At 68.1% G+C, this 56,677-nt stretch carries 51 protein-coding genes and 6 pseudogenes (1 of these 57 cut by a window edge); 24 read left to right on the top strand and 33 right to left on the bottom strand.

Going from position 1 to position 56,677, the window contains the following annotated elements; all coding sequences use genetic code 11:
- The 7 genes and pseudogenes from AWC19_RS23460 to AWC19_RS23430 form a co-directional block, all read right to left on the bottom strand.
- Window positions 1–812: the 5' portion of an aromatic ring-hydroxylating oxygenase subunit alpha gene (locus AWC19_RS23460; protein WP_085080668.1), read on the bottom strand. Its footprint begins 457 nt before the window's first position; the window shows 812 of its 1,269 coding nt (coding positions 1–812); its start codon is at window positions 810–812; its stop codon lies off the left edge, out of view.
- Between the two features lie 45 nt (window positions 813–857).
- Complete coding sequence (locus tag AWC19_RS23455; RefSeq protein WP_085080489.1) at window positions 858–1,616, bottom strand: SDR family NAD(P)-dependent oxidoreductase; 759 nt, start codon at window positions 1,614–1,616, stop codon at window positions 858–860.
- Window positions 1,613–1,900, bottom strand: a pseudogene (locus tag AWC19_RS23450) (2Fe-2S iron-sulfur cluster-binding protein); the annotation flags it as partial. The pseudogene AWC19_RS23450 and the gene AWC19_RS23455, both read right to left, overlap by 4 nt.
- 103 nt (window positions 1,901–2,003) lie before the next feature.
- A complete protein-coding gene (locus tag AWC19_RS23445) occupies window positions 2,004–2,456 on the bottom strand; it encodes a MarR family winged helix-turn-helix transcriptional regulator (protein ID WP_085080487.1) in 453 nt (150 codons plus the stop codon).
- Window positions 2,443–3,708, bottom strand: coding sequence for a metal-dependent hydrolase family protein (locus AWC19_RS23440; RefSeq protein ID WP_211284984.1), 1,266 nt, complete (start codon window positions 3,706–3,708; stop codon window positions 2,443–2,445). The genes AWC19_RS23445 and AWC19_RS23440 overlap by 14 nt, the downstream gene beginning before the upstream one ends.
- Window positions 3,705–4,034, bottom strand: a complete 330-nt coding sequence (locus AWC19_RS23435) for a hypothetical protein (RefSeq protein ID WP_085080485.1) — start codon at window positions 4,032–4,034, stop codon at window positions 3,705–3,707. The genes AWC19_RS23440 and AWC19_RS23435 overlap by 4 nt, the downstream gene beginning before the upstream one ends.
- Window positions 4,035–4,036: 2 nt before the next feature.
- Complete coding sequence (locus tag AWC19_RS23430; protein ID WP_085080484.1) at window positions 4,037–5,302, bottom strand: aromatic ring-hydroxylating oxygenase subunit alpha; 1,266 nt, start codon at window positions 5,300–5,302, stop codon at window positions 4,037–4,039.
- An 80-nt stretch (window positions 5,303–5,382) separates the two neighbouring features.
- Between AWC19_RS23430 and AWC19_RS23425 the strand changes: the two genes are divergently transcribed.
- Window positions 5,383–6,834, top strand: a complete 1,452-nt coding sequence (locus AWC19_RS23425; protein ID WP_085080483.1) for an aldehyde dehydrogenase — start codon at window positions 5,383–5,385, stop codon at window positions 6,832–6,834.
- 561 nt (window positions 6,835–7,395) lie between these two features.
- Entirely contained in the window at window positions 7,396–7,911 is a 516-nt protein-coding gene (locus AWC19_RS23415) for a winged helix-turn-helix transcriptional regulator (RefSeq protein WP_085080482.1), read from the top strand.
- On the opposite strand, the gene AWC19_RS23410 is transcribed toward AWC19_RS23415, so the two are convergent.
- Complete coding sequence (locus AWC19_RS23410) at window positions 7,908–8,552, bottom strand: response regulator transcription factor (protein WP_085080481.1); 645 nt, start codon at window positions 8,550–8,552, stop codon at window positions 7,908–7,910. The genes AWC19_RS23415 and AWC19_RS23410 overlap by 4 nt on opposite strands.
- Window positions 8,553–8,577: 25 nt before the next feature.
- A pseudogene (locus tag AWC19_RS31450) lies at window positions 8,578–9,786 on the bottom strand (sensor histidine kinase); the annotation flags it as partial.
- Window positions 9,787–9,921: 135 nt separating this feature from the next.
- Here AWC19_RS31450 and AWC19_RS23400 point away from each other — a divergent pair.
- On the top strand, window positions 9,922–10,302 hold the full coding sequence (locus AWC19_RS23400) for a hypothetical protein (protein WP_085080480.1): 381 nt from the start codon (window positions 9,922–9,924) through the stop codon (window positions 10,300–10,302).
- Window positions 10,299–13,136 (top strand): MMPL/RND family transporter, encoded by a 2,838-nt coding sequence (locus AWC19_RS23395; protein WP_085080479.1) that lies wholly within the window; start codon window positions 10,299–10,301, stop codon window positions 13,134–13,136. The genes AWC19_RS23400 and AWC19_RS23395 overlap by 4 nt, the downstream gene beginning before the upstream one ends.
- Before the next feature lie 166 nt (window positions 13,137–13,302).
- Here AWC19_RS23395 and AWC19_RS23390 read toward each other — a convergent pair whose 3' ends face one another.
- Entirely contained in the window at window positions 13,303–14,631 is a 1,329-nt protein-coding gene (locus tag AWC19_RS23390) for a sensor histidine kinase (RefSeq protein WP_085080667.1), read from the bottom strand.
- Between the two features lie 267 nt (window positions 14,632–14,898).
- On the opposite strand from AWC19_RS23390, the gene AWC19_RS23385 reads away from it, so the two are divergent.
- From AWC19_RS23385 to AWC19_RS23370, 4 genes are read left to right on the top strand one after another with little or no spacing between them, the layout of a single operon-like run.
- Window positions 14,899–15,510, top strand: a complete 612-nt coding sequence (locus tag AWC19_RS23385; RefSeq protein WP_085080478.1) for a TetR/AcrR family transcriptional regulator — start codon at window positions 14,899–14,901, stop codon at window positions 15,508–15,510.
- A gap of 25 nt (window positions 15,511–15,535) precedes the next feature.
- On the top strand, window positions 15,536–16,747 hold the full coding sequence (locus AWC19_RS23380; RefSeq protein WP_085080477.1) for an acyl-CoA dehydrogenase family protein: 1,212 nt from the start codon (window positions 15,536–15,538) through the stop codon (window positions 16,745–16,747).
- A gap of 46 nt (window positions 16,748–16,793) precedes the next feature.
- The gene (locus AWC19_RS23375) at window positions 16,794–18,011 is read left to right on the top strand and encodes a GNAT family N-acetyltransferase (RefSeq protein WP_085080476.1); all 1,218 of its coding nucleotides are present in this window, start codon (window positions 16,794–16,796) and stop codon (window positions 18,009–18,011) included.
- 17 nt (window positions 18,012–18,028) lie between these two features.
- Window positions 18,029–18,985, top strand: coding sequence for an NAD(P)/FAD-dependent oxidoreductase (locus AWC19_RS23370; RefSeq protein WP_085080475.1), 957 nt, complete (start codon window positions 18,029–18,031; stop codon window positions 18,983–18,985).
- A 78-nt stretch (window positions 18,986–19,063) separates the two neighbouring features.
- Here the strand turns inward: AWC19_RS23370 and AWC19_RS23365 are convergent, their stop codons facing one another.
- Window positions 19,064–19,342, bottom strand: a complete 279-nt coding sequence (locus AWC19_RS23365) for a hypothetical protein (RefSeq protein WP_085080474.1) — start codon at window positions 19,340–19,342, stop codon at window positions 19,064–19,066.
- 229 nt (window positions 19,343–19,571) lie between these two features.
- Here AWC19_RS23365 and AWC19_RS23360 point away from each other — a divergent pair, with 229 nt between their 5' ends.
- Window positions 19,572–20,810 (top strand): MFS transporter, encoded by a 1,239-nt coding sequence (locus AWC19_RS23360; RefSeq protein ID WP_085080473.1) that lies wholly within the window; start codon window positions 19,572–19,574, stop codon window positions 20,808–20,810.
- Window positions 20,811–20,820: 10 nt separating this feature from the next.
- On the opposite strand, the gene AWC19_RS23355 is transcribed toward AWC19_RS23360, so the two are convergent.
- Window positions 20,821–21,858, bottom strand: coding sequence for an LLM class F420-dependent oxidoreductase (locus AWC19_RS23355; RefSeq protein ID WP_085080472.1), 1,038 nt, complete (start codon window positions 21,856–21,858; stop codon window positions 20,821–20,823).
- Between the two features lie 4 nt (window positions 21,859–21,862).
- Window positions 21,863–22,291 (bottom strand): annotated as a pseudogene (locus AWC19_RS23350) (nuclear transport factor 2 family protein).
- Window positions 22,292–22,413: 122 nt separating this feature from the next.
- On the opposite strand from AWC19_RS23350, the gene AWC19_RS23345 reads away from it, so the two are divergent.
- Window positions 22,414–22,983, top strand: coding sequence for a PadR family transcriptional regulator (locus AWC19_RS23345; RefSeq protein WP_085080666.1), 570 nt, complete (start codon window positions 22,414–22,416; stop codon window positions 22,981–22,983).
- Window positions 22,984–22,995: 12 nt separating this feature from the next.
- Here the strand turns inward: AWC19_RS23345 and AWC19_RS23340 are convergent, their stop codons facing one another.
- Entirely contained in the window at window positions 22,996–25,905 is a 2,910-nt protein-coding gene (locus AWC19_RS23340; protein ID WP_085080471.1) for an aminotransferase class I/II-fold pyridoxal phosphate-dependent enzyme, read from the bottom strand.
- A 229-nt stretch (window positions 25,906–26,134) separates the two neighbouring features.
- Here AWC19_RS23340 and AWC19_RS23335 point away from each other — a divergent pair, with 229 nt between their 5' ends.
- Together AWC19_RS23335 and AWC19_RS23330 are read left to right on the top strand one after the other, a co-directional pair.
- The gene (locus AWC19_RS23335; RefSeq protein ID WP_068176969.1) at window positions 26,135–26,350 is read left to right on the top strand and encodes an acyl carrier protein; all 216 of its coding nucleotides are present in this window, start codon (window positions 26,135–26,137) and stop codon (window positions 26,348–26,350) included.
- A 52-nt stretch (window positions 26,351–26,402) separates the two neighbouring features.
- A complete protein-coding gene (locus AWC19_RS23330) occupies window positions 26,403–26,654 on the top strand; it encodes a hypothetical protein (RefSeq protein ID WP_085080470.1) in 252 nt (83 codons plus the stop codon).
- Here the strand turns inward: AWC19_RS23330 and AWC19_RS23325 are convergent.
- Together AWC19_RS23325 and AWC19_RS23320 are read right to left on the bottom strand one after the other, a co-directional pair.
- Window positions 26,651–27,679, bottom strand: coding sequence for a ketopantoate reductase family protein (locus AWC19_RS23325; protein WP_085080469.1), 1,029 nt, complete (start codon window positions 27,677–27,679; stop codon window positions 26,651–26,653). The genes AWC19_RS23330 and AWC19_RS23325 overlap by 4 nt on opposite strands.
- A gap of 50 nt (window positions 27,680–27,729) precedes the next feature.
- A complete protein-coding gene (locus tag AWC19_RS23320) occupies window positions 27,730–28,116 on the bottom strand; it encodes a multidrug efflux MFS transporter (RefSeq protein WP_142281374.1) in 387 nt (128 codons plus the stop codon).
- Between AWC19_RS23320 and AWC19_RS31445 the strand changes: the two are divergent.
- The 3 genes and pseudogenes from AWC19_RS31445 to AWC19_RS23305 all read left to right on the top strand — a co-directional run bounded on the left by AWC19_RS31445 (window position 28,115) and on the right by AWC19_RS23305 (window position 30,460).
- A pseudogene (locus AWC19_RS31445) lies at window positions 28,115–28,908 on the top strand (PIG-L deacetylase family protein). The gene AWC19_RS23320 and the pseudogene AWC19_RS31445 sit on opposite strands and share 2 nt — an antisense overlap.
- Before the next feature lie 44 nt (window positions 28,909–28,952).
- Complete coding sequence (locus tag AWC19_RS23310; RefSeq protein ID WP_085080467.1) at window positions 28,953–29,540, top strand: hemerythrin domain-containing protein; 588 nt, start codon at window positions 28,953–28,955, stop codon at window positions 29,538–29,540.
- Between the two features lie 26 nt (window positions 29,541–29,566).
- Window positions 29,567–30,460 carry an SCO6745 family protein gene (locus AWC19_RS23305; protein WP_085080466.1) on the top strand — a complete coding sequence of 298 codons (894 nt, stop codon included), beginning with the start codon at window positions 29,567–29,569 and terminating at the stop codon, window positions 30,458–30,460.
- Between the two features lie 21 nt (window positions 30,461–30,481).
- On the opposite strand, the gene AWC19_RS23300 is transcribed toward AWC19_RS23305, so the two are convergent.
- Complete coding sequence (locus AWC19_RS23300) at window positions 30,482–30,925, bottom strand: hypothetical protein (RefSeq protein WP_372508684.1); 444 nt, start codon at window positions 30,923–30,925, stop codon at window positions 30,482–30,484.
- Between the two features lie 216 nt (window positions 30,926–31,141).
- Complete coding sequence (locus AWC19_RS23295) at window positions 31,142–32,026, bottom strand: cyclopropane mycolic acid synthase family methyltransferase (protein ID WP_085080464.1); 885 nt, start codon at window positions 32,024–32,026, stop codon at window positions 31,142–31,144.
- Between the two features lie 220 nt (window positions 32,027–32,246).
- Here AWC19_RS23295 and AWC19_RS23290 point away from each other — a divergent pair, with 220 nt between their 5' ends.
- Window positions 32,247–33,587, top strand: a complete 1,341-nt coding sequence (locus tag AWC19_RS23290; protein WP_085080463.1) for a WS/DGAT/MGAT family O-acyltransferase — start codon at window positions 32,247–32,249, stop codon at window positions 33,585–33,587.
- Window positions 33,588–33,591: 4 nt separating this feature from the next.
- Here the strand turns inward: AWC19_RS23290 and AWC19_RS23285 are convergent, their stop codons facing one another.
- Window positions 33,592–34,038 carry an ATP-binding protein gene (locus AWC19_RS23285; protein WP_085080665.1) on the bottom strand — a complete coding sequence of 149 codons (447 nt, stop codon included), beginning with the start codon at window positions 34,036–34,038 and terminating at the stop codon, window positions 33,592–33,594.
- A gap of 114 nt (window positions 34,039–34,152) precedes the next feature.
- Window positions 34,153–35,436, bottom strand: a complete 1,284-nt coding sequence (locus AWC19_RS23280; RefSeq protein WP_085080462.1) for an acyl-CoA dehydrogenase family protein — start codon at window positions 35,434–35,436, stop codon at window positions 34,153–34,155.
- Window positions 35,437–35,575: 139 nt separating this feature from the next.
- Here AWC19_RS23280 and AWC19_RS23275 point away from each other — a divergent pair, with 139 nt between their 5' ends.
- Entirely contained in the window at window positions 35,576–36,118 is a 543-nt protein-coding gene (locus tag AWC19_RS23275; RefSeq protein ID WP_142281373.1) for a GNAT family N-acetyltransferase, read from the top strand.
- 53 nt (window positions 36,119–36,171) lie between these two features.
- Here AWC19_RS23275 and AWC19_RS23270 read toward each other — a convergent pair whose 3' ends face one another.
- Entirely contained in the window at window positions 36,172–36,312 is a 141-nt protein-coding gene (locus tag AWC19_RS23270; RefSeq protein WP_158090931.1) for a hypothetical protein, read from the bottom strand.
- A 161-nt stretch (window positions 36,313–36,473) separates the two neighbouring features.
- Window positions 36,474–37,454 (bottom strand): 2-hydroxyacid dehydrogenase, encoded by a 981-nt coding sequence (locus AWC19_RS23265; protein ID WP_085080461.1) that lies wholly within the window; start codon window positions 37,452–37,454, stop codon window positions 36,474–36,476.
- Between the two features lie 105 nt (window positions 37,455–37,559).
- Between AWC19_RS23265 and AWC19_RS23260 the strand changes: the two genes are divergently transcribed.
- A complete protein-coding gene (locus AWC19_RS23260; RefSeq protein ID WP_085080460.1) occupies window positions 37,560–38,417 on the top strand; it encodes an LLM class F420-dependent oxidoreductase in 858 nt (285 codons plus the stop codon).
- Between the two features lie 18 nt (window positions 38,418–38,435).
- On the opposite strand, the gene trhA is transcribed toward AWC19_RS23260, so the two are convergent.
- Complete coding sequence (gene trhA, locus AWC19_RS23255; protein ID WP_085080459.1) at window positions 38,436–39,155, bottom strand: PAQR family membrane homeostasis protein TrhA; 720 nt, start codon at window positions 39,153–39,155, stop codon at window positions 38,436–38,438.
- Window positions 39,156–39,379: 224 nt separating this feature from the next.
- Here trhA and AWC19_RS29955 point away from each other — a divergent pair, with 224 nt between their 5' ends.
- On the top strand, window positions 39,380–39,547 hold the full coding sequence (locus AWC19_RS29955; RefSeq protein WP_169718145.1) for a hypothetical protein: 168 nt from the start codon (window positions 39,380–39,382) through the stop codon (window positions 39,545–39,547).
- On the opposite strand, the gene AWC19_RS23250 is transcribed toward AWC19_RS29955, so the two are convergent.
- The gene (locus tag AWC19_RS23250) at window positions 39,544–40,794 is read right to left on the bottom strand and encodes an MFS transporter (RefSeq protein ID WP_085080458.1); all 1,251 of its coding nucleotides are present in this window, start codon (window positions 40,792–40,794) and stop codon (window positions 39,544–39,546) included. The genes AWC19_RS29955 and AWC19_RS23250 overlap by 4 nt on opposite strands.
- 84 nt (window positions 40,795–40,878) lie before the next feature.
- Between AWC19_RS23250 and AWC19_RS23245 the strand changes: the two genes are divergently transcribed.
- Together AWC19_RS23245 and AWC19_RS23240 are read left to right on the top strand one after the other, a co-directional pair.
- Window positions 40,879–41,778, top strand: a complete 900-nt coding sequence (locus tag AWC19_RS23245; protein WP_085080457.1) for a LysR family transcriptional regulator — start codon at window positions 40,879–40,881, stop codon at window positions 41,776–41,778.
- Window positions 41,779–42,391: 613 nt separating this feature from the next.
- A complete protein-coding gene (locus tag AWC19_RS23240) occupies window positions 42,392–43,672 on the top strand; it encodes an MFS transporter (protein ID WP_085080456.1) in 1,281 nt (426 codons plus the stop codon).
- Window positions 43,673–43,690: 18 nt separating this feature from the next.
- Here AWC19_RS23240 and AWC19_RS23235 read toward each other — a convergent pair whose 3' ends face one another.
- Window positions 43,691–45,181 carry a hypothetical protein gene (locus AWC19_RS23235; protein WP_085080455.1) on the bottom strand — a complete coding sequence of 497 codons (1,491 nt, stop codon included), beginning with the start codon at window positions 45,179–45,181 and terminating at the stop codon, window positions 43,691–43,693.
- A gap of 169 nt (window positions 45,182–45,350) precedes the next feature.
- Between AWC19_RS23235 and AWC19_RS23230 the strand changes: the two genes are divergently transcribed.
- Window positions 45,351–46,184, top strand: a complete 834-nt coding sequence (locus AWC19_RS23230; protein ID WP_085080454.1) for an LLM class F420-dependent oxidoreductase — start codon at window positions 45,351–45,353, stop codon at window positions 46,182–46,184.
- Here AWC19_RS23230 and AWC19_RS23225 read toward each other — a convergent pair.
- The 5 genes from AWC19_RS23225 to AWC19_RS23205 form a co-directional block, all read right to left on the bottom strand.
- A complete protein-coding gene (locus AWC19_RS23225; RefSeq protein WP_085080453.1) occupies window positions 46,162–46,710 on the bottom strand; it encodes a TetR/AcrR family transcriptional regulator in 549 nt (182 codons plus the stop codon). The two genes, AWC19_RS23230 and AWC19_RS23225, sit on opposite strands and share 23 nt — an antisense overlap.
- Window positions 46,694–47,140 carry an SRPBCC family protein gene (locus AWC19_RS23220; RefSeq protein ID WP_085080452.1) on the bottom strand — a complete coding sequence of 149 codons (447 nt, stop codon included), beginning with the start codon at window positions 47,138–47,140 and terminating at the stop codon, window positions 46,694–46,696. The genes AWC19_RS23225 and AWC19_RS23220 overlap by 17 nt, the downstream gene beginning before the upstream one ends.
- A gap of 32 nt (window positions 47,141–47,172) precedes the next feature.
- A complete protein-coding gene (locus tag AWC19_RS23215; RefSeq protein WP_245849272.1) occupies window positions 47,173–48,780 on the bottom strand; it encodes an MFS transporter in 1,608 nt (535 codons plus the stop codon).
- 183 nt (window positions 48,781–48,963) lie between these two features.
- Window positions 48,964–50,457 carry a flavin-containing monooxygenase gene (locus tag AWC19_RS23210; protein ID WP_085080451.1) on the bottom strand — a complete coding sequence of 498 codons (1,494 nt, stop codon included), beginning with the start codon at window positions 50,455–50,457 and terminating at the stop codon, window positions 48,964–48,966.
- 51 nt (window positions 50,458–50,508) lie between these two features.
- Window positions 50,509–51,477, bottom strand: coding sequence for a DMT family transporter (locus AWC19_RS23205; RefSeq protein WP_211284983.1), 969 nt, complete (start codon window positions 51,475–51,477; stop codon window positions 50,509–50,511).
- A 144-nt stretch (window positions 51,478–51,621) separates the two neighbouring features.
- On the opposite strand from AWC19_RS23205, the gene AWC19_RS23200 reads away from it, so the two are divergent.
- A complete protein-coding gene (locus AWC19_RS23200; protein WP_142281372.1) occupies window positions 51,622–52,485 on the top strand; it encodes a LysR family transcriptional regulator in 864 nt (287 codons plus the stop codon).
- Window positions 52,486–52,817: 332 nt separating this feature from the next.
- Here AWC19_RS23200 and AWC19_RS23195 read toward each other — a convergent pair.
- The 3 genes and pseudogenes from AWC19_RS23195 to AWC19_RS23180 all read right to left on the bottom strand — a co-directional run.
- A pseudogene (locus AWC19_RS23195) lies at window positions 52,818–54,062 on the bottom strand (GMC family oxidoreductase); the annotation flags it as partial.
- Between the two features lie 133 nt (window positions 54,063–54,195).
- A pseudogene (locus tag AWC19_RS30890) lies at window positions 54,196–54,905 on the bottom strand (amidase family protein).
- A gap of 63 nt (window positions 54,906–54,968) precedes the next feature.
- Window positions 54,969–55,760, bottom strand: a complete 792-nt coding sequence (locus tag AWC19_RS23180; protein ID WP_211284988.1) for a TetR/AcrR family transcriptional regulator — start codon at window positions 55,758–55,760, stop codon at window positions 54,969–54,971.
- Window positions 55,761–55,896: 136 nt separating this feature from the next.
- Between AWC19_RS23180 and AWC19_RS23175 the strand changes: the two genes are divergently transcribed.
- Window positions 55,897–56,574 carry an HXXEE domain-containing protein gene (locus AWC19_RS23175; protein WP_158090929.1) on the top strand — a complete coding sequence of 226 codons (678 nt, stop codon included), beginning with the start codon at window positions 55,897–55,899 and terminating at the stop codon, window positions 56,572–56,574.
- The last annotated feature ends 103 nt before the right edge of the window (window positions 56,575–56,677 follow it).

Raw genomic sequence — 56,677 nt, 5'->3', positions numbered from 1 at the left:
TCGATCGGATACATGTATTCGGGGGCCAGCAGCCAGCGGCGGGTGCCGGCGGTCGACACGACTCGGTGCGGGCCGTCGATCTGGAAATGCGCGCACTCGAACCCGGCGTTGGGATCGCGCACCGCCGACGGGACCTGCTGGGGGTGCAGCGACGGCACGTGGTAGTACTCCTGGAAGGCGTCGGCGAAGATCTTCCAGTTGCTGTTGTTGTGCGCCAGGAAGTCGTAGCGCTCGGTGAGCTTGCCGAACGGGTAGTCGTCGAGGCCGGTGATCATGGGTCCCAAGAACTCGCGCAGGCTCTGGCGCGGCCGCTCGTCAAAGTTGATGAACACGAAGCCGTTCCACACGTCGCAGTGCACCGGGCGCAGCCCGTATTCGGCGGTGTCGAGATCGAAGAACTCCGAAGGTTGCTGCACGAAGGTCAGCGCGCCGTCGAGGTCATAGCGCCAGCCGTGATACTTGCACGTGAACTGCCGGCACGTCCCCTTGGTTTCCCGGCCGGGAAAGTCGTTCCATACCAACTTGTTTCCGCGGTGCCGGCAGATGTTGTGAAACGCCCGGATCGCCTCGTCTTTGCCTTTGACGAGGATCACCGACGCGGGCACGGCCTCGATCTCTTTGGTGAGGTAGCTGCCGACCCTGGGAAGTTCCTCGATGCGAGCGACGTTGAGCCAGGCCCGTTTGAATATCGCCTCGCGCTCGAGTTGGTAGAACTCCGGTGACGTGGAGTCGCTGAATGAGATTGGTCCGGTGCCCAGTCCCGGATAGTGCTCGGTCCAGCTGCCCTCCGCGGGTTTAGGCCATCGAGTCATCGCAACCTGCCTCTCCTTCATGGCGTTTCACGGGTGTCGTCGCGTTCACATCACGGCCCCGCCGTTGACACCGAGGACCTGCCCGGTGATGAACCCGGCCTCGTCCGAGCACAAAAAGCCCACCGCCGCGGCGATGTCGGCGCCGGTGCCGAGGTGGCCCATGGGGATGCGGCTGGCCAGCGCATCGTTGGACGGCAGGTGTCCCTGGTCCTGGGACTGGTGTTGCATCGGGGTTTCGATGCCCGACGGGGGGATGTTGTTGACTGTGATTCCCATCGACGCGAACTCGTTGGCCAACGATTTCGTCAGCGTGATGACCGCGCCCTTGGAGGCCGCGTAGTGCGCCATGCGCGGCGATCCACGTTGCGCGCTGGACGACGAAATCATCACGATGCGGCCCCATTTGGCCTCGATCATGTCGGTCAGCGCCACCTGGCAGCAGTGGAAGGTGCCGGTGAGGTTGACGTCGATGATGCGCGACCAGGATTCCGGGGTGATGTCGAGGAAGCGGCCGAAGCCGACCATCCCGGCGCTGGTCACCAGGATGCTCACCGGTCCCAGCTCGCTTCGCACCTTGGCGAAGGCCTCCTCCACCGCCGGGCGGTTGGTGACGTCGGCGGCCACGCCCAGGGCCTCGACCCCCTCGGCCCGGAGCTCCTCGCAAACTCGTTGCGCCGCTTCGCCGTTGATGTCGAGCACCGCGACCTTGTGCCCGCGCCGGCCCAGCTCGTGGCACGTGGCCTCTCCCATGCCCGACCCACCGCCGGTCACCACCGCCACCTTCACGACTGACCGTCCCGTCATTCGTAGACCACAGTGATCGATTCACTAGTCGGCAGCGACTGGCACGTCAAGACCCAACCCTCGGCGACCTCCTCTTCGGTGAGCGCGTCGTTGTTGATCATCCGCGCGCTGCCGTCGGTCAACCTGGCCATACAGGTTCCGCAGTTGCCTACTTCGCACGAAGACGGGGCCGCCAGGCCCGCCATGCGCGCGGTTTGCAGCAACGTGTCGCCGTCTCGGTAGGCGACGGTGATGGTCCGGCGGTCGAGCTGGATCGTCACCTTCTCGGTTGTCACCGGGTCGGCGTCGCCACCCGCACTCGCGTGTCCCATCCCGGCGAGAGTATCAAGTACTTGTTATCTTCATCAAGTACTTGACATGGCCGGGCGGCGCAAAGACCCGGGGCCCCTAGCCCTCGCCGCGGTCGGTGTACAGGGCATGGCCGGTGCCTTGCTCGACCACGCGGGCCAGCAGGTCGTGCAGCAACCGCTGCTCGTCGGCGGTGAGCACCCCGAACACGCTCTCGTGCGCGGTGATCGCATCGGCCAGCGCCGCCATGGTGATGGCCCGCCCCTCGTCGGTGAGGTAGGCCTGCATGATCCGCCCGTGCTGCGGATCCTGCTTGCGCTCCACCAGACCGCGGCGCTCCAGCGTGGTCAGGGCGAGCTGGGCGCCCTGCGGTGTGATCAACAACCGCCGGGCCAACTCGGCCCCCGACAGGCCGGGTTCGTTGGCGAGCTGGCGCATCAGGCCGATCTGGGCGGCCGTCACCCCGTGATCACTGATCGCCTCGTTCACCGTCGTCAGCGAGAAATGAAACGCCTGCTTGAGCAGCCACAAGATCTGGTCAGAGAGTTCCATGCTCTTCCCCGCGGTCGTTCCGGTAGACGCGCCCACCCTTCATGACGAACCTGACGTCGAGGGTGGCCGAGATGTCGCGTGACGGGTCCCCGTGCACCGCAATCACATCGGCGAGATAACCGGGCGCGAGCCGGCCCAGCTCGTGGTCGGCTTCGACGAGCTCGGCGCTGATCACCGTCGCCGCACGGATCGCCTGCATGGGCGTCATGCCCCGCTCCACCAGCGCGCACAGCTCCTTGGCGTTCTGGCCGTGCGGCACGGCGGGTGCATCGGTGCCGCACGCGATGCGCACGCCGGCGGCGATCGCCCTCGGCAGCATCGATTTTGCCCGCGGAAACACCTCGTCGGCCTTCTTGCGCAATTCGGGTGCGATCCGGTCGATGGCCATGGCGTCGGTCAGGTAGGTCGTCGACACCAGGAAGGTGCCGTGGTCGACCATCATCTGAATCGTCTCGTCGCTGGCCAAAAAACCGTGTTCGATGCAGTCGATTCCCGCCCGGATGCACGCGCGGATGGCGCTGTCGCCGATCGCGTGCGCCGCCACCCGGATCCCGGCTCGATGCGCCTCGTCGGCAATCGCGGCGAACTCCTCGTCGGAGTACTGCTGGGCCCCCGGCGCGGTACTGTGCGACATCACGCCGCCCGAGGCGGACACCTTGATCACCTTGGCGCCGTGGCGGATCTGGTAGCGCACGCACGCGCGCACGTCGGGCACGCCGTTGGCGATGCCTTCGGCCACGCTGAGCGGCATGATGCCCGGAGCCAGCCGCTGGAACACCGTCGGGTCCAGGTGTCCGCCGTACGGGGTGACGGCGTGGCCGGCGGGCACGATCCGCGGTCCGGTGTGCCAGCCCTGGTCGATGGAGCGCTGCAACGCCACGTCCAGCAGGTAGCCGCCGGTCTTGACCATCAGGCCCAGATTGCGCACCATGGTGAAGCCGGCGGCCAGGGTGGTCCGCGCGTTGACGGCGCCGCGCAGCGTGCGGAACGCGGGGTCGTCCTGCACGCCGTGCATCGGGCTCGGCAAGCCCTCCGGCCCGCCGGGGCCGCCGATCAGCAGGTTGAGCTCCATGTCCATCAGGCCGGGCAGCAGGGTGACGTCGCCCAGGTCGATCTCGGTCGCCGAATCAGGCGGCGGCGCAACGGGATTGACGGCGCTGATGCGGTCGCCGTCGATCACCACGACGGCCGGTGAGCGGACCTCACCGGCGTCGACGTCCGCCCAGCGATCGGCCCGCAGGATGGTGGTCACGGCATGGGTTCGGAGACGCAGTCCAGACTTGAGGCACCCGAGTCCGGCACTCGCGGCTGTTTCCAGCATTCCACCGGGAACGACACCGTGATCAGCGAATACAGCAGGTGCATCAGGTTGGTGACGTCTTCGGGCAGGTCCTCGAGCGGGAACTTGTCGCAGTAGGCGATGGCCTCTTCGGCGCGCGGCGTGATCGCGTCGTAGAAGGCCTGCATCTCGGCCATCGAACTGTTCAGCCTCTTGTGGTAGCGCTGCGGTTCGCTGTCGAGGCACCAGTCCGAAAACGGTTCCAGGTCGGCGAATTCCGTTGGCAGCTTGGCGGTCACGGCTACACCCCCACCGCGCTGCCCTGGTATTCGGCGATCCAGGCGGCGGTCTCCTTGTGCAGGTGGCGCAGCAGGATCTCTTGGTCGTTGAGCAAAAATTCGCGCACCGCACCCGTTTCGATCATCGACTGGGTGGCTTCCAAGGTGTTGGCATCCTGCAATCCGTACTCCTTGAACGTCGCGGCGGCGAGTTCCTGGGCGACGCGTTCGCGGGGCGTGCGCGGCCGCGGGAAGTACAGGGTGCCCTCGAACACGTGGGTGTTATGCGACGTCGGCCAGTAGTGGTACGTCAGGTACCAGCCCTGACTCCAGATCAAGATGACGAAGTTGGGGAACAGCTGGAACGAATCCAGCCCCCAGGGGTCGCACTTAGCCGGGTTGACACCGGCGGGCAGTTCGCCGAGATCGGGCTTGTCCCAAGGGCCGAACAATCCGCTCCGGCAGATGTCTTCGATGGGCTTGCGCATCTCGGCGTCCATCTCCCATGCCCGTACGCCGGAGGTGCTGACCAGGCGGTGCGGCCCGTCGATGCGGTAGTAGGGCGCCTCGAAGCCCGCCTCGGCCGCGGCCTTGGAGTACGTGGTCGGTGACTGGTTCGCGTGCAGGACCGGCGCGTGGTAGAACTCCTGGAACGCGTCCATGTAGAGCTTCCAGTTCGCGTTCACCTCCGAGCGGTAGCACCACCGAGAGGTCATCCGCCCGAACGGGTAGCCCTCCAAACCGGTGACCATCGGGCCGAGGAATTCCCGCAGCGGCTGCTCGGGTCGCGGGGCGAAGTTGACGAAGATGAATCCCTCCCACACGTCGCAGTGCACCGGCACCAGCCCATAGCGACTCTTGTCCAGGTCGAAGAACTCGCTTTCCTGTTGCACATGGGTGAGGTTGCCGTCCAGGTCGTAGCGCCACGCGTGGTACTTGCAGGTGAATTGCCGGCACACGCCGCTGGTCTCTTCCAGCGGCATGTCGTTCCAGACCAGCTTGTTGCCGCGGTGCCGGCAGATGTTGTGGAACGCCTTGACCTCGCCCGCGGAGTTGCGCACCACGATGATCGACGTGTTGGCGACCTTGAGTTCCTTAGTGAAATAGCTGCCCTTGCGCGGAAGGCTTTCCACCCGGCCGACATTCAGCCACGCACGCTTGAAGATCGCCGCGCGCTCGAGCTCGTACACCTGCGGGCTGAGGGAGTCCTCGTAGGACACCGGCCCGGTGCCGAGTTCGGGATAGTGCTGGGTCCAGCTGCCTTCGGGCGGCTTGGGAAAGCGAGGCATGCCTGCTGACCGTATATGCTCGGCAGGGCAATCGCAAGTAGTTGATATTGCCGGCGATCGACAAACGAGGAGGACCCGCGGTGCACCGACACGACGCCCTGTTCATTGGTGGGACGTGGTCCGCCCCCAGCACCGAGCAGACCATCGAGGTGATCTCGCCGCACACCGAATCGCCCGTCGCCCGCGTGGCCGCGGCGGGCCCCGCCGACGTCGACGCCGCCGTGACGGCCGCGCGCAAGGCGTTCGACGAGGGGCCGTGGCCGCGCCTGGGCCCTACCGACCGCGTCGAGGCCGTGCGCCGGCTCGCCAAACTCTATGGCGCACAACGCTCGCAGATGGCCGACGTGATCACCGCCGAGATCGGCGCACCCACCAGCTTCGCCCAGCGAGCGCAGGTCGGCCTGCCCGCGATGATGATGGCCGCGTTCTGCGACCTCGCGGAGAGTTTTCCGTGGCAGGAAAAGCGGCCCGGTTTCTACGGCGCCGACCTCGACATCCGGCGGGAACCCGTCGGCGTGGTGGCCGCGATCGTCCCGTGGAACATGCCGCAGTTCCTCATCGTCACCAAGCTGATCCCGGCCCTCTTGGCGGGATGCAGCGTCGTGGTCAAGCCGGCGCCCGAATCGCCCCTCGACGCGCTTCTCCTGGCGGCGATGCTCGAAGAGGCCGGCCTGCCACCGGGCGTGGTCAGTGTGCTGCCCGGCGACGCGTCCGTCGGTGAGCGGCTCGTCCGCCACCCCGGCGTGGACAAGGTGTCGTTCACCGGCTCGACCGCGGCCGGTAGGGCGGTCGCGGCGGCCTGCGCGGGCGACCTCAAGCGGGTCAGCCTGGAGCTCGGCGGAAAATCCGCGGCGATCGTGCTCGACGACGCCGACCCCGGCGCCGTGGCCGCCGCGATCCGGTCGGCCAGCTTGTCCAACAGCGGCCAGATCTGCAATGCACTCACCCGAATCCTGCTGCCGGGCAAGCGGAGTGATGAGTTCGTCGATGCCTTGGCGGCGGAGATGGGCTCGTTGCGCATCGGCGACCCGGCCGATCCGGCGACACAGCTCGGCCCGCTCGTCGCTCGGCGTCAACAGGAGCGGGTCCGCGACTACATCGCCGAAGGGAAGCGCGAAGGGGCGCGCCTCGTCCTGGGCGGCGCCGAGCTGCCCGACGGGATCGAGCGCGGGTGGTACGTGAAGCCGACGCTGTTCGCCGACGCCGACAACGCCATGCGCATCGCCCGCGAAGAGATCTTCGGTCCGGTGCTGACCGCGATCCGCTACCACGACGAGGACGAGGCGGTAGCGATCGCCAACGACTCCGACTACGGGCTGGCCGGATCGGTGTTCACGGCCGACCCCGCCCGAGGGGTGGACATCGCGACCCGGGTACGCACCGGAACGTTCGGCGTGAACCAGGGCTACACGATGGATCCGTTCGCCCCCTTCGGCGGGGTCAAGGCGAGCGGATACGGTCGCGAGCTCGGCGCCGAAGGGATCGAGGGGTACACCGTCATGAAATCGATCTCCACGGCCGCCCTGGGCTGACGCGGCGGCATCACCAGCAGGGCGCCGACGAGCAACGCTCCGGCCGCCACCAAGGGGATCGCCCAGCCTCGCCGCAGCGCCACGGCTGCGTGACACTGCTCGACGAAATCCGTTCCCGCCGAATCGGCCACGCCGGCCTGCGTCAGGTTGCCGGCAATCCCGTTGCCGCAATTGATTTGGAAGCCCCACTGGTCGAAGTCGTCTAGGAAGACGGGGAAACGCAGGGCGAGCACTCCGGCCGTGAGCAGCAACAGACCGGCGGCGAAAGCGAGGAAGCGCCGGTTCGACATGTTCATCAGGGCCGCGCTGATCGAAAACGAGGACCTCGGCCGCGCGCCCTGATGGAGCTCGCGCGCCATTTCGCGGTCCATCCGGGCCGATTCGAGGAAACCCAGGTGTTCAAGGTGCTGTCGGTGCGGGTTGATTGGTGAGGACCCGCTCGTCAGTGTCGCTGGCGATATGGACATCCGGGGTCTCCGTCCACGCGTACTAAGTTCAATCGTTGCACTCAGTACGGTAGCGGCTTGAGTTCAATAAAGCAACTGACTAGTATCGGTCGGTATGCGCCAGGTCAGCTTCGCCGACTTTCACTGCTCGCTGGCCCGCAGCCTGGAGGTGATCGGGGATTGGTGGACCCCGCTGATCATCCGGGACCTGTCGCTGGGCCTGGCGCGGTTCGATGACCTTGCGACCAACCTTGGCATCTCACGCAATCTGCTGACCGCCCGCCTGAAGGCCTTGGTGGAGGCGAACGTCGTTGAGCGGGTGCGCTATTGCGAGCGGCCACCGCGCGACCACTACCGGCTTACCGCGGCCGGTCGCGACCTGGTGCCCATCCTCGCCGCGCTCACCGCGTGGGGTGACCGATGGGTCACACCGCCCCAGGGGCCGCCGCTGCTGTTTCGCCACGACGGGCACCGCTGCACGCCGACGGTGTGCTGCGCGGAGTGCGGTCAGCCGGTGAACACCAAAAACCTCAGGGTCGAACCGGGCCCGGGCGCGGTACCCGGGCCGGGCGCCCAGCTGATCGATCGGCTTCATCCGGAAGGCGCCGCCCGGTCGCGCAATCGCACCTAGCGCGGCGCGACGATCCCGTTGTCGTAGGCGTAGACGATCGCGGCCGCGCGGTCGCGCAGGTCGAGTTTTCCGAAGATTCGGCCGATGTGGCTCTTGACCGTGACCCCCGAGATGCAGAGCTCGTCGGCAATTTCGCTGTTGGACATGCCTTTTCCGATCAACGTCAGGACGTCGAGCTCACGGGTCGTCAGTTGGGCGATCTGGTTGCCATGCTTTCCATGCGGGCCATTGGCCGCCTTGCGGTAGGTGCTGAGCACCCGGGACGTGACGGCGGGATCGAGGTAACTGTCGCCCCTGGCGACCGCCCGGACGGCGCGGATCAGCTCTTCTGCCGAGGAGTCCTTGAGCACGAATCCCGCCGCCCCCGCCCGGAGCGCGTCCGAGAGCAGTTCGTCCTCGTTGAAGGTGGTCAGCGCGAGCACCGGTGGGCCGCCGGCCAACAGGCGTGTCGCCTCGATGCCGTCGACGCGCCGCATCCGCAAATCCATCACGACGACGTCGGGCCGATGCTCGGCCACCGCGGCCGGCACCTCGTCGCCGTCGGCGCATTCGGCGACGATGACGAAACCGTCCTTGCGGCGCAGGATTCGGCGCAGGCCGGACCGAACCAGGTCCTGGTCGTCGACCAGCAGCACGGAGATGTCGGCCGCCTCGCCGACACAGCTTGCACCACCAGGGCCGCCAGCCGCTGTCGCCGTATTCGAGCGGGATCTCCGCGCACACTGACCATCCGTCGGGGGTGGGTCCGGCGTCGATGGCCCCGCCGAGCAGCTCGACGCGCTGGCGCATGCCGCGCAGTCCCCGTCCCTCGGCTGACGGGCGCGCGGCCACGGCGGCGGGTAGCTGGTTAGTGACGGAAAGCCGGGCGGATGATCCCGAAATAAATAGTCTCACAGTCGATTTCGACTCAGGGGCGTGCTTGGCGATGTTGGCCAGCGACTCCTGGGCGATGCGGTACAGCGCCAGCCCGACGGCGGGCGACACGCGACGGGTAGGCCCGTCGGCGCGCAGCGTGACGTCCAGCCCGGCCCGCGCGAATTCTCCGACGAGGACGCCGATTTCGTCGATGCCGGGTTCGGGCGTGGTTTGAGCGCCCCTGCGGGAGGCGTCGTCGAGCAGCCCGACGGTGCGCCGAATGTCGGCCATCGCCTGCCGGCCGAGATGCTCCGCCTGTTCCAGGGCCTCGACCGCGTCATCGACGTCGCGGTCCTGCTGCAGCACCCGGCGTGCCCCCGTGACGTGCAGCAAAGTGATGCCAAGCGAGTGGGCGATCACGTCGTGCACTTCGCGCGCGATGCGTCGCCGTTCGTCGGCGGCGGCGTGCTCGGCCAGCATCTTCTGCGCCTCGATCTGTTCGGCCAGCAACAGGCGCTGGGTGCGCATCAGGTAACCGAGCAGCCAACCCGCCGCAACGAAACCCAGGTACAGCGCCACCGCGTCGAGGCGGTGCAGCGCGGACGCGGCCAGCAGCAGCGCGGCCGCCGACACGGTGGCCAGGAAGCCGCCCGCCCCGAAGCTCAACGTGCCGACGGCTCCGACCATCAACACCAGCAATGCCGGTGCGAAATCGGCACGGATCGGCGTGGCCGTGCCGAACAACATCAGCGCGGTCGCCGCTGACCAGGCCACCCACAACAGCAACGGGTGGACCTTCATGTTGAAGACGACGAAGGTCAGTGCCGGGGCGAGGGCGACCGCGAATGCGGCCAGCGCCACTGGCAGGTCGGCGGCCGGTCGCTGCAGCGTCGCGATCAACCCGCCCAAGATCACGATGGCATCGGTGATCAGCAAAAACGACCATGTGATCCCGACTGGGATCAGCTCGCCGCGCTTTCGGACCAGTTCGCGCAGGTAGTCGGTTGCTGAACGCAACATCGTCCAATGGTAAAAGAGCGGCACGGCCGCCGGCATCATGCCGCGGTCGGCAGCGGCCTCCGCCCGTGGTAGGAGGCGAAGACCGAACTTTGGCACGACGCGCGGCGGGGACTGCCCTTCGTAGCGTTGGCAGGCATGACATGGACGCTGCTGCACGACCGCATGGCCCTTATGGCCCAACTGATTCACGTCGCCGAGTCGGATCCGGAAGCGGCGCTCGCGCTGGCCGACGACTCATCCGAAGTGTCCCGGCTTTTCGGTGACGTCGAGGGGCTCCTGCTGTCATTGCGACAACGCTGGATGACGGCGTTGGTCGCCAAGCTCGATCAGGCGGCCGACGACGGCGTCGCCGCCGCGCAGGTGCGAGCCGACCTGGCCGCGGCCGAGCCCGGCTTGCGTGCCCTGTTGGACGTCGCGCCGCGCCGGTCGCTGCGGTTGCGCTCCCTTTCTCACGACGAGAAGGTGGCGGTGGACCTGTTGGGCGGGCCGACGAGCGATCGGCAGACCGTTGCATGACTCGCCCAGCATCGCTTCGCGGCTTCGCGGGCAGGTACGCGGTCCCGATCGTCGGGCTGTGGCTGTTGGCCGCGACCGTCGCCAATGCGGCGGTGCCGCAGTTGGAGCGCGTCGTCGACTCTCACGCGCGCTCGTTCATGCCGGCCGACGCGCCGAGCTCCGTCGCCGCCTCCCGCGCCGCGGAGTTGTTCAACCAGAAGCCGAGCAACAACTTTGTTTACGTTGTCCTGGAACGCGATCGGCGCCTCACGCCGGCCGACCGCAGGTTTTATGACGCGCTGACGGCCGCACTGCGCAACGACGGCCGCCGCGTGAACGCCGTGACCGACCTGTGGTCGCAACCCGCCACGGCCGCCGGCGCTCAGAGCTCGGATGGGCGCGCCGTCAGCGTCATGGTCCGGCTCGCCGGAATGCTCGGCACCTCCCAAGCCCGAGATTCGGTGAACTTCGTGCGCAGCGTAGTGGCACGCCTGTCCCCGCCGGCCGGCCTGCGAGCCCACGTCACCGGGCCCGGCGCGACGATCGTCGACGAATTCGCCGCGATCGACCGGCAGATGTTCACGATCACCGCCGCCACCGTCGGCCTCATCCTGCTGTTGCTGCTGCTGGTGTACCGGTCGCCGGTCGCCGCCGCGATTCCGCTGCTGTCGGTGGGGCTCGCCCTGGCCGTGGCACGGCCCGTCGTGGCGGCATTCGGGCAAGCCAACATCGTTGAGGTGTCGTTGTTTTCGGTCGCGCTCATCGCGGCGATGGCCCTTGGCGCGGGAACCGACTACGGCATATTCCTCCTCGGCCGCTACCACGAGGCCCGCCGGCACGGCGTCGCCCCGGCACCGGCTCTCGCCGAGGCCTACCGCGGCGTCGCCCCGGTGGTGATCGGATCGGCACTGACCGTGTCGGTGGCGCTGGCCTGCCTCGGCTTCGCCAAGGTGGGCTCGTTCCGGAGCGCCGGGATACCCTGTGCCATAGCGGTTTTGATAACCATGGTGGCGGCGTTGACGCTGACTCCCGCGTTGATGGGCGTGGCGCTGCGCCGCGGTTACCTCGAACCGCGGGCGTCGACGACGGCGCGGCGCTGGCGGCGTGTCGGCGCGGCGGTGGCACGATGGCCCGGCCCGACGCTCGTCACCGCAGGCGCGCTGCTCCTGCTGACGGCGCTTCCCCTGGCCGGCATGCGGGTCGGGTGGAACGAACCCGCCGCCGCGCCGCCGACCACCGAATCGAACCGGGGCTACGCGGCAGGCGACCGGCACTTCGCAGCCAACACGCTGTTACCCGACGTGGTCACGATCCAGGCCGACCACGACCTGCGCACGCCGGCGGGGCTGATCGCCGTCGAGCGGATCACCCGCCAGATCATGGCAATACCGGGCGTGCGCACGGTGCAGTCCGTGAGCCGCCCCGACGGCAAGGTGCCCGACGAGGCCACGCTGAGCTATCAATCGGGCGTTCTCGGCCGCCAGTTGACCGACACGGCCGACGCCTTGACCCGGCGGCTGCAGCGGATCTCCGAGCTGGACAGCGCGCTCGCCCGAACGCAGGCGGCGGTGGACGGCCTCGGCAGCGGATTGCGCCGCGGCAGTTCGGGTCTGGCCGACATGTCCGCAGCCGCCGACGACATGCGGGCCGGGATGGACGGCGTGCAGCGCTCGGTCACCACCGTATCGGGTTACCTCGAACCGCTGCGGGACTTCGTCGCCCGCACTCCGGACTGCGGCGCCAATCCGGTCTGCGCGACCGTCGACCGCGTGCTCCAGCCGGTCGACACCCTGGTGCAGACCTCGACGCGGCTCGGCGACGGCGCGGCCAAGCTGACCAGCGGATCGACCACGGCCGCCGCGGCGATCGCGGGCCTACCCCAAAGCGTCGGCTCGATGAAAGCCGCGCTGGGGCAAGCGCGTTCGGCCACACACGAACTGCTGAGCCTAAGCCAGACGATTGGTCCCCAGATGCGCCAGCTGACCGACTACCTCAACGAAATCGCGACGCAATTTCGCGGCAGCGCCGCGGCGGGCTTCTATCTGCCGCAGCGCGCGTTCACCGACCCGCGGTACGTCGAGGTTTTGCGCCAGCTGACATCGGCCGACGGGCGGGCCACCTACCTGCTGGTCTACGGCGACGGCCAGGAGTGGGGAGTCGACGGGGCCAGGCGCACCGACCAGGTGCGCCTGGCGGTCCGGGAAGCCACCAAGGAGGGCACCCTATCGCCGACGGGGGTCGACCTGGCCGGCGTCGGCCCCGTCACCGCCGACCTGCAGCGGTTGGTCGCCCGCGACAACGCGTTGCTCGTGGGTGCGGCGCTGGCGCTCATCTTCCTGATCGTCACCGCGATGCTGCGCAGCCCGGTGGCGGGGCTCGCCGTGGTGGGGACCGTCGCGGCCTCCTACGCGTCCGCGCTGGGATCGAGCGTGCTGATATGGCAACACCTGTTCGGACACAACCTGCACTGGTCCGTCGCGCCCATCGCGTTCATCGCGCTGATCGCCGTCGGCGCGGACTACAACCTGCTGCTGGCGCTGCGGATCAAACAGGAGGCGACGGCCGGTCTCCGGACGGGCATCATCCGCGCGTTCGGCGGCACCGGGGGCGTGGTCACGACCGCCGGCATCGTCTTCGGGCTCACCATGCTGGCGTTGCTGGCCAGCAGCGTGCTCAGCATCGCCCAGATCGGAACCACCATCGCGGTGGGGCTGTTGATGGACACCCTGGTCGTCAGGGCGCTGGTCGTGCCGTCCATCATCGTCCTGCTGGGCCGGTGGTTCTGGTGGCCGCGCGGCACGGCGCGGCGCACCCGCCGGGCTGGGACGAAAACGCCGGAGCTTCAGCCCGTTTGACCCGCGACCCGCGTCATAGCAACCTGCCTGATATGCGCCGAGTCGGCTGACATAGGCGCTCAATCGCGGATCGCCTTTCCGCCGAGCAATACCGGCGATTATGTAGATCGCTCTAGTGAATCGCTAGGCCCCAGTGGCGGGTCGGCGACCGCGCCTATCACGCCGGTTACACCGGCCCCCGCCCGTCACCCGCCAGCCGCAGCAGCAGGCGCGTGCCACCGAGGGGACTCGCGTGCAGAGACGCTGTGCCGCCATGCAATTCGGCCTGCTGCGCGACGAGCGCGAGGCCTAGCCCGGAGCCCGAGCGTGACGCCGTCGACCCGCGCGAGAAGCGCGCGAAGACCGCGGTGCGTTCGGCCTCCGGAACACCGGTGCCGTTGTCGTCGACCGCGATTTCCACGCCCTGACTGGAACTGCCTACGGTAAGACAGATTTCGGTGGCGCTACCGTGCTTGACGGCATTGGCGATGGCGTTGTCGATCACCAGCCGCAGTCCGGTGGGCAAACCCACCATCAACACCGTGGGCGAGGGCACCAGCTTCACCTCGACCCCCGGGTAGATGCGCAGCGCGTCGTGTGCGGCGCGGTCCAAAAGCTCCGTGACGTCGAAGGGGACAAAATCGTCGACGGTGGTCAGTTCGCCCTGTGCCAGCCGCTCCAGCGCCGTCAGCGTCGCCTCGATCCGGCTCTGGGTGCGTATGACGTCGCCGATCACCTCCTGGCGCTGCTCGGGAGGTAACTCCAAGGTGGACAGCACCTCCAGGTTGGTGCGCATGGCCGTCAACGGGGTGCGCAGCTCGTGCGAGGCGACGGCGGCGAAATCACGCGCCGACTCGAGCGCCGCCTTGGTGCGCTGTTGCTCGTTGCCGATGCGGGCCAGCATGCCCTCGACCGCCTCGGCGATCTCCACCGCCTCTCGCACGCCGCGCACCTGGACCTCGTCGGGACTCGACTGGGCGTTGATGGCCCGGGCCTGCTGGGCCAGCAGCAGAAACGGGTTGACCATGATCAGTGAAATGAACCAGCCCACCAGCACCGTGCCGCCGATGACGCTGCCGCAGATCAGCAACACCCGCAGGTGCAGTTCGTTGATCCGGTGCTGGGCCTCGGCCAGTGGCGCGGCGAGCGCGATGGAGGCCGGCCCGGCCGTGAAGGTGCGGACCCGGTATTGCACGCCGTTGATGGTGGTGTTGGCGTAGCCGTTGGGCAGTTTGGGCAGGACGATGTTGCCGGGCACCGATACGGTCACATCACCGATGCGGGCGGTGCGGACCACGTTGCCGTCGGGCATGGGCCGATCGGGGTAGGTCAGCTGGGCGCCGTTGAGCAGCGAATTGATGTCACCGAGGCTGCTTACCGAGTCCAGCCGGCGGTCGAGCTGACTGTACTGGTCGTTGGTGACACCGATCCACACCCACAGGCCGAGCAGGACGACCAAGGCGATCACCGATAACGCGGCCACGATGACGATGGTGCGCAGCGACAGCACCCGCATCGGCAGTCGCAGCAGGGGAAACGCGCGAGCGTCGGGCCGCGATATCCGGCTGGCGCCGACAGCCGATTCCTCTGACATCTCGCCTTCCGTGCTCGCCCCCGGCGTGGCCATCGACTCAGGATATAGGCGAGATGTCTTCTCCCCTGGCAGCGCAGGGGACGGCCCACGCGGCGAGCGGCTCGCTTCGTCGCCGCAAGTTGTTCGGCTCCATTCGTGGCCCTCGACCCTCATTTGCGCCGGACGTCGGTGAGTGAGTACTCTCTCACCATGCAGCCCTCCGGACGTGACCGCCTGTTGTCGGCGGCGTTGGGGCTGTTCGCCGACAAGGGCTACGCCGCGACGTCGGTGGCCGACATCCAGCGCGCGTCGGGCCTGGCACCGGGGTCGGGCGCGCTCTACAAGCACTTCGGATCCAAGCGTGAGCTGCTCGAGGCCGCCGTCGCGCACCGCATCGACAGCATCGTCGCCGCGCACGAGCAGTACGACGCCGGCGAGCCGGGCAGCGTCGAACAGGCGGTTCGGACCGCGGGCAAGCTCATCTGGACCAACCTCAAACAGAGCGAGGACTTGCTCAAGGTCATGTTGCGCGAGCCCGACGAGCTCGGGGACCTCGACGAGAAGACGTGGCAGGTTATCACCGACAACGCCTACCAGCGTTTCGCCGACGAGCTGGCGGCGTCCAATCGTTCCGGCCGCACCCGCATCCCGGACCCCGAGGCAGCCGCCGCCGTGGCGATCGGGGCGCTGTCCTATGCCGCGACGCTGCAAGCGCTGACCGGCCGGTTGCCCGGCAACATCGATGAAGACCGTTACTTCGAGGCGTGGGTCAACCAGACACTCAGCGTCCTGGCCCAATACCGGAGCCCCAAAAAGAAATGATTTCAGGCGAATTCAGGAGAGAACCGTGACTTTTTCCCTGCAACTGAGCGACGACGTGATCGAGGTGCGCGATTGGGTGCATAAGTTCGCGGCCGACGTCATCCGCCCTGCCGCGTCCGAATGGGACGAGCGCGAAGAAACGCCGTGGCCGGTGATCCAAGAGGCCGCGAAGGTGGGCCTGTACTCCCCCGATTTCTTCGCGCAACAGGCCGCCGAGCCGACGGGCCTGGGTTTTCTCACGACGTTCGAGGAGATGTTTTGGGGTGACGCCGGGATCGCGCTGTCCATCCTGGGCACCGGCCTGGCCGCGGCGGCGTTGGCCGGCAACGGAACTCCCGAACAGCTCGGCCGGTGGCTCCCCGAGATGTTCGGCACACCGGACGAACCCAAGCTCGGCGCGTTCTGCTCGTCCGAGCCCGACGCGGGTTCCGACGTCGGCGCCATCCGGACCCGCGCGCGCTACGACGAGTCGACCCGCGAATGGGTCCTCAACGGCACCAAGACGTGGGCGACCAACGGCGGCATCGCCAACGTCCACATCGTGGTGGCCTCCGTCTACCCCGAGCTCGGCACCCGCGGGCAGGCGACGTTCGTCGTGCCGGCCGGGGTCAAGGGCTTGGCCCAGGGGCAGAAGTTCAAGAAGCACGGGATCCGCGCGTCGCACACCGCCGAGGTGGTTCTCGACAACGTGCGGTTGCCCGAGGACTTCCTGCTGGGTGGGCGGGACAACTTCGAGGCGCGCATCGCCCGGGCGAAGTCCGGCGCGTCGCTGGGTGGGCAGGCGGCGATGAAGACCTTCGAACGCACCCGGCCCACCGTCGGCGCCATGGCCGTCGGGGTGGCGCGCGCCGCCTACGAATACGCGCTCGACTACGCCTGCCAGCGCGAGCAATTCGGCCGCAAAATCGGCGAGTTCCAGGCGGTGGCGTTCAAGCTGGCCGACATGAAGAGCCGCATCGATGCGGCCCGCCTGCTGGTGTGGCGGGCCGGCTGGATGGCCCGCAACAACCAAAGCTTCGAGTCCGCGGAGGGCTCGATGGCCAAGCTGGTGGCCAGCGAGACCGCCGTGTACGTCACCGACGAGGCCATCCAGATTCTGGGCGGCAACGGGTACACCCGCGACTACCCCGTGGAACGGATGCACCGCGACGCGAAGATTTTCACGATCTTCGAGGGCACCAGTGAGATTCAGCGCCTGGTGATTTCGCGGGCGGTGACCGGCCTGCCGATCCGCTAGGCGACGCGCTGGTGCCGTCGCCGACGGAGCCAGACATGATGGCGGCATGACCACCGACATCCGGGTCCTCGACACCGAGGACGAGCTGATCGCCGCGGCCAATGTGTTCCGTGCCGCCATGGTCGCCTTTCCGCCGCTGTCGGATCTGCCCCCCGGCCACATCACCAAGCTGCTCGAGCCGGGTCGCACGATCGGCGCGTTCGTCGGAGACCGCATCGTCGGCACCGCCGACGCCGTGACGAGCGGGCTGACATTGCCCGGCGGGGCGGTCGTCGGACACGCCGCGGTGACGCACATCGGCGTGCTGCCGTCGTTCACCCGGCGGGGCATCGCCACGGACCTGATCCGCCATCAGCTGCGCGACATCGCCGCCCGCGGCGAGGTGGTGGCGACGCTGCGGGCCTCCGAAGCCACGATCTACGAACGGTTCGGCTACGGAGTGGCGAGCCTGTCGCAGTCGCTGGAGGTCCAGACGGCCCGAGCGGCGTTGCGGCCGAACATCGGCACGCGGGGCCCGGTGCGGCTGCTGGACATGGCCGAGGCGTGGGAGGTCCTGCCCCGCATCTACGCCGGGAACCGTCCGTCCCGCCCGGGAACCATCGACCGACCCGCAGTGTGGTGGCAGGCGTTGCGGTTGCGCACCGAATCGTCCCCCGGGCTTTCCTATGTCGCGGTGTACGGCGAACCGGGTTTGGAGTCGGGGTTCGCCCGCTACCGGCCCATCGACACGGAGGCCTGGTTCGTCAGCGACCAGCGCACCATTGCGGTCGAGGACTTCTTCGCACCGACCACCGACGCATACGTCGGCCTGCTGCGGTTCCTGCTGGGGCTCGATCTCATTGAGCGCGTGGTGTTTTGGATGATGCCCGTCGACGATCCGATGCCCTGGCTGCTGGTCGATCGACGGGGCGTGCGCGTGACCGGGGTGCGCGACGAAACGTGGCTTCGTGTCATCGACGCGGAAAGGGCGCTGGCGGCGCGCCGGTACACCGGCGACGGAGAAGTTACCGTCGCGGTGAATGACCCACTGCTGCCGGCCAATTCGGCCAGCTTCACCCTCGCGGCCGCCGGTGCCGAGCGCACCGGCCGGCCCGCCCAAATCCACGTCGGGGTCGAGGGGCTCGGCGCGGTGCTGCTCGGCGGCGCGACGTGGCGCGGCCTGGCCGCCGCGGGCCTGGCCCGGGCCGACGACCCGGAGGCGTTGGCCGTCGCCGATCGGCTGTTCGCGGTCGCGGCCGCGCCGCACGCCGGGTTCTTCTTCTGATCGCAGGGGGAAAGACCGTGATCGTGATCGTCGGGGCGGGGATCTGCGGGCTCGCGGCGGCCTACGAGCTGTCGCGGCGCGGCGAGGACGCGGTCGTCCTCGAGCGAGGCCAACCGTTCGCGGAGCAATCCGCGGGCCTGGCGCGGATCTTCCGCATCGCGCACCGCCGGCCCGAGCTGTGTGGGCTCGCGCTGCGGGCGCGCGACGGCTGGCTGCGTTGGGAGGCCGAGCTGGGCGCCGGGCGCCTGCTCGGCGACGAGGGATTCATCGCCGCCGCGGCGCCCGAGGTGATTGCCGCCGCGATGCGGGATGCCGGCGCCGCGTTCTGTTTCGTTGACCGCCCGCAGATCACGGCCCGGATCCCATTCCTGGTTCCGCCGTGGGAAATTGGGGTGTTCGATCCGCTCGGGGGCAGCCTGCGCATCCGGCGCGCGCTCGAGGCCCTGGCGCGGCGCGCCGTGATCAGGCGCGGCGAGGCGGTGTCGGTCGGCGACGACGGCACCGTGACGCTCGTCGGCGGCTCGGTGCTGCGCGGCGACCGGGTGCTGATCTGCGCGGGGGTCCACACGCCGGCGCTCTTCGGCCCGCTCGGCGCCGAGTTCGCACCGCACACCCGCTTCACCTACGAGGCGGCCTCAACGGACGCCGCCGTCGGCGCCGCCTGCCTGTCGGCGCCGGAGGGTTACGGGTTGCCGCTGGGCAGCACCGGGCGCTGGGCGTTCGGCCAAGAGCTGCCGGACCCGGCGACCGTGCGGGCGCTGTTTCCGTCGCTCTCGCCGGTGGGCCGGGTGGACTGCGTCACGGTTCGCGCGCCCTGGCTCGACGCCGGTGGTGACGGGTGGACGGTGGCGCGCCGCGGCCGCGTGGTGGCGTTCGTCGGCAGCAACTTGATGAAGTTCGGTCCGTTGCTCGGCGAGCTGCTGGCGCGGGCCGTCCTGGACGATGAGCCGCCCGCTGACCTGATCTTGGCCTAGCTCGGGCACATCCGACGCTCGAGCCCGGCTCGCACCGCGTCGCTGAGTTTGCCAACCCGGTGGCGCGCGCATGCGGCGTCAGCCGTGTGGCGCCTCGGAGATCTTGGTGTCGGGCTTGCCCAGTGTCTGGCAATACGTCATCGCCGACAACCGGGTCGCCGAGATCTCCACATTGGTCGGATCGGCGCCGTTCTTGTCCTTGAGCATCTTGCTGACTTCGTCGTTTTGCTTCTTCTCGTCCTGGGTGGTGAAGTCCTTGCACTTGGTGTCGCCGCCGGTGTTGATGACCTGTGAGGGCGAACACGCGCTGGACAGCAGCACGGCGATCGCGATCATGGCGGCTGAAGTTAGCTTCATCGTTACCTTCCCGGGTCGGAGTAGTCGTATACGTACACCAAATCGACCGTTTTGAAACCTTGACGGCGAATCGCGCCGTCGCGCTGCGTGTTTGCACGGGTATCCGCCGACCGGCCGCCGCACCTCACTGGGGCGGTGCGTGTCGCGCGCAACTGGGAATAAGTCCTTTGGCCGCATGGTCTGTTGAGCTTGGGCGGTCGGCCACCGTGGGCAATCCGAAAGGAAGTCAGTGATCTCGTCGAGTGGTGCAACCGGCCTGCTGCGTCAGGCGCCGTCGGAACCGGCCGCTCCGCGAGCCCTGTTCGTCAGCGTGTTGCTGCTCATGTTGTCAACGGGTTGGGTGGCCAACCACTTCGTCGCACTGATGCCGTTGATCAGCGATCGACAGCACCTCAGCGCCACCACGCTCGACGGCATCTTCGGAATCTATGCGCTGGGCCTGATTCCGGGGCTGCTCGTCGGTGGGCGCGTCTCGGATGCGCTCGGGCGCCCGTCGGTGGCCCTGGTGGGTTCGGCGACCTCCCTAGTGGGCACGTCGGCGATGCTGGCGTCCCAGCACGCCGATGCTCTGTTGGTGGGCCGCTTGATCGTGGGGGTCGGCGTGGGCCTCGCGATGACGTCCTGCACGGCATGGGCCTCGGATTTGAACGGTCCCGCCGGCGCGGCGACGGCGGGAGCCGTGCTGATCGCCGGCTTCGCCGTCGGCCCCTTCGCCGGCGGGTTGATCGCCCGGGCGGGGCAGGCCGGTGTGGCGGCGTCGTTCGGCGTCGCCGCCGCCCTTGTCGTGGGGGCGATCGGTGTCACGCTCGCGGCCCTGCGTCGTGCGGACGTTTCCGCGCCGGCGACTGGGCCGGTCCCGCAGCGGTCCACGCCGGCGCGGCAGGGGACCGCGTGGGCGCTGGGATGGGCCATGCCGCTGGCGCCCTGGGTGTTCGCCTCTGCGACATTGGGATTCGTCACGATCCCCACACGGCTGCACACGGGGCTCACCGCTCCGATGGCCGCTGGCACCGCGACGCTGATCGTCAACGGTGTCAGCGGGGTCATCCAAGTCATCGCCCGGGCGGCCAACTGGGGTCGGCACGCCGGCACCGCCGGCGCACTGCTCGCCGCGCTCGGATACGCCGTGACCGCGTTGGCGCCGCCCACCATGACGCCGGCGCTGGGCCTGCCGCTGTTTTTGGTTCTGGGTTGCGCGTCCGGCCTCTGCCTGCGCGCGGGGCTGATCGACTTGGAAACCGCGGCGCCGCAACGCCTCCGCGGCGCGCTCGTCGGCGTGTTCTACGTCGTCACCTACGTCGGCTTCGGCCTGCCGTTGATCTTGGCGACGGTCGGGGCGACGGCCTCGGCGGCGATTCTCGCCGTGATGTCGGTACTGGCGTTGTCGGCCGCGCTGAGCCGGGCGGTGCGGCTCAGCCGAGAAGGCCAGCGCCAGAAGCGATCCAGGCTAAAGACTCCGGCTTGGTGAACACCGGCGATCAGAGCAGTTCGCGCAGCGCCTCGATCAGCTTGACCCGTTCGGCGGGCGTACCCGCGATGGGCGCCACGTTCAGGGCGGTGACCCCGGACTCGCGGAACGCCGCCAGACGTTCCTTGACGAACTCGCGCGTACCGATGAGGTTGACGTCGCGCACGAGGTCGTCGGGCACGACCTTGGCGGCGCCGTCCTTGTCGCCGGCCAAATAAAGCTCCTGAATCCGGTCGGCCTGCGGGCCGTAGCCATACCGGGTGGCCAGCGTGTGGTAGAAGTTTTTGCCCTTGGCGCCCATGCCGCCGATGTAGAGCGCCAGGTGGGGTTTGACGAATTCGCGCAACGGCTCGACGTTTTCGCCGATGGCCAGGACCGGTCCGGCGTACACGTCGAGATCGCCCAACGCTGGGTCGCGCTTGGCCTGGCCTGCGGCCAGCGCCGGCCCCCACACCTCGCGCGCCTTCTCCGGCAGAAAGAAGATCGGTTGCCAGCCCTCGGCCATCTCGGCGGCCAGCTCCACGTTTTTGGGCCCCAGCGCGGCGATCAGTATCGGGATGCGTTCGCGGACAGGCTGATTGATGAGTTTGAGCGGTTTCCCCAGCCCGGTGCCCTGCCCCGCGGGCAGCGGTATCGTGTAGTGCTTGCCCCGGTATTGCACCGCCTCGCGGCGCCACACCTGGCGACAGATGTCGACGACCTCGCGGGTGCGCGCGATCGGGGCGTCGTACGGCATACCGTGGAAGCCCTCGATGACCTGCGGCCCCGACGCGCCCAGGCCGAGGATGAACCGGCCATCGGAGACGTAGTCCAGGCCGGCGGCCGTCATCGCCGTCAGCGTGGGCGTGCGGGTGTAGAGCTGCAGGATGCCCGACGCCAGCTGGACCCGCTCCGTGCTCGCCGCCAGGTAGCCCAGCGCGCTCACCGCATCGAACGAGTACGCCTCGGGGACGAAGACGATGTCCAACCCGGCGCGCTCCAGGTCCGCCACCTCGGCGGCGACCTCCTTGAACCCGCCGGCGTAGTTGATCCCCAGTCCGATCCGCATTCGCCTACCTCCGTGCAGCGGCGAACTGGTCGGCCAGTTCGACGGCCTCGTGCCGGATCCGGTCGAACTGCGCGCCCATCGCCTCCGACAGCGCCGTCGCACCCGAAAGCGGCCGCACCATCACCATGAAGTCGTCGATCAACCCGTCTTCGTCGAGGTGCAGGAAGTCGCAGCCGGTGATCGTCACGCCCGGCACCCCGGCTATCCCGGACTTGAAGACGAGCGCATGGTCGCGACCGTGGGCATCGGCGATCTCGCGGATCTAGTGAAAGCCGTCGAACACCCGCAACACCCCGCGCAGGATCGCCGCGGTGATCGGCTTGCCGACGTACGGCTTGAACGCCACCGGGCTGGTGAACACGACGTTGTCGGCCAGCAGCGCCTGGATGGCCGCCTCGTCGCGTTGCTCGACCGCCTTCCGGAAGGGGTGCATGAACGACCTCGCAGTAGTAGTCAACTTGTTGAGTAAGTGGGCTCGACTCTAGAACCATCGCTGTCATATGTCGATATGTGACTAATCACTTTGTTGGCTATGTGGTGACTATACTGTCGGCCGTGTCGCTGCGTGACGCGGTGCTCGCCGCTCTGCTGGAGGGTGAGGCCTCCGGATATGACCTCGCCAAGGGCTTCGATGCCTCGGTCGCCAACTTCTGGATGGCCACCCCCCAGCAGCTCTATCGCGAGCTCGACCGGCTCGCCGAGCAAGGCCTCATCCAGGCCAGGGTCGTTCACCAGGAGCGCCGGCCCAACAAGCGCATGTTCTCGCTGACCGAGGCGGGCCGCGGCGCGATCCGCCAGTTCACCGCCAGGCCGCCGAAGCCGCCGGTCCTGCGCGACGACCTGCTGGTCAAGGTCCAGGCCGCCGACGCGGGCGACGTGCGGGCCGTGCACGGGCACATCCTCGAACTGCTGCAGCGGGCGAACGCGAAAGCGCAGCGCTACAAGCGGTTACGCGACCGGCTCCTCGGCGGCCGCGACGAGGACGAATATCTGGCCCAGGTCGAGCGAGTGGGGCCCTACCTGACGCTGTTGCGCGGAATATCGTTCGAGGAAGAGAACATTCGCTGGGCCGAGCGCGCGCTGACGATCATCGAGCACCGGCTGGAAGGCGACCGCTCGGCCTGAGTCGCAGGGCGATCACGTTTCGCTACCCACCGCGTCGCCGGCATACTGCCGGCCGATCAGCTCGTCCTGGCCGACCTCGGGCAGGTTCCCCTCGCCATTCGGCACCGTGCGCTTGGCCGGCTTCTTCTTCGGCGCTTTGTCCGCGGCGGGCGCGGCGGAACGGTGACCGTTGGGTGGCACTCCGGCGGATTCGCTGGCCATCTCGATGGCCTTCCGGGTGTACACGCGATAGCCGAAACTCGGCACGTAGCCGTGGATTTCGGGCGTGTCAAGATCGCGCATGAACCGCAATATCCCGCGGCTGAACACCTGGCCTGGCACCAGGACCGGGAATCCCGGCGGATAGGGCGTGACGTAGGTCGCGGACACGACGTCGATTCCCGCGTCCAGCCGCTCGTCGATCTGCTCGCCGGTGAGGTACTCGCAATTGGCGTCGTCGTAGGAGAGGTAGAACCCGCGGCGGACATCCCCTTCGGGGGTGGCGTCGGTGCCGCGGTGGTCCAGGAAGGCGGGGTGAAACCCGCTGAAATCCGGTAGCGGCAGGGACATTTCGGTCAGCCGGTAGACGGCCTTCTGGAAGTGTTCGCGCTCGCCGAGGCTCATCTCGGAGATGTTCTGGTCCAGCTCGCGGGCGATGTTGACCAGGACCTCCACTAAAAAGGCGACCGAGCTGCGGGTGGTTCCGATGTTCGTCATGAACAGCACGCTGTTGCGCGATGTCTTGTTGATCTGGATCCCGTAGCGGTCCATCAGCTGCTGGCGTTTGAACGTGTCCCCGTCGTAGCCGGTCTGGCCGATGAACAACGTGATCCTCGAGGGGTCGAGCACGAACTCGTCCTGATCCCAGGCGGCCATCATGTTGCGCAGTCCGGAGCGCAGCGGCTGGGCGATGGCGGACGGGCGGAAGGTCTCCGGGATCAAGTCCGAAGTCCTCAGGCACCGCATGTATTTGCTGAGCAGCGGATGGTTGTCGATCGCGTCACGCAGCTGCATCGCGTTCTCGATTTGCCGCTGGACCAATTCGACGCCCTCCAGCGCCACCTGCCGCCGACCCAGGTCCAAAGACGCCAGGATCTGGTAGTTGGGCGACGTCGACGTGTGCGCCATGTATGCCTCGTGGAACGGCTCGGCGACCTTCTGGTCGAAGTCCTGGTCGAAGACGTGGATCATCGACCCTTGGCGCAGGGCAGTCAGCGTCTTGTGCGTCGACTGGGTGGCGTAGACGCGCACCCGCGCCCGCGCCGGGTCGGGGATGAGGCGGCGCTCCAAAAGCTGCTCGTCGCTGGGTATTTGGGCACCGGTGTCGGCCAAGTGCGCCTCGTAGCGGCGCTTGTACTCGGGATCCCGCAGCCGGTCGCGCAGCGCACGCGCCGATGCCATCGCCGTGCGCGTCCGGTAGACCGGATGGAAACGGGCGAACGCGAACCACGCCTCGTCCCACAGGAACACGAGGTCGGGCCTGATGGCCAGGCACTCCTCCATGACCCGCTCGACGTCGTAGACGATCCCGTCGAAGGTGCAGTTGGTCAGCGACATCATTTTGACGCGGTCGAGCTTGCCCGCACCCTTGAGCGCCAACAGCTTCGACTTGATCTCGCGCAGCGGAACCGCCCCGTACATCGAGTAGTCGTTGAGCGGATACGCCTCCAAATACACGACATTCGCGCCGGCGAGCATCATCCCGTAGTGATGTGACTGGTGGCAGTTGCGATCGAGCAGCACGATGTCTCCGGGCGCCACGAGTGCCTGGGTGACGATCTTGTTGGCCGTCGACGTTCCGTTGGTGACGAAGTAGGTGTGCCGCGACCCATAGGCCTGCGCGGCGAGTTGCTGGGCCTCGCGCAGCGGTCCCGTCGGCTCGAGCAGCGAGTCGAGGCCCCCGCACGTCGCCGAGGTCTCGGCCATGAACACGTCCAGGCCGTAGAAGCCGACCATGTCCTTGATCCAGTGCGAGTTGACGATCGACTTGCCCTGCGAAATCGGCAGGGCGTGAAACACTCCCGTGGGCCGATGGCTGTACTGCTTGAGCGCGCTGAAGAACGGCGTGCGGTAGCGGGCCGCGACGCCCTGCAGGATCGACAGGTGCAACTCGAGCATGCCTTCGCGGGCGTGAAAGACGCGACGGAAGTACTGGCCGAGCCGCCCGGCGATTTCCTCCACCGCGATCTCGGTCATCAGGTACAGGTCGAGTTCCGGCCGCAGCTTGGCCAAAGAAACCGCGAGGATCTGCGCGCGTTCCTCCGGCGATTGGTGGTCGGCCAGCTCATGTGAGACCTCGGTGTCGACGAACTCCGCCAGCGTCGACAGGTCCCGGGTCGATTGGTGCGAGAAGCGTCGCCGGATGACCACCGCCTGCAGGTTGACGTTGAGCCGCGCCGCGATGAGGGCCTCGTCCCCGCTGGAGACCACCACGAGCTCGTAGACGAATTCGTCGTCGGGGCGCCGCCATTTACGCACCTCGTTGCGCAACGCCCGTTCCTGGTCTTCGCTCATCTTCTCGACGACCAGCACTTCGAAGTAGGGGCGGTCGCGCTGCGACGCCGGTTGGTGCTCGAGGAGCTGGCGCGGATCGGAGGGGAACATGTCCAGCTCGTCGGCGCCCGCGTTGTCGACGTCTCCCGAACGGTATGACTCCGTGGTCAGCGCGCGGTTGATCTGGGCGACCGCCTGCGAGAACTTGTCGTAGCTGCCCGCGGTGAATGCACGCTGCACCCGGGCGAATTGGGGTGATCCGGGGTAGGCCCAGTAGGGCTCCAGTGTGCTCAGGCGACCCAGCAATTCCCGACAGGTGTTTGCGTACTTTTCCTTCAGCGCCCCCGTCGTCGTGGGCCGCGTCAGCCGATCGGCGGCCTCCTCCAAATGGCACCACGAGTCGCTGCGGACCTGCCACAGGCTGTTGTAGGCGCGTAGGTGTTCGGTCATCGGCCGGCCCTTCCCGAGTCGAGGCGACTCCGTGGCCCGGAGCGTCGGTCAAAGGTTCGCAGACCCAATGCGCCCGCCGGTTACGAGGAGACGAACACCGCACGTCCGTCGCGTGACAGGCCCAGGAGGCGCGGTGACGCGGTGGTGGCGGTCCAGGCGGCGACAGCCGTTTAAGGGAGCCCCGCCCGGGTAGGCGTCTATGACGACGAAGGACGACAAGGAGGACATTATGGCAACGGGGGAAACCGGCTTCGACGACGTGACCTACGACCTGGTTTCGGTGCAGTACCACTCGTTGAAGGCCGGGCACGACTACGGGCAGTATGTCCGCGACGCCAAGAACGCGGGGCTCGACGACGTCGCGTCGTTCTTCGAAGACGTGATGGCCGAAGATTCCAAGCGCGCGCAACGGTGCCACGAATTTTTGGTGCAGCTGACCAAGTAAGACCGAATCGGCGCCCACGGTCGCCGCGGCCCTTCGGCTACCGGTCGACGGCATGCCTGAACCTTCCGGTCACGACCGAATCGACGACGTTAGCCCCGGTGACATCGTCGCCGTCGACCGCGGCTCCGGTGAGCAGCCATACAAAGTGGTGTTCAAGGACTTCACCGACGGCCGCTTCCTCGTCACGCTCGAGGGCCACGGGGAGACGTTCCAACTCGAGCTCGCGCCGGGAGCCGCGGTCAGCAGGACACTGGGGTCCAAGTGGGAATCCACGCAGAGTCCCACACCGAACTCGGAAGGTTAAGAGCCCACGTTCGTTTCGAGCCCGACCAGTGCGGCCAGCTGCTTCGCCGAATAGGGGTTTGGCCCAAGGCCGTTGCGGACGGCTGCGCGCGCCGCACGTGCCAATGCCGCGTTGAGCGGCGCCGCGATGCCGTGCCGGTGCGCGATGCGGACGATCTCCCCGTTGAGAAAGTCGGTCTCCACGTCGCCGGTGTTGCGGCTCAACGACTGCCAGGTCGAGTTGCTCGGTCCGTCATGCCACCCGGGCACCGGGCGGATGGTCGGTCCGTCGGCCCGCGCCGCGGTCGACGTTTCGAACGGCACGAATTCGATTCCGGCGCAGCGCAACACCTTTTCCCCTTCGCTGCGCACCGCCGCGACCACCTCAGCGGCTTCACTCGGCTCCGCGGACAGGGCGCCCACGGCGTTGCCCAGATTGCTCAGCAGCTTGTTGTACTTCCACGGGGCGACGTCGTCCGGGGTGCGCACCCGGATGCCGGCGGCGCCCCACGTCTCGGCGAGTCCGGCCAGCAGGTGGGCGTCGGCCGGGGTGCGGGTCGACGCCGGCCACCGACCGATGTGCAGTTGGCCGACCACCGGCCACGACCGCACGATCACCTCCCCGGGTTCGAGGTGCACCGCGGGCAGCCAAACGCAGACGCCGAACACCCGCCGGAAGTAGCGCAGCGCTTTCTCCTCGGCGGCGACGCCGTTCAGCGCGGTCATTGCCGGGAGTAGCTCGCCCGCGGTCGCGACGACGCCATGGGGCCCGTGGACCGGCCGATCCGCCCATTCCTGCAGGGCGGCATCGAGTTGCTGGGTCTTGGTGGCGAAGACCAGCACGTCGCGATCGCCCAGCCGCACGTCGTTTGGGTGCGATGCCGCGCTGACCGCCACGCGGATCGCGCCGTCGGGTGTTCGAAGGGTCATGCCTTCGGATGCCAGGGCCTCGCCGTGCCGACCACGCGCCACCAACAGCGCGGCGGTGCCGGTCCGCGTGAGCACCGCGCCCACGGTGCCGCCGATAGCGCCGGCGCCGATGATCACGTATCTGTGGTTGTCTCGCGGGGACAATTCGTACGCCTCTCCGTCGCGCGTCAGCCTGCCGTCTCCGCGAGGCTACGGGCCTCGCGATCGACGCGGCTGCGCGCACCGCGTGTCGCCTTCGGCCACCGGACGGCCAGCGCGGCGGCCACCAACGCGGCGGCCGCGGCGGAGCCGGCCAAAAACACCCAGGCCCGCCGGGCCGAGTCCATGGTGACGCCGTGGCGGTAAATCAATGCCAGCGCCGTCGTGCCCACCACCATGCCGACCTGGCGAGCCGCGTTGATCAACGCCGACCCAGCCCCCCATCGACGCGCCGGTAGCGACAGGCCCGCCACGGCCGAAAGGCTCGGCATCACCAGCCCCACCCCCGCTCCGGTGAACAGCTGGCCCGGAAGGAAGGCGCTGGTCCCGTCGCCGGGCGCGATACTGCATCCCATGGCCACCGTCGTCGCGTTCCACGCCCACCCCGACGACGAGGTGATCCTCACCGGCGGCACGCTCGCCTCGGCGGCCGCGCAGGGGCACCGGGTGGTCGTCGTCACCGCGACCGACGGGCGAATGGACAACGAGCCGGACGACACCCGGGTCAATGAACTGCGCTCGAGCACAAGCATTCTCGGAGCGCACCGGGTCGAGTGCCTAGGCTACGCCGACAGTGGTTACGGACCGATCTTCTACCCCGATCCCGTCGGCCGCACCCGGTTCGGCCGGGCCGACGTCGACGAGGCGGCAGGCCGGCTCGCCGCGGTGCTTCGCACCGAAAACGCCCAGGTGCTGCTGAGTTACCAGAGCAACGGCGGCTACGGCCACCGCGATCACATTCAGGTGCATCACGTCGGCAAGCGGGCCGCCGAGTTGGCCGGGACGCCGAGGGTGCTCGAGGCGACGATGCCGCGCGAAGTGCTGGTCCGCGTCGCCAGGTCTGTCGCGCGCTGAGGTTGCCGGCGCCCTACGAGCCCGACGTGGCGCGCACCGCCTACGCGCCGCGCGCGGCCATCACCCACCGGATCGACGTGCGCCGGTTCGCGCGGCAAAAGCGCGACGCGTTCGCCGCCCACCGTTCGCAGATCGGCACCGGGCTCAACGCGCGGCTGCTCGGCACGCTGCTGCGGCTGCCGCCGCAGGTGTTCGGCCGGATCTTCAGCTATGAGTGGTTCGTCGACCCGGCGGCACCGCCGGGAACGTCGGCCCACAGCATCTTCGCCGAACCTGCCCGACGAGCCACCTAAGATGAAGCCACCGGTTGCGCGGTCAGGAAAGGCGGGAAGTCGGTATGGCTGACATCACCGAGCTGATCCTCGCCGACCACAATTGGTTTCGCGAGCAGTTCGCCCGGCTGGACTACCTGCAGGCTCAGACGCCGATCAACCTCTCCGCCGTCGAGCGGGTGTGGCGCCCGCTGGCCGACAAGCTCGACGTCCACGCCTACATCGAAGAGCAGATCTTCTACCCCCAGCTGTTGAAGCGCGGCGCCGACGACCCCGAGGGCGAGACCCTCGATGCCATCGGTGACCACAACGACATTCGCGACGGGGTGCGCGACGCCAATGCGGCCCGGACCGGCAGCGACGAATGGTGGGCGGCGGTCGGCCGCACCCGGGTGGCCAACGATGACCACATGGGCGAAGAGGAACGCGAGGGGCTTTCCGACTTCCGCCGCAACGCCCCCATCGGGCTTCGGGAGGCGCTCGGGCGTCAGTACGGCGAATTCATGGCCCGCCACCCCACCGCCAAGGGGTTGCCCATCGTCGACCGAGACCCCGAGCGCTACGTCGAGAACGTCGAGGACGTGGAAAGCCCCGCCCCGCCGCCGAAACGCACCGACTTCTCGCTCCGCATAGGCAGCCTGAAAGGCCAGTGAGCCGCGGCGGGTGGTTAACTGCCAGCGTGCGACGAGAACCGGGTTTGGCGCGACGCTTCTTCGATCGATTCGAGCCGGTGCACGCGGTGACATATTTCGCGCCGGAGGCGCGGGCCGCGTTGGACGGCCTCGGCTATCGGGGCTTTTGGATGGGCTACTTCGCCGCCCGATCGGCGCCGCTGGGCATGGTGCCGCGCGAGGTGGTGGCCGCGATCTTCTACAACTTCGCGCCCGAGCGCGTCGCCAAGGCGCTGCCGGCCGCGTGGGAGATCGCCGGCCCCGAGGCGGCGTTGCGCGCCCGCCAGGAATCCGCGGTGGCGGCGCTGCGCCGCTACGGCATCGAGGCGGACGAGAACGTCGCCGTGGCAGGCGAACTGGCGGGCAGGGCGGCGCGCGGGGCGCCGCTGGACGGGCGACCGTTGTTCGCCGCGAACCTGGCGCTGCCCTGGCCGGACGAACCGCTGGCGGCGTTGTGGCACGCGGCGACGCTGTTGCGCGAGCAGCGCGGTGACGCGCACGTGGCCGTCCTGGCCGCGGCCGGCATCTCGGGTCGAGAGTCCAATGTGCTGCACGCGGCGGCCGGCCGGATCCCGCGTGACTACATCGCCCGCACCCGCGACTACGACGACGCGGCGTGGCGCCACCACGAGCGCCGGCTGGCCGAACGGGGGCTGCTCGACGGCGACGGCACGCTCACCGCGGCCGGGCGGGAATTGAAGGCCCGCATCGAATCGGACACCGACGCGCTGGCGCTGTCGGGGCTTGACACGCTCAGCGACGACGAGGTGGAAACGCTGTTCCAGGCGCTGACCCCGATCACCAGGGCAGTCGTCGCCGGCGGCGACGTCCCCGCCGTCACACCGATGGACCTGCGTCGCGACGACCTACACGACGGCAGCGCGCATTTGGGCGGTCGCTAGCCAGGCCCCCTGCCGCAGCGCTCAGGCGCGACCGGGCGCCGCGCTGACCGGTTGCGCCGCAACGTAATCCATCGGTGGGCCGTCGCCGTTGGACGAGCCGCGGTCGGCGACCGCCGTGGCCAGCGCCGTGCCGTCCTGGATCGTCCCCACGATGTCCACCTGTTCGTTGACCGTGAAACGCGAAGCGGCGGAAGCGGGTTGGCTGCCGTCGCGGGAGATGACGGCGGTGTTCGGGGTCACCAGGTAGGTCTGGGTGTAGCCGTTGGCGCTGCGCGCGGTGACCGAATCGGCCGAGACGGCGACCACGGTGCCCTGTTGACGCAGCGGCTGCGAGATCGGCGGAGACCCCACAGTCGCCTCAACGGTTGGCTTTTCGGGCTCGACGTACGCGAACAGCCCCGCCAAGCTGGCCACGCCCAGCAGCGAGGCCGAAACGATTTCGCACGCCAACGACACGCCGGACATGCTGCGCCGCGCGGTCCGACTCGTCGGGGGCCGGCTTTGCTCACCGGCTTCGCACAAGCGGTGCTTTGCGCCCACGGTAGGTCCTCCCTGCGGTTTTGCTACGACGGCTGTCGCCGCGTACCGAATCAGGTCGTTGCTCGTGGTTACCCGCAGGGATGCGCCGGTAAACCGCGCCCGCAGCGCGGCGCGTTCCGGCCGCCGGTCAGGGCCGGGTCGTCAGCCCTTGGCCAGGGTGAATTGCGCGACGTCGGTGTAGCCCTCGCGGAACAGGTCGGCGCAACCGGTCAGATACTTCATGTACCGGTCGTAGACCTCCTGGGACTGAATCGCGATGGCCTCGTCGCGCCGTGACTCGAGCGCGGCGGCCCAGGTGTCCAGGGTGCGGGCGTAATGCGGTCGCAGCTGCTGGACGCGCTCGACGGTGAAGCCCGCCCGCGCGGCGTGCTCCTGCACGGACCTGGCGTTGGGCAGGTCCCCGCCCGGGAAGATCTCGTCCATGATGAATTTCATGAACCGGATCTTGGTCATGGTTATGGGCAGCCCGCGCTCGGCGAATTCCTCGCCGCTGGGCTTGATGATGGTGTGCAGCAACATGATTCCGTCGGCCGGCAGCGCCTGGTAAGCCATCTTGAAGAAGTCGTCGTAGCGGTCGCGCCCGAAGTGCTCGAAGGCGCCGATCGACACGATGCGGTCGACTTTCTCGCCGAACTGCTCCCAGCCCCGCAACAGCACGCGCTTGCTTCGCGGCGACGGGTGCTGCTCGAGACGTTGCCGGACGTGCGCCTGCTGGTTGCGGCTCAGCGTCAGCCCGACGACGTTGACGTCGTAGCGCTCGAGCGCGCGCACGATCGTGGTGCCCCACCCGCAGCCGATGTCCAGCAGCGTCATGCCGGGTTGTAGCCCGAGCTTGCCCAGCGACAGGTCGATCTTGGCGATCTGCGCCTCTTCCAGCGTCATGTCGTCGCGGTCAAAGTAGGCGCAGCTATAGGTGCGGGTCGGGTCCAGGAAAAGCTTGAAGAACTCGTCGGAGAGGTCGTAGTGCGCCTGAACGTCGTCGAAATGCGGCTCCAAGCTGACGGTTTCGCTGCGGTTTTCGGGCACGGCACTACCTCTGACGTTGGCTTTCACGGGCTCAGCGGCGTGTGATCAAAACCGCTCGATACTTGATGGCCCACCAGTGTATCGGCCGGTCAGCGGCCCCAGCCGGCCGCTGCCGAATTCGGGGCGTTCTTTCGCGTGTAGCGGGCCCCCGCTGTGGCTAAAGGGAGATAGGAGCCGTGTCGGCCAAACGACACGGCCGCGACGAACAAGGGGCGATGCCATGGAACCGATATCGCCGACGGATGCGCTGTTCCTCGTCGGGGAGTCACGCGAACACCCGATGCACGTGGGATCGCTGCAACTGTTCGAGCCTCCCGAGGACGCGGGGCCACATTTCGTCCGCGACTCCTACCAGGCGATGCTCGAGTGCACCGACGTGCAACCGTCGTTTCGCAAGCACCCCGCCTTCTTCGGCGGCGTCACCAACGTCGCGTGGTCGTTCGACAAGGACGTCGAACTCGACTACCACCTGCGCCGCTCGGCGCTGCCCGAGCCCGGGCGCGTGCGGGACCTGCTCGAACTGGCTTCCCGCTTACACGGCAGCCTGCTGGACCGGCACCGCCCGCTGTGGGAAGCCCACCTCGTGGAGGGCCTGCAGGACGGGCGGTATGCGGTCTACACGAAATACCATCACTCCCTCATGGACGGGGTCTCGGCGCTGCGGCTGATGCAACGCGCCTTCACGTCCGACCCCGATGACGACGAGGTGCGGGTTCCGTGGAGCCTCGGCCCGCGCAAGGGCCCGTCGCTGTTCGGCCGGGTCGGCCGCACGGCGGGATCGGCGCTCGCGATGGCACCGTCCACGCTGAAGCTGGCGCGGGCCGCGCTGCTCGAACAACAGCTGACCCTGCCGTTTCGGGCGCCGCGCACTATGTTCAACGTCCGGATCGGCGGGGCCCGGCGGGTGGCCGCCCAGTCGTGGTCGCTGGACCGCGTCAAGGCGGTCAAGTCGGCGGCCGGGATGACGGTCAACGACGTGGTGCTCGCCATGTCGTCCGGAGCGCTGCGGGCCTACCTGATCGAGCAGAACGCCCTGCCGGAAGCCCCGCTGACCGCGATGGTGCCGGTCAACCTCCGCAAGAGCGACGACGACGGCGGCGGCAACCTGGTCGGCACCTTCCTGTGCAACCTGGCGACCGACCTCGACGACCCGGCGAAGCGGCTCGAGATCATCAGCACCTCGATCCGCGACACCAAGGAGATCTTCCAGCAGCTGCCGCCGGTTCAACAGCTGGCCTCGTCGGCGTTCAACATCGGCGGGCTTTTCTTGGGGCTGATCCCCGGCTACCTGTCGACCGCGGCGCCGCCGTTCAACATCGTCATCTCGAACGTCTCCGCCGGCCGGTCCGAGCCGCTGTACTGGCGCGGCGCGCGCCTGGACGGCAACTACCCGCTGTCCATCGCGCTGGAGGGCCAGGCGGTCAACATCACCGTGACCGGCAACGCCAACAACCTCGACTTCGGGATCGTCGGTTGCCGTCGCAGCGTCCCGCACCTGCAGCGGATGCTGGGCCACCTGGAGACGTCGCTGAAGGACCTCGAGCGCGCAGTCGGCGTGTGAGGTGTCACCCCGGCCGATCGGGGCGAGCGGCGTAGTCCAGACACACCGTGGTGCCGTCCGGGCGCGCGTTGATGGTGCAGTGGTCGGCGAGCGCGTGCATCAGCATGATGCCGCGCGAGGCCATCGGGTCGGAGGGCCTACCGGGCGACGGCCGATGCCAGGTTCCGCGGTCGCTGACGCACACGCTGATCGACTGGGCGGCCGGGTCGTGGCTGGCCTGAAGCCTCATCGTGCCGACCGTGCGGTGGGTGCGGTAGGCGTGCTCCACGCAATTGGCCAGCGCTTCGTTGGCGCACAGGGCGATGTCCTCGCGAATGTCGGCGGGCGCTTCGGTCACCTCTTCGAGCCACCGCTGCAGGACGCGACGCAGCTCCGACGCGGTCGCGGCGTCGGCGACGCCGGCGCAGGTCAGCTGGGCGGCTCCGGCGGCCATCGGTGCTTCGGCAGGCATGAAGGCGGCATACCCGGTCGCGGTGGGGTCGCTAACGTGTTCGGCCGTCTCGCTTTGGACACGGACGTGCGCGCCCACAATCGCACTGCGTCAATGATCGTGGCGGGACGCGGGTCACCGACGGTTGGCGAAGTACTTCTTGTAGTTCTCCGCCGCTGCGCGCAGGTTCGGGTCCGCCGAAAATTTCGGTTCAAACTTCGCCCAGGCCGCCTCGCGCTTGGCGGGGATGTACTCCGTCGGCCAGTACGGGTGCTCCTGAGGGCGGTAGTCACGAAGCACGCGGCGCGCCACGGTGGCCTTGTGCACCTCGTCGGCGCCGTCGGCGAGCCCCATCGTCGGCGCACCCGCGTACATCGCCTGCAACGGGGTCAGATCCGTCGTGCCGAGCGACCCCAGGATGTGCAGGGCGTTGAACGATACCTCCCGCAGCACCTTGGCCATTGTGAACTTGACCGTCGCGATGTCGGTGCGGGCGTCCTTGGTGCTGGAATTGTCGATTTTCCAAGCGGTTTCGAGCACCAGCAGCCGCAGCATGCGGATCGCGGCGTACGAATCGGCGATCTTCTCCTGCACCATCTGATGTTCGGCGATGACTTTGCCGTGCGACTCGCGCGACAGCGCCCGCTCGCACATCATGTCGAAGGCCAGCTTGCATTGGGCGATGGTGCGCATCGCGTGGTGGATGCGTCCGCCGCCCAGGCGGCGCTGGGCCAGCGTTTTCGCCCCGTCCTCCGGACCGAGCAAGTGGTCGAGCGGAACCCGCACGTCGCGGTAGATGATGTGATTGTGGTTGCGCGGCTCCGGTTGGATTTCCACGCCGGGCGTTTTCCGTGGGACGACGAACATGCCGTTGGTGCACATCACGAAGAGGATGTCTGCCACCCGGCCGGCCGAGGTGAACCATTTCTCGCCGTTGATGACCCACTCATCGCCGTCCCGCACTGCGCGGGTCCGGAAGAGGTTGGGGTCGGACCCGCCCTGCGGTTCGGTCATCGAGTACGCCGAGAAGATGTCCTGGTTCAGTAGCGGCCGCAGCCAACGCTCCTTCTGCTCCTCGGTGCCGTAGGCCGCGAGCATCTCGATGTTGCCGGTATCGGGGGCGGCCGCGCCGAACACCTGCGGCGCCGACGGGTAGCGGCCGATCACCTCGTTCAGCAGCGCCAGCTTGAGCTGCCCGAACCCGGGGCCGCCCAGTTCCTTGTCGAGGAAGATCGCCCAGAGGCCCTGGTCCTTGATTTGTTGCTGCAGGCCGCGGACGTAGGCCTTGACGGTCGGGTCGGGCGAGCGGACCGCGTAGGGAAAGACGTACTCGAGGGGCTCGATCTCCTCCCGGCAGAACGCCTCAACCCAGTCGAGCTTCTCCTGGAAATCCGGTTCGGTCGAGAAGTCCCACGCCACTTTGAGTCTCCGTTCCTCGGCCCGGACTGTGCCTACAGGACTACATCATCCGACACCGTCCGATTCCGTCGGCCGTTGGATCAAAGCGAGGCGGCGCGTTTAGGTCGCGCTGATTTGAACCACGGACAAGACTGCTGTCATGCGAGCGGACATCGACGTGGTGCGGCCGGCGGCGGCAGACGACGCTGCGGCATGCGTGGCGATTTACCGGCCCTACGTCGAGGACACGGCGATCAGTTGGGAGGTCGACGTGCCGAGCGCAGACGAGATGGCCGCGCGCATCGGCGCCGCCCGTGAAGCCCACGAATGGCTCGTCGTGGAGCGAGGCGGGCGGGTCATCGGGTTCGCCTACGCGCACGCGCTGATTCGCCTGCCGTCTTTCCGATGGTCGGCCGAGACCGGGATTTACGTGCACGTCGACCATCACCGCGCCGGCTGCGGGCGCGCCCTGTACTCGCGGCTACTGCGCCGGCTCGCCGAGCGGGGCTACCGCCGAGCGTTCGCCGGCATCACCCAGCCCAACGAGGCGAGCAATGAATTTCATCGATCCTTCGGTTTCGTCGATGCCGGCCTGTACCGCCGGGTCGAATGGAAGCACGACAGCTGGCACGACGTCGCCTGGATGCAGCTCGACCTGCTCGGCGCCGAAGGTCCCGACGGACCGCCCGGCCGGATCATCTGACCCGGCCAGGCATATCCAATCAGCGTTCCAACGTCGTTGCGCGGCAGCGACGTTCAGAGCGACCTTAGGGTCGGGTCAGCGACCGCCGCCGGCGCCGCCACCAACCGCGCGGCCGCCGCCGGCACCGCCGCCCACCGCTTTGCCGCCGCCCGCGCCACCGCCGAACAACCGACCACCGCCAGCACCGCCACCATTCATCGACATGGTTCTCCTCAGGAAAAGGTCACGTGCCGCCTCCCAACGAGGCGACACTGGATGACGGGGCGAGCCTACTGCCGCCGTGGGGCTCCCCCATAGCGATGTATCTCGTTGGTCAACAAGAGTTCGACAATGAGTTACGCAATGGTGTACGCGGCTACCCGAACGGGTGTGACCGGCGCGGCCGGACAACGGGTGTCACCAGCTCGCCGCTGTCGAGGTAGCTGTCCAGGTTGCGGATCGCCAGCAGCGCCATCGCCCGGCGGGTCCTAGCGGTTGCGCTGCCGATGTGCGGGAACAGCACCACGTTGTCCAACGCGAGCAGTTCTGCCGGCACATGCGGCTCGTCGACGAACACGTCGAGTCCCGCTCCGGCCAGCGCGCCGCCCGCCAGCAGCTCCACCAGCGCCTCCTGGTCCACGACGCTGCCCCGCGCGATGTTGATCAGGTAACCGTCGGGGCCCAGTGCCTCGAGGACGGCGCGGTCGACCAGCTTGTGATTCCGGTGGTCGCCCGTCGTGGCGACCACCAGCACATCGACCGATTCGGCCAACTCCGCAGGGGACTGCGCGTAGCGGTACGGCGATCCGTCGATCCGATGACGGTTGTGATACGCGATGGCACAGTCGAAGCCGAGCAGCCTGGTGGCGATCGCCGAACCGATGCGGCCCAGCCCGAGGATGCCGACCTGGAGGCCGCTGACGTCCCTGGCGTAAGGGAACTGGCCGTCGCGGGCCCAGCGACCCTCCCGCACGTAGCGGTCGGCGGCGCCGAAGCGGCGCAGGGTCATCAGGATCAGGCCGAGGGCCGTGTCGGCCACGGTGTCCGACAGCACGTCGGGGGTGTTGCTCACGCCGATACCGCGGCGCTTCGCCGCTTCCACGTCGATGGCGTCCACCCCGGCCCCGCTGTTGACGATCGCCTCCAGGTTCGGCAACGCGGCGATGGTCGTGGCGTCGACGCCCGGGTGGCCCGAGGTCACCACCACGCGAACGTCGGCAGCGTGCTCGGCGAGGAAGGCGGCGCGCTGGGGACCGTCGGGAAGCGCGGGGATGTCGTACCGCGCGGCCAGCTCTGCGGCGAAAGTGGGTTCCAGGTTGCCGATCCGCAGCACGGCGTCGGTCTTCGCTCCCGTCACGCGTCCATCATCTCCTGCCCACCGCGACGGTGTCGCGATGGCCTTTCAGTCAAAAGCCGGGCGGTACAAGGGAAGCAATGGCCGGGCCGCGCGGTTGAATGCGGGGTGCGCATTGGTGTCGTGTTTCCGCAGACCGAGCTTGGCGGCGATCCAGGAGCCGTACGCGCGTATGGCCGGCGTGTCGAAGAACTCGGGTTCACCCACATCCTCGCCTACGACCATGTAGTGGGCGCCGACCCGGCGGTGCACCGGGGCTGGCAAGGCTTCTACGACATCGGCTCGACGTTTCATGAGCCGTTCGTCATGTTCGGTTACCTGGCCGCGGTGACCTCACTCGAACTGGTCACCGGCGTCATCATTTTGCCGCAGCGGCAGGCGGTGCTGGTGGCCAAGCAGGCCGCGGAGGTGGATCTGCTCACCGGCGGGCGGTTTCGGCTCGGCGTCGGGCTGGGTTGGAACGCCGTCGAGTACGAGGCCCTCGGCGAGACGTTCACCAACCGCGGCAGGCGCTCGGAGGAGCAGGTCGAGGTCATGCGCAAGCTGTGGACCGAACCGTCGGTCACCTTCAACGGCAAGTACCACACCGTGACCGGTGCGGGCCTGGCCCCGATGCCCGTCCAGCGGCCCATCCCGGTGTGGTTCGGTGCGGCTTCGGACCGCGCCTACGAACGCGCCGGGCGGCTCGGCGACGGCTGGTTCCCCATGGTGGAGCCCGGACCGGGCCTCGACCATGCGCGCACGCAGGTGCAGCGCGCGGCGGAGGCTGCGGGCCGGGACGCCGGTACCTTGGGGATGGAAGGGCGCATCAGCTGGACCGGTGATCCGGACAAGGCGGCCGCCGACATCGCCGCCTGGAAGGCCGCCGGGGCCACCCATCTGTCGGTCAACACCATGAAGGCGGGCCTGGCGACCGTCGATGATCACCTGGCCGCGTTGGAGCGCGTCGCCGCCGACCTGAAATAGTCAGCCCGCCAACCGGTTTCAGAAGACCGCGAACCAGATCGCGACGTATTGGCAGATCGCCGCGATCGCGGTGCACGCGTGAAAGATCTCGTGATAACCGAACGTCGTCGGCCACGGGTCGGGCCGGCGCAGCCCGTAGAACACCGCGCCGAGGCTGTACAGCGCGCCGCCCACCGCCAGCAGCACCGTCGCGGTCAAACCGGCGTTGTGCACGATCATCCGGGTGTACCAGACCGCCACCCAGCCCAGCAGCAGGTAGAGCGTCACGTTCAGCCAGCGCGGGGCGGTCGGCCAAAACAGTGTCAGCGCGATCCCGGCCAGCGCGCCGCCCCAGACGAGGGCGAGCACCACGTGCCCCGTTCCGCGGGGCATGTTCAACCTGACGAAGGGCGTGTAGGTGCCGGCGATGAGGACGAAGATCATCGAGTGGTCGAGACGCCGCATCCAGTTCCTGAAGACGTCCGATTCCCAGTGCACGCGGTGATAGGTGGCGCTCACGGCGAACATCGCCACGATGGCCAGGGCATAGGTCAGCGTCGAGTGGCCCGCCCGCTTGGATGCCTCCGCCCACGACACCGCGACCAGGGGCGCGCCAGCCAGCAGGGCCGCGACGGCGCAATACTGGTGGATCCAACCGCGCAGCCGCGGCTTGGCGGAAACGGCGACGGCGCCGCCGACGAACTGTCCACCGTCGTCGGGCGTCGCGACCGGCCCGAAAGGCTTGCCCCGCACGGCCATCTCGGCTCGATAGCTCAACGTTCCCCCCAAGCATGTGGATCGCCGTTAAGTGCTTTGGCTCCAAGAGATTTCGGTCCTGACTTAAGGATCGCGCCACTGGATGGGCGGTCGCTATGCCAAGCCTATGAATCAACTGTACGCCAGCCGGCTCGACTGGGGGGTTTCGAAGCCCGCGATACGGGAGATCCTAAGACGAAAGCCACTAGACGCTCGGAGGAATTCGCGTGGACCAGCAAGTCAACATCGACCCACCGGCGGCGCCCGTGGACGCGCGGAAAGCGACCGAGGAGCAGCGCGTCCTGCAGGAGGAGCTGGAACACCAGGACGACGAGCGGGATGCACCGGGTTTGCACCAGTCCCGCCACGACGTCGCCGACGAATCTACGCGTTAGACCGCTGGCGCCTGTCGGACATTCAAAGGCCGCACAGGCAGTTTCGGCGGCGGACGCCGGCGCATCAGGGATGCGGCCACCACGAGCGCGGTCAGCAGCAGCGCGGCCACGAACGTCACCGTCGCCGGCCACCCCCCGACGCCGTACACCAGCCCGCCGAGCGCGCCCGCAGCCGAGCTACCGAGGTAGTAGCTGAACAGGTACAACGCCGATGCCCCGCCGCGGTTGCGGCCGGCCGCGGCGCCCACCCAGCTGCTGGCCACGGTGTGCGCGGCGAAAAAGCCGGCGGTGAACACCGCGACACCGATCACGACCGTTACCACCGCCTGCGGCACGGTCATCAGCAGGCCTACCATCGTGATCGGCAACGCGCCGCCCAGCACGAACGCCCGGCCCCTGCGGTCGGCCAACCGCCCGGCCACGGTGGAGGACACGGTTCCCGCCAGATAGAGCAGGAACAACATTCCGGCGACCGACGACGCCAGTCCGAAGGGGCGCGCGATCAGCCGATATCCCATGTAGTTGTACACCGTCACAAACCCGCCCATCAGCGTGAACCCTAGGGTGAAAAGCCTGCATAGCAACGGGTTTCGCAGGTGGGCGACGAGCCCGCGCCAGGTGGTCCGCAGGCCCGCCTTCTTCGGGGCGAAGCCCCGGGACCTGGGTACGAACGCGGCGAACGCCACCGTGGCGGCCAGGGTCGTCGCCGAGCAGGCGAGCAGCGCGACTTGCCAGCTGCTGACATCGACCACCAGGGAGGGGACGATCCGCCCCACCAGGCCGCCCACGGTCGTCCCGGCGATGTACCGTCCCATCGCGGAACCAAGCGACTCGGCGTGCACCTCCTCGGCCAGATACGCCATCGCGACGGCCGGAACGCCCGCCAGCGCCATGCCCTGCAATGCCCGCCCCACCAGCAGAACCTCGAGCGTCGGGCTGAGGGGCAGGAGCAACCCGATCGCGCTGGAAACCACCGCCGACGTGCACATCACCGTGACCCGCCCGAAGCGCTCGGAAAGCACGCTGGCCGGAACGATTGACAGCGCCAGCATCGCCGTGGTCACCGAGACCGTGAGCGCCGCGGCCGCCGGCGAGATGCGGTAATGCGCCGACAATTCGGGCAGCAACGCCTGGGTGCAGTACATCGCCGCGAAGCTCGCCAACCCCGCGCTGCACACCGCGGCGGTCACCCTCCGATACCCACTGCTGCCGGAGCGGTGCGCGGCCGCGGTCCGTTCGGAATCCATAGCGGCGATGCTTCGCGGCCCGCCCAAGGAACTGAAATGAATTATGAGCCTGATTCTCATGCATTTGCCGCATAAGCTGTGGTAGTGGGTTCGCACAGCGGTGACTACGAGTGGTTCATCACACTCGCCGAGCTACAACACGTCACCGCCGCTGCCGAACAGCTGCACGTCGCGCAGCCCACGCTCACGCGGATGTTGGCCCGCCTGGAGCGGCAGCTGGGGGCCTCCTTGTTCGAACGCCGCGGCAAGCGGCTGTCGCTCAACGCCTATGGCCGCATCTTCTACCGGCACGCGCGGCGCGCTCAGCTCGAACTCGATTCGGCCCGCCGCGCCATCGACGACCTGGCCAACCCCGCGGTGGGCGAGATGCGACTGGGTTTTTTGCGCTCGTTCGGCGCCAAGGTGGTCCCCCGGCTGATCGCCGACTTCACCAAGACATCCCCCCGCGTGGCGTTCGCGTTGAAGGAGGGCGCCGCGGAATGGATCGGCGATCTGGTGTCGTCCGGATCCCTCGACGTGGGCCTGGTGTCACCGCGGCCGATCAGGCCGACGTTGGCCTGGCGCAGCCTTTTCCGCCAGCGGCTCGGCATCGCCGTTCCTCCCGGCCACCGCCTGGCGGGCGCGGCGGCGGTTTCCATGAGGCAGCTTTCCGACGAGCCCTTCGTCGCCATGCACGCGGGCTTCGGCATGCGGCAGCTTCTCGACCAACTTTGCGCCGCAGCGCAATTCGAGCCGCGGATCGTCTTGGAATCGGCGAACCTGGCCACCACCGTCGGCCTGGTGGGCGCGGGACTGGGAATCAGTTTGATACCGATCGACGGCGGCCGAGACGCGTCGGGGATCGTCACGCTGCCGCTGGCCGATGCCGACGCCTACCGCGACGTCGGGATGATCTGGAACTCCACTCGGCCGCTGTCGCGCCCGGCCCGCGACTTCATCGCCTCCGCCGCGGCCGTCCAGCAATCCGATGACGGGAACGCGTGAGCGAGGCTATGGCGGACACCTAGGCGGCCGCCGTCCGCATGGTCGATACGGCCGTCACCTCGGAGTGCAGGTTGCCACAGGCATCGCATCGCACCTGGTACTCGAGCCTGTCATCGCCGCGCTCCAAAATTTGGTACTCGGCCCACGCCATGCAGCGCGGGCATCGCGCGTGACCACGCTCAACCGCCATGTCCATCTCCCCCTGCTCGACTGAGACTGCTAGGGGTACCCGTTCTGGGGCCGGTCGAATCATTCGATTGCGCGGCGGCCGTATTGCGTCGCGCGACCGATGCGTCAGCGCTTCGGGGGTGCCCACTTGTGACCTAAGAATTTCGTGTATTGCGGCTGTGGAATAGCGCTTTGCGTGACCGCGGCGGCCCGGCGCGACGGTTCGCGAGACACCTGGTGGCCCAGCGTATCTCGCAACACCGCGGTAGCTGGCTACGCGCACGACCTGACTACGGGTTAGGAATCGCCTTAGATTTCAATAAGTTACGCGGGCCGTGCCAAGCTCCCGGGGCCATTCGACGGTCATGTCCTATGCCAATATGGCTGGATTCTAAAGGAGTCGGACGTTCCCTACCGACTGGGGGTCGGCGCGCGGTGGTCGATCATGGTCATCTCGCTGGGCGTCACGGCGACGTCGTTTCTCTTCATCAACGGGGTTGCGTTCCTGATTCCCTCGCTGCAGGCTCGTCGGGGCATCCCGTTGACCGAAGCCACGCTGTTGTCGACCATGCCGAGTTGGGGCATGGTCGTCACGCTCGTTCTCTGGGGCTACGTGCTGGACCGGGTGGGCGAACGGGCGGTGCTCGCGCTGGGCTCGGCCCTCACGGCGGCCGCGGCCTACGCCGCGGCGTCGGCCCACTCGATGGCAATGATCGGCACCTATCTCTTCCTCGGTGGGATGGCCGCGGCCAGCTGTAACGCCGCCGGGGGCCGCCTGGTGTCCGCATGGTTTGCGCCCCGCCAACGCGGCTTGGCGATGGGAATCCGCCAGACCGCGCAACCGTTGGGCATCGCATTGGGTGCCCTGGTGATACCGGAACTCGCCGAACACGGACCACGCCGGGGGCTGATGTTTCTCGCCCTGATGTGCACCGTGGCCGCCGTCGCCAGCGCGATCGGCATCGTCGATCCGCCCCGCAAGCCGCGGCGGACGGCCACCGCCGAGGAGCTCGCCAGTCCCTACCGCGACTCGTGTGTGTTGTGGCGAATCCATGCGGCGGCCGGCCTGCTGATGGTGCCGCAGGCGGTGACCGTGACATTCATGCTCGTGTGGCTGATGCATCACCGCGGCTGGTCGGTCGCGGCCGCCGGGGGCCTGGTCACCCTTTCACAGGTGCTCGGTGCGGTGGGCCGAATCGCCGTCGGCCGCTGGTCGGATCGCGTCGGCTCGCGCCTGCGGCCCGTTCGTACCATCGCGATGGCCGCGGCCGTGACCCTGTTGCTGCTCGCCCTCACCGACAGCACCGGTTCCGCATCCGGGGTGTTCCTGATGGTCGCCATCTCGGTAATCGCGGTGCTTGACAACGGGCTGGAGGCCACCGCGATCACCGAAGCCGCCGGCCCATTTTGGAGCGGCCGCGCGCTAGGGGCGCAGAACACGGCCCAGCGGCTGACGGCCGCGGCCGCCCCGCCGCTTTTCGGTGCTCTGGTCATGGCATCCGAATACCCTGCGGCATGGGCGCTTTGCGCGCTGTTTCCGTTGGCCGCGGTGCCCCTGGTTCCGCTCGGCCGGGATCGGTCCGCCGCCGCGAACTCGACATCCAGTTCGGTGCGGCCGCGCGGCAGCGATGTGGGCGCGCGAGGTGCGCGACGATGGGTCGTTCCACTTCACCGACGGCATCTACACCGTGACCGACTTCAACGAACTGATCGATCCGCCGAATGATGTTGCGGCCGAACAGGTCTAGAAACCTGAGTCGCCACCGCCGCCCGAGTCGAATCCCCCACCGAAGTCGGACCCACCGAAGTCGGACCCGCCGCCGAAATCCGAGCCGCCGAAGTCGAAGCTGCCGCCGCCGGAGTCATAGCCGCCGGAGTAGTCGTTGGCGCCGAACCCGGTGTCTGCACCGCCGGAGTATTCGTAGTTGCCGTCGAAGCCGACATCGCCTTGCTGGCTGTCATAACTGCCGTTCTGATTGCCGTCGGCGGCGTTGGTATCGGCCCACGCCGAATCTCGACCGTCCTCGAAGCCGCGTTCGTAGCTGCCGCCCCAGTGGTCGTCCAAAAGCGCGTCCATCAGCAGCACGTCGGTGAGCGCCCAACCCCAGCCCGCCCCCCAGAACGGGTACGGGTAAAAGCCGGGGTAAAAGAACACTCCGTTGTAGTAGCCGCCGGGATAGTAATTGGTGTAACCCGGCTGCTGGGTGGTGGTGTAGTTGTTGTTGTTGATCGTCACGTACCGGCCGTCGGGGCTCTTCGCTCGCACCGTCGCCTGCCTGCGTTCCCCTTCCGGCACCGCCGCCACCGCCTCTACGTCGGGCTGTCTGGGCGCGTACCCGCCCGCGTCGTGCGGGTTGAGCTTGCGATTGGCTTTGGCGGCGGTCGAGCGCACCACGGCGAGGTGCGCTCGCGCGGCGGTGTAGTCGCCCGCCTCGTACGCCTTGCGCGCGTCGTAGAGGCTGGCGTTGGCCTTCAAAGACTCGGCGCTGACGTCGACGCTGCTGTCGTTCACCACCGCGGTGGCGAGGTCACTGGCATCCGATTCGGCGGCGATCAACTCCTGCTTGACCTGTTCACGTGCGTCGGCGTCCTTGCGCCGCTTGCGATTTCGTCGCACGGCGAACCAAATCAGGCCGGGCACCGCAAGGACGACGGCGACGACGACCAACGTCGCCCACAGCGACGTCCCGCTGGTGTGCCTGGCGGTCGCGACGGGCGAGGTGGTCGCCGGCCCACCGGACGCCACGGTCACGTCGGCCAGCTTGGTGACGAACTCGCTGGTCGCGCCGTAAGGGTCGTTGCGGTGGTCCCGGGCCGACTGACCCATGAACGAATTGACGCTGTCCGCGATCACCTTCGGAACGTTGTAGGCGCGCACATGGTAGCCCCGCGAATCGATCACCAAGATGACTCCGCTGAACGCGGGATCGCGACCCAAGAACGCGTTGTGGATGGCATCGGCCGTCGTCACGCCGGTCTGGCTGGGCGCCACCGCCGCCACCCACACGGGCGGTCCCGGGCTCCAGGTCCACCGGCTGGTCAGAATCTGCCGGTTCAGCCTGTCGGGGTTCTGCAGCGGCGGGTTCGCCGCCGAGTCGGCCACCACATGGTTCTGGGCGTCGAACCGGCTGACCACCTGATCGGTGTAGGTGTCGGCCGATGCCGTCGGCGCCAGCAGCGTCGTCAGCGCCAAGAAAAACGAGATCGCCAGTACCCCGCCGAGTCGTGCTGTCACTTGTCTCCTTAGTCGTCTCCTTCGGTGCCCGGCAACACCGCGCAACCTGCTGTACCGATGGAACCACACCTCGCGGCCCGGCCGCGGCGCCGCTGCTGTCCGGGGCGGCGGAATAACGGGTCGCTCGGGGGTGTTGGCCACGCGGAGCAGACAGACTAGGGGTGGTGCCATGAGGTTCGGGATTTCCACGTTCGTCAACGACGACAGCATCGACACGGTCTCGCTGGCGCGCGCGATCGAGGAACGCGGATTCGAGTCGTTGGTGATCGCCGAGCACACCCACATCCCGGCAAGCCGGGAATCGCCGTATCCGCTCGGGGGCGAACTGCCGTCGACCTACTACCGCACGCTCGACCCGTTCGTCACGCTGGCCGCCGCGGCGGCGGTGACGTCGAAGATCGAGCTGTTCACCGGGATCGCGCTGCTGATCCAGCGTGACCCGATCATCACCGCGAAGGAAGCCGCCAGCATCGACCTGATTTCGGGCGGCCGGTTCGTGTTCGGGGTGGGCGCCGGTTGGAATCTCGAGGAGATGCGCGACCATGGCACCGATCCCAAAACCCGCGGGGCGCTGCTGGACGAGCGGATCGAGGCCATCAAGGCGCTCTGGACCGACGAGCCCGCCGAGTACCACGGCAAGTACGTCGACTTCCCGCCGGCGTACAGCCGCCCCAAGCCGGTGCGCAAACCGCATCCGCCGATCTTCATCGGCGGCAACTCCGACGCGACGGTCAAGAGGGTGATTCGGCACGGTGCGGGCTGGATCTCCAACCCAATTCCCGTCGAACAACTCACCAAGCGCGTGGGCCAGCTGCGCGCCGGCGCCGGCCACGACGTTCCGCTGGCGATGTTCGGCACGCCCGACGATCACGACTACTGGCGCGCCGCCGAAGAATTGGGTTTCGACCAGGTGGCCCTGCTCCTACCCACGCGCCCGCGCGACGAGTCGCTGCGCGTGCTCGACCAACACGTCGCCTCGGTCAACCGGTACCGCTCCGGATAAGGCCGACGAACGCCTCGGCCGCCGCCGTGACGCCCGCGTCGTCGTCGGTGGCCACCAGGTCGAGCAGCAGCCCGCGCGTGACGGCGAGGCCGAGGCGCGCCAGCGCGGCATCGGCGGTCCCGCCGGACGCCCTGCCGATCTCGGTCAGCCACGCGTCGACGGCGCCCGGCACCATCCGGACGAACGGCTGCTCGCCCGCCGCGCCGCGCGCGTAGCACTCGAAGAAGAGGCGCTCGAACGGGCGTAGCTCCGGGCGGCACAGGCTTGCCCACATGACGGCCATCGCCTCGGCCGGCTCCATGGGCAGTTCGGACAGCAGCGCCATCTGCCGCCGCTCGACCTCCTCGACGATCGCGAGCAGCAGCTCGTCGCGGGAGGCGAAGTGGTGCAGCAGCATTCGGTGGCTGGTGCCCACCGCCGCGGCCACTTCCCGCAGCGAGCGGTCGCCGATGCCGCCGGCGGCGAACTCCTCGACGAGCGCATCGAGCAGCTGCTGTCGCCGCTCGAGGTCAGGAGGCCGGGCCATGCGAGTGCCGCAGCTGCTCGCTGCGGGCTTTCAGGCCCTGTGCCTCCAAAGCCAGGTAGCGGCGCGTCGTGCCGCGCATGAGGCGCCCGACGACCGCGCCGATCGGTCCGCTCTGGTCGAGCGTCTGGTGCACCAGGGTGCGATCCTCCGAGAGAGGGGTCACCGTGTGGCGAGCGAGCGTCGAACCGCCGGCGGATCGTTGCACCCAGGTCCACGAAGCGCCGGGTTGCAGCTCCGTGACCTGCCACACCAGGGTGGGCAGTTTGGGCTGTTTGATCCGAAAGCGCTTGCCAACGGCGATCTTTGGACCGTCGAGGCCGACGAGCTCGGTCACCGAAGCGGTCCACTCCGACCAGCGCTCGACGTCGGTGAAGACCTCCCACACCAGGTTGGCCGGCGCGTCGATTTCCACATCGCTTTCCGTAATCATGTACCAGATGGTACATGAATTGGGGCGGCGTGTCAGCGGGGCACGCGCAACGCCAGGTAGTACTGGCGCGTCAGGTTTTGGTCGACGGTGTAGCTCACGGCCTTGGCGGCGGCCTCGTGGTCCGAAGCCAGCCAGCGCTCCGTGTGCTGGCGTTCAAACTCGGCCCACGACGCCACGGTGAACCTCTCCATGACGATGTCGGGTTGTTCGGCGCTGCGGTAGAGCCGCCAGCTGTGGCCACCGGTACGGAGCCGGGATCGCCGGACCGCGCTCATCGCCCGTACGAAGTGGTCGAGGTTTTCGGCCGGCACTCGATACCGGACCGTCACCAGCACCGGCCCGTCGTGTGGGTTCGGTTCGAAGACCAGCGTCGGTGACGGCCAGCACGTGGAAATGTCGCGGCTCAGCTGCCCGGTGGAGGGGCGCAGCGGCAGGACGGTGACGCTGAGGGCCGCCGCGGCCAGCAGCGCCCCCGACCAGACCAGCGCGGTGTCGAGGCCGGCCCGAGTGGCGACGAGGCCCCAGATGTACGCTCCGACGGCCTGGCAGCCCGTGAAGACGAGCAGGTAGACCGACAGGCCGCGGGCCCGGACCCAGCGCGGCAACGACAGCTGAGCCGCCGCGTTCAACGACGTCAGGCTGATCAACCACGACATCCCCGATACCACCAGGAGCGGCAGCGCGGCGGCGAACGGCAGCCAGGCGGCCCCCAGCGCCGCGACCGCGTACGCGGCGGCGCACCCTGCCAGCAGGGCGTTGGCCGACACCCTCTGACGCAACGGTGTGGCGACCACCACGGCGAGCACCGCGCCAAAACCTATGGCCCCCAGCGCCACCCCGTAGCCACTGGCACCGAGGTGCCACCGGCGGGCGGCGGTGACGGGCAACAAGGCCAGCAGGGCAGAGGCCGGGAAGACAAAAAGCGCCGCGCGCAACAAGATCCGCCGGAAGATCGGGCCGTTCCACACGTACGCCAGCCCGGTGAGGATGGCCTGGCCGACGTGCTCCCGTTCGATCGGCGCGCGCTGCGTGGGTCGTTGCCACCCCGCCAACGCCACGATTATGGCCGCGAACGAGACGGCGTTGATCGCGAAGACCGCCGCCGGCCCGGCCACGGCCACGACGACGCCGCCGATCGCCGGCCCGATCGCCCGGGCGATGTTGGTCGAGACGCTGGACAGGGTCGCCGCGGCCGGTATCTCTTCGCGTAGCACGATCTCGGGCTGGATCGCCTGCCAGGCCGGTGCCGTCAGCGCGGACGCGCAACCGATGGCCAGGGTGAACATCAACAGCGACGCCGGGCTGAGCCGGCCTAGGTATGTCAGCGCCGCCAGGACCAGGGCGACCAGCACGGCGTAGGTCTGGAGAACCATCAATAGCCGGCGCCGGTCGAACAGGTCGGCAAGCACGCCGGCGAGCAATCCGAGCAGCAGCGTCGGCCCCAGGCTGGCCGTCTGGACGAGCGCCACGACGGTGGCGCTGCTGTGCGCTTCCACCAGAAACCATTGGGCGGCAACGCTTTGCATCCACGTCCCGATGTTGGAGACGAACTGCGCGACCAACAGGTCGCGGTAGATGCGGTTGCGCAACGGGGCGCTCGCCCGCGGTTGGCCGTCACCAGCCTCATGACGCACCGTCACGGGTGCACCGTTCGTCGGCTGCGCGTCTTCGCGACCACTTCGCAACATCAACGGCAGGCGCCGTCTGACATCGGACATGAGCGCAACGCCTTTCGCGTTGGAGAGGAACTCAGAGTTTAATGTCTTGCCCAACGCCCGCACCATAGCTCCTCGGTCCGACGATGCCACCCGACAATGCCTTTGTCAGCCAATCGCTTTGCCGCTGACGACTAGCGCCCAGTCGTTTTGCTCGCGTTCAGTCATGTCGTTCGACGTGACGGCGCCGAAGGCCGCGGCCTCCCGCGCGAATCGGTCCGCGGCGTCGGGCAGCGCGTCGGGACCCTCGAGGCGGAAACAGCTCGGTGTGAGAGGACCGAACAAGAGCGCGCGGCGCAGGTGCGGCCAGCTGTCCAGGGTCGGCTCGACACCGGCGGCCCGCGCGAACGCAAGGGCCACCAGGTTTAGTCGCGATTTCTGTGGGGCGCCCCGACGCGCCCGGTAGGAAGCGATCGCCCGCCGCTGCTCCGCCTCGGTTGGGGCCGGGATCGCCCCGCCCCACGTGTAAGCGATCCACCTCGCCTGAAGTTCAAGCGGGACAAAGTATCCCCCGGCCTGATCCCACATTCCCATGAAGGCCAGCCCGGGAAGGTCGGGATGAAACGTATAGCGATAGGCGTCCATATGCACCGCGTCGGCATCGAGGATCGCGCGGATTTCCGCACTCAGAAATGGCAGCCGCAGTTTGAAACCGGTGCCGAAGAAAATCGCGTCGAATTGCTCGGCTCGATTGTCGGCGAACGTCACCGTCGCTCCCGACACGGAACTTATCCACGGACGCACCGCTATCCGGCCCTCGGCGACCAGCGGCAGATAGTGCTGGCTTAGGGTGACACCCGCGGCGGCGACAGACGGATCGGCGCTCGGCGCGCCGTACTGTTCGGGTCTGCCGGCCGCACCCAGCACGGTTTGTCTCCACTGCCGGTCGATGTCCTCGGGCGGCAGTCGCTCCTCCGCCAGGACCCCGTAGCGCGTATAAAGCATCTGGTCGGTGGGCACGCCGGCGACGAACTTGGGGACGACGTAGCGTTGGCGGCGTTGCGTCACGACGACGCGGGCCGCGCCGAGTTGGGCGAGCTCCGACGCGATTTCGAGCGCGCTGATCGCACAGCCGGCAACAAGCACCCGCTTGCCGCGATAGGCGATGCCGTCCCGGTAGCGAAACGTCGGCAGCGCGCCCCCCGAACCGCAGAAGGTATCGAGCCCCTCGATGTCCGGGATGACCGGCTCGTTGAACCTGCCGCTCGCCACCACCACTCGCTCGAAGTGATCCTCCCCGTCGGCGTGGCTCACGCGCCAACCGTGCTGGTCTGCGCTGATCAGGTCGACCCGGGTGCGGAGCCGGATGCGTGGCCTGAGCGCGAACTTGTCGGCGTAGCGATGCAGGTAGTCGAGGATGTCGCGGTTCGACGGGTAGACGCTGCCGCCGTCGTGCTCGAGGTCGCTAAAGGCGGTCATGGTGCGGCTGCTGTTGGTGTGCATGCTCGGCCAGATGCCGCTAGAGCCGTCCAGCGCCGCCCACTGCCCGCCCAGGGATGTCCCTTGCTCGAAAATTGTGGGCTCGAACCCCTGCGCCGCCAGCCACCGCGCGCCCACCAGCCCACTCGGCCCGGCGCCGATCACCGCGACGCGTCTGGTCACCTCGCAACTCTCGCACGACTCGGGCCCACCGTCGCGCTGAGTGGGAACCGGTTACGTGGAACAGCCGGCCACGCCGACCGTGCGGCGTGGCGCTTCGGGACGCGGCTCGGCGGCGACGATCGCCGGCCGGGGGTCGCCGTTCGTCGGCCGACGCCGGCTCGAGGCCCGGCTGTTGAGCCAGCAGGCGACGCCTCCGACGAGCAGGCCGAGCGCGACACCCGCGTCGGGGCGCTGCCCCAGCATCAGCCACGAGAGCACCGCCGCCACCGCGGGGATGACGGCGAAAAGCATCGCCACGGCCGCGGCGCCGTGGGTGTTGATGGCCCGCAGGTAGAGGCTGACGGCCAGCGTCGCGTTCAGCAGGACGATGCCGCCGACCGCGATGGCCGCCTTCGTGGCGTCATGCACGCTGAAGGGGGTCAGGAGCGCAAGCGCCGCCGCAGGGACCAGCGCGACAGCGTTCTGCATCGCGCTCATCGCTCGGAAGTCGACACCGGCGCAGAACCGCTGCTGGTAGACGCCACCGGCCGAAAGCCCAAGCAGGGCAACAACAAGCAGCACCATCACCGGGTCAACGCCGTGGGTGTTCATCAACCTGGTGGCGCACGCGGCGAGCACGGCGACGACGCCGAGCACCAGCGCGATCACCCGCAGCGGACCGAGCGGCTCGCGCAGAAACGCCGCGGCAAGGATCGCCGTGGTGACCGGATTCATCGCGATGGCCACCGCGCCCAGCACCGCCGGCGAGCCGAGTTGTAGGGCTTCGTACAGGCAGCAGAACTGCACGGCTTGGATGAGCAGACCGGCAACCACAACGTGGCCCAACTGCGCTCCCCGCGGCCAGGGCGCCTTGGCCAGCAGGGTCCACGCGGCCAAAATCGATGCGGCCAGGCTGAAGCGCAGCACCAGGGCGGCCATCGGTGTCATTGCGGCCACCGCCATGGCCCCGATGGGATAGCCGAGCGCGTAGAAGAATGTCACCGCCGAAGCGGTGGTCAACGGCATCCGCGGCTGGTCCATGCGACCCATGCTGACCGAATCGGCCCATGCCGTCCAACGACTATCGGCGATCACCACCGATCATGGCTACTTATCGGTCCCCGCATGACGCGGCCGAAACTCGGCCCCACATCGAAGTGATTGATCGTCTTCCCTAATCAGACTATGGTCCTGGGCGTGGCCCAAGTGCTCGACATTCCCGCCCTGCGCAGCCTCGTCGCCGTCGCCGACTGTGGCGGGTTTCACCGTGCGGCCGCCGCGCTACACCTGAGCCAGTCCGCGGTCAGCCAGCACCTCCGCAAGGTCGAGGGGGTCGTTGGGGGGGCGGTGGTCGAGCGATCGGGCCGCGGCGTCGTGTTCACCGAAGTCGGTCAAAAGGTGCTACGGCACGCCCGCACGATCCTTGCCGCCCACGACACGGCGCTCGCCGATCTGGGCGCAACGGAACACGCGCTGCTGACGATCGGGGCCACCGAACACGGCGCCGACGTGATGCTGGCGGGCCTGACCAAGGCGCTCCGCGAACGGCTTCCGGACCGGCGGCTGCGCTTTCGGCTCGACCGCAACGTATCGCTGGCCGACTCGATCGAACGCGGGCTGATCGACCTGGCCATCATGCTCGACGGTGCCGCGTTGGATCGCGTTAACGCCTCCGGACTTGTTCGGCTGCAATGGATTTCCGGACGCACGTTCGCCGCGTCGACGCGCGAACCGGTACCTTTGGTGATCTTCTCTGAGCCGTGCACGCTGCGCGAGCCGGCCTTCTCGATTTTGGAGGATCGCCAAATCGCCTACGAGGTCGTCGCCGAGTGCGCGGACTTATCCGGGCTCTACGCGGCCGTGCGGTCCGGGTTGGGCGTGGCGCTGCTGCCGATGATCGGAAAGCTACCGGACGGCCTGTGCCCGGCCGAGGGGTTGCCGCCGGCGAACCGCGCATCGGTGTTGGTTCGCGGACGCACCGGCATCGATCCCGACCTGCTCAGCACCGTGGATGCCGTCGTGCGCGACGTGCTGGCCGCCGAAGGCTGAGCCCAGCCGCCGGCCCCCGATGTGGTTGACCGATTCTTTTGTGGGCGCTGGCATTTCGATGCGCCGCGGGATCGGCCGCGATTGAACGACCGAAGGGTCGCCGCTCGGAAAGTTCGTCATCGTGTCGGCGATAAAGAGCATACGACGAGGGTTCGGTGAAAGGCGCCGCCGTGCCAGCGCCGTGGACGCGTCCGCTACCCGCAGGCCGTCCACGCCATAGACCTTGAGGTGTCCGTCGACCACCGACATGGGGTCGCGGCCCATCTTTGCGGCCCTGATTCGTGCCAGTAGGTGGTCACGGCGTCCCGCAGATAGGTCTCCAACTCGGCGCCGGTCAGGTCGCCCGGCATGACCGCGCGTGCGACGAACGGCCGAAGCTCGCCGGAATTGCCGATCTCGCGCAGCGTTTCGACACAGGCGATCGCGGTCTTGAGGTCCTCGGGGTCCGATAGCGCGTTGGCTTCGATCCGAACGGGGCCGGTCGGGTCGTTGCCCGACAACCGAACCCGACCCCGGCTGCGGGGGTGCGTGCGCGAGCCGAACAGGACCCAGCTGTTGTGCGGCAGGCCGTATTTCGCGGTGTTTTCCGCCGTGGGTTTCGGGAACGGTCCTGAACACGCGAACAGGTCCGGTCCCTGGACGTCGGCCAGCCCGGAGTCCCAGAACATCGTCGCCCCCACCTGAGTGCTGCCCTGGATGTCTTCGGGAAACTCCCACACGCAGTCGAACCCGAAGTGGTCCTGAAGGTTGCGCCCGACTCCGGGCAGGTGCTGGCGAACGGTGACGCCGACGCGACGCAATTCGTCTTCGCCGCCGATACCGGAGTGCATCAGGACCTTCGGCGTGTGAATGGCGCCCAGCGACAGGACGACCTCGGCGTCGGCACCGACCCGGTGCACCGTGCCGCCATGGACGACCTCGACGCCGGCGGCCCGGTTGCCGTCGAAGATCACGCGGGTGACCAGTGCGTGCCGAACCACGGTCAGGTTCGGCTGCGGCGGGCGCGGGTTGGTGTAGGTGCGAAACACCGATAGGCGTTTCCCGTCGCGCCAGCACAGATCGGTGATGGCGGCGCCGCGGGCCTCCTCCATCAGGCGGCCGTTGGGACTCTGGTAGGTGGGGATGCCGACGGCCCTGGCCGCCTCGAGGGTCGCCGCGGCCACCGGATGCGCGTCGGGGGCCGGTTGTACGAACACCGGCCCACCCCGGCCCCGATGATTCGGCTCGCCGATGCCGTGCCAGTCCTCGATTCCCCGGTAGAGGTCGAGGATCGGCTCGTATCCCCAGGACGGCTCGCCGGATTCGGAAGCGTAGTGGTCCCAGTCGCTGCGGTGTCCGCGGGCCCAGATCATCAGGTTGATGCTGGACCCGCCGCCGAGCACTTTGCCCATCGAAAATGCGATCGCGCGTCCATGGAGCCTCGGGTCCGGCTCGGACATGAATCCCCAGTCGCGTTCGCTGCCAAGGTTCAGCGGCCATCGGTTTGCCTCGGTCACGCCGGGGACGTCGTCGTTGCCCCCGGCCTCCAGGAGTAGGACCTTGATGTCGCGGTTATCGGCCAGCCGGCCGGCGATCACCGACCCTGACGACCCGGCTCCGCACACGATGACGCCGTAGCGCGCCTCCAACTCAGTATTCACGAAGGTTTCCTCGGGGTCGGCTGGGTTTATCCGTAGATACCTAGGCTTACGGACCGAAAGGGTCGGCGGTTCAATCGCATTCGGGATATGCGGCGCGGCCGCCAACCGCGGGCGTCGCAACGCTTTCCGCGGGTACCCCCCGCGGGTCGAGCCGTGGCGGCCATGCCCGCCAATCGACCGCGGATTGGCAGGCGTGGCCGACGCGCAGCACGGCGGCCTCGCCGAACGCCCCGCCCACCACCTGCAGACCGATCGGAAGTCCGGCGGCGGTGACGCCACACGGCACCGACAGTGCCGGCAGGCCGGCAAGATTCGCGGGGGCGGAGAACCGGATGTACGCCTGCACCGGGTCCTCGGTGACTCCGTCGGAGCGATCAGGACGTCGATGTCGTCGAAGAGCTGCCGCCACTGATGCCGGATGGCGGCTCGCTTGCGTTGCGCTGCAAGGTAATCGATGGCCAACACCGACGCTCCGGCGCGTAATGCCTGGCGCACGTCGTCGGTGTGCAGATCGCCGTGTTCGTGCAGCATCTGCCGGTGGTCACTGGCGGCCTCGGCCTGCAGGATCGCGAATTCGGTAGTCATCACGTCGTCGGTCGTCGGAAGCCGGACTTCGCGTAGTCGCACGCCCAGGTCCGCGAGCCGTGCGCACGCCGCGTCAACGGCATCTTTGACTTCCGGGTCGACGCGCTCGGTGCAGAGTTCGCGGGCACGCCAACCGTCGTTCCGGCCACATCGCCGCCAAGCGCGGCCGATAAGTCTGCCCAGTGCAACGATCACTCCTACGAGAGGAAGACCCCGACTGGGAACCGGCAAATCCCAGCCGAACCTCGACCGGCATAATCAGGTGGCTTGTTCATGCGTAGCCACGGCGCGGATGAAGTTGTCGGCGAAAACGTCACACAAAGCGTCGATATCGGGTAATTGCTGTTGCGCCACGCCGCCGGCGACCGGCCGTGTGAACATGTGGATCATTATCGGACCGAGCAGTTGTTGGATTAGCAACAGTCGGGGCAGTTCGCGGATTCGGCCGGCGCGGATCTCGGCGTCAAACCAACGGCCCAGTATCGCGAATACACGGGGACCGGTGTAACCGAAGAGGGATTGGACGGCTGGGCTGTCGGGGCGCGAGAACGCTTCGGCGAACATTGCCGGAGCCACGCGGGGTTCGCGGATCAGCGCGTCAGCGAGTACCCGGTAAAAGGACCGCACCGTGTCCGGCAGGTTACCGCGCGGTCGGTCGAGAAACTCCTCGACGTCCAGGACCGGGGTGTGCCGCTCGAAGACGGCACGCAGCAATTCGTCCCGGCCGCCGAAGACCGCGTGCAGACTGTATACCGAACATTCCGCTCGCTCAGCAATGGCCTCTAATGTCGCTGCGGCCAAACCGAATTCGCTGATCAGCGCCGCGGCCGCATCCAAGGCGCGCGTGCGTACGGGGGGTAACCCACCGGGATCGACGCCGGTGGCGCGGACCGCGGCGTCTAAGGCGACCCGCGACCCCCCGAGGCGGCGCAGCAGGGTGCTGCGCGAGACGCCGGCCTCGGCGGCGATCGCGACGACGGGAACGTCGGCGACGTCCTTGGCCAGCTTCTCTGCAGCCCGCAGTGCGGCCCGCACCAACTCCGAAGGCACGGCTACATCCGGATTCGAGGCCGGCAGTGCACCGTCGGTGCCAATAAGGTTGCCTGCCATGGTATCTCCCACGTCGATTCAGCGTTGCCCTCTTTGTGATACACTACCCCATGTATGCTTTAATTGCATTTCACGCGTGGGGCTGACGTGGCGCGCTGCTGGCAGGGCGCCGAAGAACGCTGGGGCCGAGGAGGCTGTCATGGATGCTTCGGTATTGGAGAGCTACCGCAAGAACTGGCCACGGGTCGGTGCGGTGCTAGGCATGGTCCTCGGGGGCGCGACCGCGTTGGCGAGTCGAGGCAAAGTCACCAACTTGCGGGCGCTCTCGGCGGTCAATGCGATCGCCTTGCTGGTGCATCAGTACGAGGAATACGAAGACCCAGGCTACTTTCCCGGCCAGTTCAACCGTGGCATGTTCAAAAGCGACCAACCCCTGAACTACCCGCTGAACACCCACAACGCGATGTGCATCAACACCGCGATCGCCTACCCTTTCTACGCCTTGCCGATGCTGCTACCCAAGGTGAAGTGGTTGGGCATCGCGCCGGTGCTCTTTGGGATGGGCCAGGCCGTCGGGCACGGTGTGGTCTTTCCGGTGATGTCGCGATCCAAATACAGTCCAGGCTTCCTGGCATCGATCTTCTTGCACACCCCAATCGGTTTGGCGTACCTGGCCGCCCTGAAAAAACACGCTGCGGTCACCCGCGGTGACTGGATCAAGAGTGTCGCCTACATGGTCATGTTCGCCCTACCTTTCGGACTGTCGGTTGATGGTTCGGGCCAGGAGTGCGGGATGATCAGCCGGTGCTGGTGAGGCAGGTATGGCTTTCATGTTCGCTGCACTTAATGGCCAAGGAGGCTCGGCCGCCTGCCTCGCCGCTTCTTTCTGACCGCTGATTAGGGACTGCGATTGATCG

Origin of the sequence: Mycobacterium palustre, assembly GCF_002101785.1 — a bacterium.
Classification (GTDB): domain Bacteria; phylum Actinomycetota; class Actinomycetes; order Mycobacteriales; family Mycobacteriaceae; genus Mycobacterium; species Mycobacterium palustre.
This window is presented reverse-complemented; position numbering and strand designations above follow the sequence as displayed.

Excerpts from the sequence above, each read along its gene's own strand:
- AWC19_RS23455 (WP_085080489.1), bottom strand. The coding sequence starts at position 1,616 with ATGACGGGACGGTCAGTCGTGAAGGTGGCGGTGGTGACCGGCGGTGGG.
- AWC19_RS23445 (WP_085080487.1), bottom strand. The coding sequence starts at position 2,456 with ATGGAACTCTCTGACCAGATCTTGTGGCTGCTCAAGCAGGCGTTTCAT.
- AWC19_RS23430 (WP_085080484.1), bottom strand. The coding sequence starts at position 5,302 with ATGCCTCGCTTTCCCAAGCCGCCCGAAGGCAGCTGGACCCAGCACTAT.
- AWC19_RS23415 (WP_085080482.1), top strand. The coding sequence starts at position 7,396 with ATGCGCCAGGTCAGCTTCGCCGACTTTCACTGCTCGCTGGCCCGCAGC.
- AWC19_RS23400 (WP_085080480.1), top strand. The coding sequence starts at position 9,922 with ATGACATGGACGCTGCTGCACGACCGCATGGCCCTTATGGCCCAACTG.
- AWC19_RS23395 (WP_085080479.1), top strand. The coding sequence starts at position 10,299 with ATGACTCGCCCAGCATCGCTTCGCGGCTTCGCGGGCAGGTACGCGGTC.
- AWC19_RS23390 (WP_085080667.1), bottom strand. The coding sequence starts at position 14,631 with ATGCGGGTGCTGTCGCTGCGCACCATCGTCATCGTGGCCGCGTTATCG.
- AWC19_RS23385 (WP_085080478.1), top strand. The coding sequence starts at position 14,899 with ATGCAGCCCTCCGGACGTGACCGCCTGTTGTCGGCGGCGTTGGGGCTG.
- AWC19_RS23375 (WP_085080476.1), top strand. The coding sequence starts at position 16,794 with ATGACCACCGACATCCGGGTCCTCGACACCGAGGACGAGCTGATCGCC.
- AWC19_RS23365 (WP_085080474.1), bottom strand. The coding sequence starts at position 19,342 with ATGAAGCTAACTTCAGCCGCCATGATCGCGATCGCCGTGCTGCTGTCC.
- AWC19_RS23355 (WP_085080472.1), bottom strand. The coding sequence starts at position 21,858 with ATGCGGATCGGACTGGGGATCAACTACGCCGGCGGGTTCAAGGAGGTC.
- AWC19_RS23340 (WP_085080471.1), bottom strand. The coding sequence starts at position 25,905 with ATGACCGAACACCTACGCGCCTACAACAGCCTGTGGCAGGTCCGCAGC.
- AWC19_RS23335 (WP_068176969.1), top strand. The coding sequence starts at position 26,135 with ATGGCAACGGGGGAAACCGGCTTCGACGACGTGACCTACGACCTGGTT.
- AWC19_RS23330 (WP_085080470.1), top strand. The coding sequence starts at position 26,403 with ATGCCTGAACCTTCCGGTCACGACCGAATCGACGACGTTAGCCCCGGT.
- AWC19_RS23320 (WP_142281374.1), bottom strand. The coding sequence starts at position 28,116 with ATGGGATGCAGTATCGCGCCCGGCGACGGGACCAGCGCCTTCCTTCCG.
- AWC19_RS23310 (WP_085080467.1), top strand. The coding sequence starts at position 28,953 with ATGGCTGACATCACCGAGCTGATCCTCGCCGACCACAATTGGTTTCGC.
- AWC19_RS23300 (WP_372508684.1), bottom strand. The coding sequence starts at position 30,925 with ATGTCCGGCGTGTCGTTGGCGTGCGAAATCGTTTCGGCCTCGCTGCTG.
- AWC19_RS23290 (WP_085080463.1), top strand. The coding sequence starts at position 32,247 with ATGGAACCGATATCGCCGACGGATGCGCTGTTCCTCGTCGGGGAGTCA.
- AWC19_RS23285 (WP_085080665.1), bottom strand. The coding sequence starts at position 34,038 with ATGCCTGCCGAAGCACCGATGGCCGCCGGAGCCGCCCAGCTGACCTGC.
- AWC19_RS23275 (WP_142281373.1), top strand. The coding sequence starts at position 35,576 with ATGCGAGCGGACATCGACGTGGTGCGGCCGGCGGCGGCAGACGACGCT.
- AWC19_RS23270 (WP_158090931.1), bottom strand. The coding sequence starts at position 36,312 with ATGGTGGCGGTGCTGGCGGTGGTCGGTTGTTCGGCGGTGGCGCGGGCG.
- trhA (WP_085080459.1), bottom strand. The coding sequence starts at position 39,155 with ATGGCCGTGCGGGGCAAGCCTTTCGGGCCGGTCGCGACGCCCGACGAC.
- AWC19_RS23250 (WP_085080458.1), bottom strand. The coding sequence starts at position 40,794 with ATGGATTCCGAACGGACCGCGGCCGCGCACCGCTCCGGCAGCAGTGGG.
- AWC19_RS23240 (WP_085080456.1), top strand. The coding sequence starts at position 42,392 with ATGGTCATCTCGCTGGGCGTCACGGCGACGTCGTTTCTCTTCATCAAC.
- AWC19_RS23230 (WP_085080454.1), top strand. The coding sequence starts at position 45,351 with ATGAGGTTCGGGATTTCCACGTTCGTCAACGACGACAGCATCGACACG.
- AWC19_RS23225 (WP_085080453.1), bottom strand. The coding sequence starts at position 46,710 with ATGGCCCGGCCTCCTGACCTCGAGCGGCGACAGCAGCTGCTCGATGCG.
- AWC19_RS23220 (WP_085080452.1), bottom strand. The coding sequence starts at position 47,140 with ATGATTACGGAAAGCGATGTGGAAATCGACGCGCCGGCCAACCTGGTG.
- AWC19_RS23205 (WP_211284983.1), bottom strand. The coding sequence starts at position 51,477 with ATGGACCAGCCGCGGATGCCGTTGACCACCGCTTCGGCGGTGACATTC.
- AWC19_RS23200 (WP_142281372.1), top strand. The coding sequence starts at position 51,622 with ATGGTCCTGGGCGTGGCCCAAGTGCTCGACATTCCCGCCCTGCGCAGC.